The sequence below is a fragment of the Sphingobacterium sp. NPDC055346 genome (assembly GCF_053645235.1).
The window spans coordinates 346029-403699 of record NZ_JBSHMI010000002.1; the positions used below are offsets into that span (position 1 = coordinate 346029).

Below are 57671 nucleotides of genomic sequence, written 5' to 3' on the forward strand. Positions count from 1 at the left end.
GTTCAGGCTACCGTTTTACTAAACTTGAAGGTTTCTATGGAGCAGACCATAAAAAGATGTCTATCCATACCGGTAGTACAGTTGAAGGTAAAGAAGGAGCTTATACCCAAGGAGTAGATGCCTATAGAGAAATTTCTTTGAATCTGACTTCAGTAGCTACTGTAGGACGTACTTCTCCAAAAATCACCATCAATGCTGATTTTGATAAGTTATTAAGTGGAAAGACCAATACCATTACCTTGTCAACGGGTACTGGAATGGGTGACAATGCTACGCCGAATATCCATACTGCTGTGCAGATGGTGAAATTCGTTGACAATTTAGGTGGAAATGGAAGTAGCGACCTTTCAGGTATGTTCTCCATTAGCAAGGTAGAAAATTAATACATTAGAGCCTTTCTTATTCGAGAGTAAGGAAGGCTCTTTCTTTTATTTTTTCCATATGAGAAAGATAAAATGGTTAGTCGTCCTATTCCTTGTGCTTGGATTTGTGAGTTCCTGTCAAGACAGGGAAGAAATTGAAGAAATTCCATTTGACAATCCTGAAATACCCTTGGAGATCCCTTTGGATTTTCCTGCGATGAATTCTTCGGTTCAGGGGAATAAGCCTACAAAATATGGAGTGGAACTTGGGAAGATGCTCTTCAATGAAAAAAGGTTCAGCGGAAATAATACGATTTCCTGTGCTTCTTGCCATCAGACTGAAAAGGCATTTGCGGATGAGAATCCTAAATCTATAGGGGTTTACAATCGAGTTGGGCTAAGAAATACGCCTGCTGTCCAAAACATGGCCTTTATGAGGCATTATAATTGGGATGGTAATATCCTTCAACTAGAGAAACAGCCTTTGGTGCCTATCATTACCCATGAAGAGATGAATTCCTCGATCATGGAAGTCATTGCTAAACTTCGGGATGATCCTACCTATAAAGAGATGTTCAGGAAGGCATTTGGCGATGAACAAATCACTGCTGACCGAATTTATAGAAGTTTAGTTCAATTTGAATATACATTGATCAGTGCAAATAGTAAATACGATAGGGTTGTTCATCAAGGTAGGGAGCGATTTACCGAGGCGGAGGAAAAAGGGTTAAGAGTGTTTGAGGCGAAATGTAAAAGTTGCCATGGAACAGGGCTGTTTACCGATCAGAGCTTTCGGAATATTGGTTTCCCGATTAACCCTGATACAGAAGAGGCGGGACGGGCACGAGTAACGGGAGATCCTAAAGATTGGATGAGCTATCGGGTACCTTCGTTGAGAAATATTGAATTTACTGCGCCTTATGGGAGCTTTGGGCAATTTAAGACGTTAAAAGACGTATTAGATTATATGGATCAAGGTGTTTTGTATGCAGAGAATTTAGATCCTATTTTTAAGGCAAATGGGAATAGGTTACCTATGAGTGAAGAAGAGAAAGCAGACATCATCGCTTTCCTGAAAACATTGAGCGATCATTCTTTTGTTGCTCAAAAATAATTGATTTTACATTCAAAACACTTATTGTTGGTTTAATTGGTCTATTGTGAGCAATAGATTTTGTATTTTTGTCATATTTGCATTAGCATAACATTAAATAGAAAATGGAGTTAAACTTAAAGCGCCCGTTGGCATTTTTTGATTTGGAAACTACGGGTGTCCAAGTGTCAAGTGATAGAATTGTAGAGCTTTCCATATTGAAGGTCAGTCCAGGTGGAAAAGAAGAGACGTTGACAATGAAGGTGAACCCTGAGATTCCGATTCCGGCTGAGTCTTCTATGTTTCATGGGATTTATGATGAAGACGTAAAGGATTTGCCGAATTTCCAAGCGAGGGCGAAAGAAGTTGCTGATTTTATTGGAGATGCGGATTTAGCAGGATACAATTCAAACAAGTTTGATGTTCCAATGTTAATGGAAGAGTTTTTACGCGCAGGGGTTGACTTCTCTTTAGAGGGAAGGTCCTTTGTCGATGTACAGAACATTTTTCACCAGATGGAACAGAGAACGCTAAAGGCGGCTTATAAGTTTTATTGCAATGAAAGCCTAGACAATGCCCATACTGCTGAGGCCGATGTAAGAGCAACCTATGAAGTCTTGAAAGCACAGTTGTCCAAATATGAAAATGTAGAATATGAGGATAAGCATGGGGTTGTTTCTGTACCTGTAGTCAATGACGTTGAAGCTTTGCATTCATTTACCAACCTGAGCAAACCGGTGGATTTTGCCGGACGTTTGGTCTATGATGCGGATGGTGATGCAAGCATTAACTTTGGAAAACACAAAGGGAAAAAAGTTGTTGAGGTTTTTGATGTTGAACCGAGCTATTATGCTTGGATGCAAAATGGAGATTTCCCATTGTATACCAAGAAGGTATTGGAAGGGATTTGGAACGAGCATAAAAACAAGAAAAGAGAGGCAAGGGTAAACAATCCGGTCCAAGCAACAAGTCCAAGTAAGGATTTTAAAAAACCGGAAAGGAAACCAGAGCCAAGTAAACCCATTACCAATGATATGTTAAAGGGCTTGCAAGATAAATTTAAAAAATAAAGAACCATTCAATATTATGATGAATAAAGAACAAGAGATTGAACGTATTTCCTGTTTAATTATAGGATCAGGACCTGCTGGATACACTGCTGCCATTTACGCTGCACGTGCTGATTTAAAACCTGTTATTTATACGGGTATGGTTCCGGGAGGACAATTGACCCAGACTACAGAAGTTGATAATTTTCCGGGTTACCCACAGGGAATCACTGGTCCGGTAATGATGGAGGATTTACGTGCTCAAGCTGAGCGTTTTGGAACAGATGTACGTTTTGGATATGCTACGAATGTTGATTTTTCAACGGATGGTGGAATTCATAAGGTAGAGATTGATGGGGTTAAGACCGTTGAGGCTGAAACTGTTATTATCGCTACGGGTGCAACTGCGAAATGGTTAGGATTGGATTCGGAAGAAAAATATAACGGATTTGGTGTTTCGGCTTGTGCTGTATGTGATGGATTTTTCTACAAAGGTCAAGATGTTGCCATTGTAGGAGCTGGAGATACGGCCGCTGAAGAAGCAACTTACTTAGCTAAGCTTTGTAGAAAGGTTTATATGTTGGTTCGTCGTGATGAATTCCGCGCTTCTAAAGCAATGGTTCATCGTGTGAACAATACGCCAAACATTGAAGTTCTTTATAATACGGAAGCAGTAGAGATTTTAGGAGATGGTCAAGTGGTAACCGGAGTACGAGTGATCAATAACGAAAGCAAAAATCTCCAAGACCTAGATGTTACGGGATTCTTTGTCGCTATCGGTCATAAGCCAAATACAGAGTTGTTCAAAGGGATCTTAGATATGGATGAAACTGGTTATTTGATAACCAAAGCGGATAGTACGGCTACCAATATCCCTGGTGTTTTTGCTTGTGGAGATGTTCAAGACCATGTTTTCCGTCAAGCGATCACAGCTGCAGGAACTGGTTGTATGTCTGCATTAGAAGCAGAGCGCTATTTAATGGCTAAGGAAGACGTGGTGCTTTCTTAATATAGACATAAGACATAAGACAACAGATCTTTTATTTCGCCGATTGTAAGGGAGTCTATTAGATTTTTTTAATTGGTGTTTTGAAATATTTAATAATGAAGAGCCTTTCTAATTTTTAGAGAGGCTCTTTTTGATGTTTGAACCAGGATTAAATGGATGAGAGGATGTGCCAAGATTTTGGGGAAAGAACCAGGATTAAATGGATGAGAGGATAGACCAAGATTTGGGTAAAGAACCAGGATTAAATGGATGAGAGGATGTACCAAGATTATGATCAACAAGTCGCTTGGAAGTCCCCAACATAGAAGGGGCGTATTGCATACGCCCGCTCCATACAAACCGAAATAATATCAATTCTGATTAAATCTTGGCGCAGGAAAAGTCTCGGAAAAACACAAAAATCCACATTGAAATTATGGAAGTTTGCATTGGCGTAAAGTTCCTGTACCTTCGGTACAGCATGACAGGTCCTTTTGGATGAAAATCATACAGATTCTTCACTATTTGTTCAGAATCAGAGTTATAAAAAAGCGGGATCCTTAATATATTAAGGATCCCGCTTTTGACTTTCTAAAAACTTATTGGCTATCCTCCATCATTTCCATAAATATTTCTATTCTTTTTTATGGATAAATAAGGTCTTTTGTCTTATGTCTTCTGTCTGTTGTCTATCTTAAAATCTATATCCTATAGAGATACCAGCGCGGATACCTCCCCAGGGGCTTTTTGCTTTTAATGAGGCGCCTTGAGCATCTACTGTGGTTTCAATATCTACAACATCATTCTGTAAGTTTTCAAGCTCTTCTCTTAGGTATTGCTGCTCTTGAGGGGAAAGGTCCATTTTTCCTGATATGGTTCCGCTAGCGCCGCCATAATGTGGTCCAAGGATTCGAAGATCCATGAATACTGATTTTGCAAGTTTAAATTGAGACCCAATAACGAAACCGAAGCCCCAAGTTCCGATTCCACCTTTAAGAGGAACTGTTTCTGTGGTTCCTTGGTCAGTTTCATAGGGATAATTGGTTGTGATGTTGTACTTTCCATATTTGAAGAAAGGACCTACGTAAAATCCTCTTCCACCATCTCCATTTTTGCTTGTATAGAATCTGAATTCGGGAGAGAAAGTAAAATGGTCTAAAGTAGCATCATTGGTAAAGTTTTCATCTTCGATCAATTCTTCAATAGTTTTTTTGAAGGGGAGGGATGATTTACCTCTAAATCCAATACTAGCATTAACACTCATTTTGGGAGCTACCATGCGTTCGTATTCGAAAGCAAAAGTTTTACCAACCAAGGGTAAAAGATTGAACTTTACGGTATTCTGTTGTGCTAAAGTCAAGGATGGGAGTAAGCATAGGGCGAAGGTTATGGACAGAAGCGCGAGTCCAAGGGAATTTTTATTTTTCATTGTGAGTTAACATTTGGTTTTGATAGTCCAAATATATTTAACTACAATGAAAGCCACAATACCTAGAAGTTGGTATTTTATAAAACTGAAAAATATTTTAGCGCATTCCAGATTCCATCATTATCTACATCATCTGTGACGTAGTTGGCGATTTCCTTTACCTCTGGGTTTGCATTCCCCATTGCGACTCCTAGCTGAACGTGTTTAAGCATGCTGATGTCGTTTCCACCATCACCGAAAGCCATTGTGTTTTCCAATGGAATACCAAAATGCTTGCAGAATATGTCAATCCCCACCTTTTTACTTAAGCCTTTTGGGTTTACATCGGCAAAAAGAGGAGTCCATCTAGAAGCAAGTGAATTCGGCATTACGGTTTCCATAAACTGCTTTTCTTCCTCAGGCCCTAAGAAGATATTGGTCTGTAAAATACTATGGATATCAACCTTTTCCATGTCGACCAATTTTGGAACTGGTAGGTTGAGGTGGGCATACATGCCGGCAATTTCAGGAGTTACATCATGAATGGTAATCTCTTGTTCAGACATAAAGGAGAAACTAAGGGGTTTTTCCTTTGCATACTCAATCACGGACTGTATATCCTGACTGGCAATGGTCTGCTTGAATAGCACTTCAAAATCATGGGTAAGGCAATAACCGCCATTAAAGGTGATATATCCATCGAAATCCAAAAATTTGATATGATCAATACTGTTTATGGATCTACCTGTTGAAAGAATGGTTTTGATGCCATGGGTCTGAAGTAATCTGATTGCTTCAATGGTTGATTCAGGTACTTTGTGGGTCTTGAAACTCAATAAGGTTCCATCAATATCAAAAAATACGGCTTTAATTTTAGGATTTAGCATGCCCAAAGGTACGTAAATTGGGCCAATTAGCCTAGGAAATGGAGGTTGATTTAGCTGCTTGGGCAACCATTAAACATTGATTTGACCATCCTAGCTGAATTAGTTTGTAGGCAATGATTATCTTTGTACTGAAATAATAATGGTATGACTATATTCATGGATTTTTTAGGTGAGCTGGAAGGGATGCTTTTAAGAAAAGAACTGCAAAAAATTTCTTTAGGAAATTACCGAGGTGAAGAGGCTAATTTAAAAAATATCTATATAAAGCCTGTTTTAATAAAACAGGACTTAATGCTTTCATTTGTATATCGTTATCAAACGAAAGATATCACTAAGAATTATTCCATTGAAGATTCGATAAAAGAGCTGGAAAAGCTGGTGGACTTTAGAGGATTCAGACAGGTGAATGTTCAGAACCTCAGTGAAAATCTGGTTTTTCAGATGAACAAAAAAGGAGAATGGCGCCTGCAAAAAGAAAAGGTTGAGCAGAGAAAGGAGCAGTCGTTGTCTCATGATAAAATCAAGGACCGAAAAATTGCGGATTCCAGTAAGGCCTATCTGCATCAGTTAAACCTTACTGATGGGGAAGGAAAAGTGTTCAAGAATGCCCAGGATAAATGGAAGCAAATCAATCATTATATCGAATTATTGAGTTCGTCCTTAGCAGGTCTTCCTTCTAAGGAAATGCTGAAAGTAGTGGATATGGGCGCAGGAAAAGGTTATCTGACCTTTGCACTTTATGATTACCTAAGAAATAGCCTGGGGAAACAGGTGGAAGTAGTGGGGATAGAATACAGGAAGGATTTGGTTGATTTCTGCAATCAGGTTGCGCAAGATTCAGGATTTGATGCCTTGCGTTTTGAGGAGGGAAGCATTGAAGATTATCAAACAGTTGAAGGAATAGATGTACTGATTGCCTTGCATGCCTGTGATACAGCTACGGATGATGCCATATTCAAAGGCATCCAAAATGATGCTGAACTTATTGTGGTGGCTCCTTGTTGCCATAAGCAGGTCAGGAGGGAATTGGAAGCGGTGAAAGCTAAGAATGACCTGGATTTTATGACCCAATATGGTATTTTTTTAGAAAGGCATGCAGAGATGCTAACAGATAGCATACGTGCCTTGATCTTGGAGTATTATGGTTATGAAATGCGAGTCATGCAGTTTATTTCGGATCAGCATACACCAAAAAATGTCATGTTGGTCGGCTCTAAGCGAAAGATAGAGCCTAAGAAGCAGGTTGAAATCTTAGAAAAGATCAAAAGTCTGAAAGCTTATTTTGGAATCAATTACCAGCACTTGGAACGTTTGTGTGGCCTTGATATATAAGTTTTTACATTAGTTTAGTTAATATATTTATTTAGATAATAGACAGGCTTTTTATTTATCGTTTATGTATCAACAAACCAGTTGTTCATTTGGAATAAGGTAATTCCGGATAATAGTCCAAAAAACCTGTGCATTTAGGTCACAAAGTTCTATCTTTGTGTCTTGAAAAATTGTAGCGATGAGAATTTCTTATAATTGGTTAAAGAATTTTATTGATATAGATAAAACCCCACAGGAGCTTTCCTTAATCTTGACAGATATTGGTTTAGAAGTAGAGTCCTTGGAGGTTGAACAGAGTATTCCTGGAGGATTGGAAGGGTTGGTTGTTGGAGAAGTGATTACTTGTGAGCAACATCCAAACGCTGATAAACTAAAAGTAACAACAGTAAACGTAGGTAAACCTGAGTTATTGAATATCGTTTGCGGTGCGCCAAACGTACGCACTGGTTTAAAAGTTATAGTAGCACAGGTTGGCACAACCTGTCACCCTACATCAGGAGATCCTTTTAAAATTACCAAGTCCAAAATCCGTGGCGAAGCATCAGAAGGGATGCTTTGTGGTGAGGATGAAATTGGTTTGGGTACTTCACATGCAGGTATCGTAGAGCTAGATTCTGACGCCGAAATTGGCAGTTTGGTGAAATCATACTTCAATATGGAGGATGATTATTGCTATGAAATCGGTTTGACACCAAACCGTGCAGATGCGGCATCCCATTTAGGTGTGGCAAGAGATTTAGCGGCTTATTTCAGGTCGAATGTAAAAGCTCTGGATTTAGGTTCGTTTCAAGAGGTGTCAACAAGTGGAACTGCGGTAAAAGTAGATGTTGTAGAAGATGCCCCTCGATATTCTGGGATAAATATCAAGAATATTAAAGTTGGAGAGTCTCCGGAATGGTTAAGAAATAAATTAAGTGCAATTGGTGTTCGCTCGATCAACAATATCGTCGATGTAACCAATTATATCCTTCATGATTTAGGGCAACCTTTACATGCATTTGACCAGGACAAGATTTCTGGAAATCAGGTAATTGTTAGGAAAGCGAAAGAAGGTGAATTGTTCAAGACTTTGGATGGCATAGAGCGTAAGTTGTCATCAGAGGATTTAGTGATTGCAGATGCTGAGAAACCGATGTGTATTGCTGGGGTTTTCGGTGGTGAATATTCTGGAGTTACGGAAGGAACGACTTCGATTTTCCTAGAGTCGGCATACTTTAACCCGGTAACGGTTAGGAAAACATCGAAAAGACACGCGTTGAAAACAGATTCATCATTCCGTTTTGAGCGTGGAACCAATCCGGATATTACTGTAGAGGCTTTGAAAAAAGCGGCTATCCTGATTGCTGAAGTTGCCGGTGGGGAAGTGTCATCCAATATTGTTGACCTGTACCCAAATCCTATAAAACCATTTGAGTTTCCAGTAAGCTATCAAAATATTCAACGTGTCATCGGAAAAGACATTCCCGCGGAAACGATTAGAGAGATCATCGTGAGTTTAGGCATTGAGCTTGAAAATGAGACTGCTGAGGGGTTTGATGTCAAGGTACCTGCTTATAAAGTAGATGTCATCCGTGAGATTGATGTGGTTGAAGAAGTATTGCGCATCTATGGATACAACAATATTGAACTAAAGACGCAGATCAAGGCTTCCTTAAATACCTCGGAAAAACCAGATAAGGAAGTTGTGTTGAACCAGATTGCAGATCTATTGATCGCTAATGGGTATAGGGAGATCTTGGCGAATTCATTGACCAAAGATGATTACCTGGAAAATGAGGAGACTGCTGTGAAGCTGTTAAATCCATTGAGTAGCGATTTGGACGTGATGCGTCAGAACCTGTTGTTTTCTGCTTTGATTGCCATTGGATACAATCAAAAACGCAAGAATGCAGATCTAAAGATCTTTGAATACGGAAGGTCGTATAATTTAGTTGAAGGTAATTACGTAGAAAAGCAATTGTTCTCTATCGCTATATCAGGTAAGAAAGAAGCAGAGCAATGGAATAATAATGCCAAAGGCGTAAGTTTCTATGATATCAAAGCAGTTGTAGACGATATCGTCAAAAGACTGAAAGTAGAAGGTATCCGCGTTGAGGATTATGTTGGGACGTACTTTGATTATGGATTGAGCTATAGAAAAGGAGAGAAGGTCTTGGTTTCCTTTGGGGCGGTTTCAAAAGCTAACCTGAAGAAAACAGATGTTGATGGACCGGTATTCTTTGCGCAATTTGATTGGGACTTGATGATTAAAGTGATCAAGAAAAATAAAATCACTTACAAGGAAGTTTCAAAATTCCCATCCGTAAGACGCGATTTAGCGTTGTTGCTGGATGATCAGGTGACCTTTGAGCAATTGCGTTTAATTGCCACAAAGACAGAGAGAAAGTTATTGAAGGATGTTCAGATATTTGATGTCTATAAGGGTGATAAATTGCCGGAGGGTAAGAAGTCATATGCCTTGAGTTTTACGCTTCAGGACGAAGAAAAAACACTTACAGACAAACAAATTGATGCAATTATTCAAAAATTAATTATTAACTTTGAGAAAGAAGTAGGCGCATCAGTGCGCTAAAAATTTATACATTAATTGCGAAATACTATGGCGTCATTATCTTCCCAAATGAATATTATCGTTGAGAAAACGAAAAATCTTATTCAATTGTGTGAAGCCTTGCAAGAGGAGAATGACTTGTTAAAGTTAGAAGTTCAATCATTGCAAGTTGCATTTGATACGAGTTCGGATAAAGTTAAGCAGCTGGAAGACAAGGTGAAAGCCTTGGCGGTTGCCAAAACATTAGACAATTCGGAGATCGATAAAGACGCTATAAATGAAAAAGTACTTGACACAAAACGAAAAATTAACGATTTTGTGCGAGAAATAGACAAATGTATAAGTCTATTGAAGTAGGAAAAGGGAGTAGGAGAATAGACTTATTACGTTATTAAGCTCAAAGAAAATGGGAGAGATTTCCATAAAAATAAATATAGCAGACCGAGTATATCCTTTACGTGTTGAGACGGAGGAGGAAGAGGTGATTCGATATGCCGCGAAGCTAATAAACGAGAAAATTAAAGAACTGCAGGATAACTATGCAGTTCGTGATAAGCAAGACTTGTTGTCGATGTGTGTATTGCAATATGCCACGGGGATGATCAAGGCTGAGCGGAATAGTCAGAACCAGGATTCTGGTCTGGAGCATTCCATTCATGAACTGGACAATATTCTGACAGATTTCTTCAAAAAATAAAACGTTTACGTTCTTAGAATTTAGAGCTTGTAACGACGAATTTGCCGCAATTAAATTCGGGTTGTCACTATTTTAAACTTAACGCTTCAATATCACGAGCAATTTTAAAGATGTAGGCCATTTTGCGAAAGCCATCTAGGTCATGATCATACGCTCAAATCATGTGTAATCGAAGTTTAATAATACATGGTACCTGATTTATTTAATTGCGGTTTTTTTTTGGAAACTAAATGCTATTACATTAACATATTAAATTATAAATAATAACAAATGGAGTTATCAACTACTATATCAATAATAATTTCACTGGTTGTCGGTGTTTTTATTGGACGATATCTTTTGCAGATGTTGTTCAAGAAGCAGGAGCAATCAGCGAATGATAAGGCTGCCCAAATAGTAAGGGATGCAGAGCAACAAGCAGATCATATAAAAAAGCAGCGTCAGCTAGAAGCAAAAGAGAAGTTTTTGCAATTGAAGGCTGAGCATGAAAAAGAAGTCAACCAAAAGAATAATACCATCTCCCAAAAAGAGAATACCATTCGTCAGAAAGAACAGTCATTAAATCAAAAATTGGAGAATCTAAATCGTGAAAAACAGGATTTGGATAACAAAACCAAGAAACTGGATCAAATGATTGAGTTCAATGACAAGAAAAAGGAAGAGGTAGAACAGTTAAAAGGCCAACATATCAAGCAATTGGAGAGTATGGCTGGACTGTCTGCTGAGGAAGCTAAAGAACAGTTAGTGAATTCATTGCGTGAAGAAGCTCGTTCTCAAGCGATCATGCAGATCAAGGACATCGTTGATGAAGCGAAATTAACAGCTTCCAAAGAGGCCAAGAAAGTAGTTATCCAAACTATACAACGTACAGCTACTGAATCTGCCATTGAAAATACGGTATCTATCTTTAACATTGAAAATGATGAGATCAAAGGTCGTATCATTGGACGTGAAGGTCGTAATATTAGAGCACTTGAGGCTGCAACGGGTGTAGAGATTATCGTGGATGATACCCCAGAAGCGATTATCCTTTCTGGCTTTGATCCTGTACGTCGTGAAATTGCCCGTTTATCATTACATAGATTGGTTACGGATGGTCGTATCCACCCAGCACGTATCGAGGAGGTTGTTGCAAAGACCCGTACGCAGATTGAAGATGAAATCGTTGAAATCGGTGAACGTACCGTCATTGATTTAGGTATTCATGGTCTACACCCTGAACTGATCAGGATGGTGGGAAGAATGAGATATCGTTCTTCATATGGTCAAAACCTATTACAGCACTCACGTGAGGTTGCGAATTTTGCGGCTACGATGGCGGCGGAATTAGGGCTTAATGTGAAACATGCGAAGCGAGCTGGATTGCTGCACGATATTGGGAAGGTGCCCGATGATAATCCAGAATTGCCTCACGCGATCTTGGGGATGCAATTGGCCGAGAAATATAAGGAACATCCAGATGTATGCAATGCGATTGGTGCTCACCACGACGAGATCGAGATGACTTCGATGATATCTCCGATCGTTCAGGCATGTGATGCAATTTCAGGTGCCCGTCCAGGAGCTAGACGTGAGGTCGTAGAAAGCTACATCAAACGTTTGAAGGAACTAGAAGACCTAGCTTTGTCATATCCAGGTGTGGAGAAAACATTTGCTATCCAAGCAGGCCGTGAACTGCGTGTTGTGGTTGAAAGCGAGAAAGTATCTGATGCGCAAGCTGAGATCTTGGCAGCAGATATTTCAAACCGTATCCAGACAGAGATGACTTATCCAGGTCAGATCAAAGTAACAGTCATTAGAGAGACCAGATCGGTTTCTTATGCAAAATAACATTCAATTAGAATTTATAGGAAAGCCCGTCATTTGATGGGCTTTTTCTTTTTCCCTTGTATTAGAATTTGATTAGAATTCCATAAAATAGCATTAAGGTATGGGCTAAATGGCTAAATTTGAAATAATTAAAAGAAATGCAAGTATTAGTTGTAGAAGATGATCATCGGATAAGTTCCTTCTTAATTAAAGGTTTAGAGGAAAATGGTTTTTTGGTTACCCTTTGTAAAACCGCGGAGGATGCCTTGTTGGAGGAGAACCTTAAAATTGATTGGGATGTCATTGTTTTGGACATTATGCTACCTGGAATCGATGGGGTGCAGTTATTGCAGACCTTACGCTATAAACAGGTCTATGCTCCTGTATTAATGCTGAGTGCCTTGAACAGTATTCAAGACAAGGTGACTTCCTTGGATTATGGTGCCGATGATTATTTGACCAAGCCTTTCCATTTTGAGGAACTGCTGTCGCGGATCAATGCCCTGAGCAGGAGAAAGCAATACCATAATCAGGAAAAGCCGAAGAGTCCGATTTTGGAATTTGATGAGCTGCAGATCGACACGGATCAGTATAAAGTCTTTTTAAAGGGGGAACTGGTTGACCTCTCTCCGAGGGAATTCAAATTGCTGATGTACCTGATAGAAAACCGAAATAAGACGGTTAGCCGAATGCAAATATTAAATGCAGTTTGGGGCATCACATTTAACAATCACAGCAATGTAGTGGATGTATATATATCCTATTTGAGAAATAAAGTTGAAAGCCAAGATCAGAAGTTTATCCAAACCGTAAAAGGAATTGGATATATGTTTAAGTATGATTCATGAAGTTAAAGCATAGGTTAGCCTTATATTCGATCTGTATCTTTAGCGTTGTTACGCTATTGATATCAGTTGTTATTTATTTTGCCTATTACGTGCAGATGGAAAAATCTGAACAACATGCTTTGGAAAGTAAATCATTATTAGCTGCCATCTATTATCTGGAACGCGATGAGTTGAGCAGTCTGGACCATGAAAATATCCAAAAGCAATTGCAGAAGACTATTTCCAGAAGAGATATTGTTGTATTTGATAGTCTTGATAAAAGGAAGGCTGGAGACATGTCCGTAATTTCTGATATTTCGAAGGATTTTATAGCGCAGGTTCGGACGGATAAAAATTCATTCTTTAACACAGATCATTTCTTTTATAACGGTATTTTCTATAATGATAACGAAGGGGATTTTGTCATTGTCACCCGAGAATCCAAAGAGGGCTTCAATAATCAGATGCAGTCATTATTTCATATCTTGATTATTGCATTTTTTGTTGGACTGAGTATAATTTACTTCTTTTCAAGGTTCCTGGGCTATATTGCTTACCAGCCAATAGTCGATGTAATCAAACAGATCAAGGACCGAGATAGCAAGAACTTTGAAAAACCTATCCAATTGGAAAGATCCTATTCAGAAATCCAGGATTTGGTGAACACCTATAACCTGTTTGTAGATCGCATCTCTCAAACCTTCAATGTTCAGAAAAATTTCATTGATTATGTTTCCCATGAACTCAGGACTCCGATTACTGCCCTTTTAGGCACCTTGGAGGTGACCAACCAAAGGGAGCGGAGCAAAGCAGAGTATGAAGATGTAATCCAACAACTAAAGCAATATACCACTGATCTCGAAGAGACCTTGGAAAACATGATGTTGCTGTCTGGAGCAAAAACAAGCTTTGAGTTCTCAAGATTAAGAATTGATGAGATTATTTGGCAGGTCATTGAAAATGCGGTTCTCTATTACCAAGCTGATATTGAGGTGAAAATTGAAGTAGAGGATGCTAACTTAATGGAATGGGAGGGTAATGAGAAGCTCTTGGCTTTAGCCTTCAATAATATCATTGAGAATGCAATAAAGTATTCAAACAATAAGAAAGTAACTGTGATCCTTCATGAGGACCTAGGCAGGTTGGAGGTTTTAGTGGTAGACCAGGGGATTGGCATATCTCAGGAGGACCTCAAAAAAGTAAAGGAAAACTTTTACCGAGGGGAAAACACAGATAAATTTTCAGGTAAGGGAATTGGTCTCTCTATGGCCAACATTATCTTTGTATTGCACAAAGTTGAAATGAAACTACAAAGTGAAGGGATGGGCACACAGGTCTCTCTCAAATTCTAATCAAATTCTAATCTAATTTAAAACTCACCTTAATCTGCAAATTATAGGTTTGCAGAAAATATTAATGGTGAAGAAATTCTATCTAATTTTCGTATTAAGCTGCCTTGCTGTTATTCTGCAAGCCCAGACCTATTCCCTAAAGGATTTAGAATCCCAGTTTCTGAAAAACAATTTGCAGTTAATCGCGAATAAGTTTCATATAGAAAAGTCTGAAGCATTGATCGTTCAGGAGAAGCTGTGGGCCAACCCAAATCTTACCGTTGACAACCTGAACCTTTGGGCTAACCGATCTTTTGAAACCATGCCCAACCTCATCGGCAATTTCGGAAGTAAACAGCAGCTCAATATGGAATTAGAACAGCTGATCGAGACAGCTGGGAAGAGAAAGAAACGAGTGGCCATTAAAACATTGGAGAAGACTTCTGCCCAGCTGGAGTTTGAGGAAATCCTGAGGCAATTAAAGCTAGATTTAAGAACCAACTTTTATAGCCTACAAAGAATTCAATTGGAAGAAAATCAATTGCAATCCATATTGGAATTGTTCTCCAAATTGAATGAGCAATATAAGATGCAAGCTGAAAAACAGCATGTTTCCCAGGTAAGTTTTTTAAGGGTCCATACCGAGCTAATCGGTATCCAGAAGGAGCTTTTGGATTTAAAGAGCCAAAAAAATGAGATCCTCCAACAATTAAGAACCCTTACTCAATTGCCAGATCTGAAAGCAGATCAATTATCCTTTGATGGATTACATGTTGGCGAGAAGACTTTATTACCGGCCGAGCTAAAAGAACAAGCTAATTCCCAAAATATTTATTTGCGTTCGATGGCCAATGATATTCAGCTTTCTGAAGGTCAGTTGAGATTGGAGAAGGCACAGAAAACCCCAAACTTAAACCTATTGATGAATTATGAGCGCGGAGGTAATGTGATGAGTAATTTCATTGGTATTGGGGTGAACATTGAATTGCCCATCTTCAACAGAAATAAGGGAAATATCCAAGCTGCAAAAATCCAGGTTGAACAAGGTCAAGCCCAGTTTCAAGCTAGGCAATTAGAAATAGGAAATGAGATCGATAAGCTATTGAATAAACTTGCTTTATTCCGGGAGAACCTGACAAACTGGAAGGATACTAATACTGCAGCACAACAAAGAGTTTTAGAGAATTATATCAAATATCTTCAGGAACAACAGGTTACCCTCATCGAATTCATTGATTTTTCCCAAGCTTTTCGTGAAGCTCAGCAAGCCTATTTGGAATTACAGGAAAGTTATTTAATCACATTTGAACAACTACAGTATGTAGTTGGCCAGGAACTATAATAATGAAAAATATTAAAAGTTTACCCTTAGGTTTAATTACCCTGATTGCATGTTGCACTGGCTGTGGAAGCAGCCAGCAGCAACAAATTGACGTACAGGATAGCACAAAAAGGTTTTGTATCAGCGATCAATTAAAAAAGACTACAGAAATTATTACGGTCAAGGAAAGCCCCATTGTAGAGCAATTGACCTTATCCGGAAAGATTGAATATAATGAGAATGATCTGGTTACCTTTCGTAGTTTATTGCTTGGCGTAGTCGATCGTGTTGATTTTGAGCTTGGTGACCAAGTTAAAAAGGGTCAGGTCCTGGCAACCATCAAATCAACGGAAATCCAAAGTCTGTTTCAACAGAAGAATGCACAGCAAAACCAGATCAATCTACTAGCGAAACTTTTGGTAACCAAGAAAGACCTGTTGAAAGACGGGATGATTTCAGAGCCTGAAATGCTGCAAGTGGAGCATGAACTGGAAAGTGCCAAGATTGAATTGAAACGCATCAATCAATCTTTGCAGCTTTATCATGCCGTAGGCGAGGGGACTTTCCAGATTTTAGCACCAAAAAATGGTTATATCATCCAAAAAGATATCAGCCAAGGGCAAATCATTACCCAGGAAAGCAATCCCTTGTTTTCTATTTCGAATCTGAAGGAAGTTTGGGTGATGTTGAACGTCTATGCAAGTAACCTTAGGTTTATCAAAACTGGAGACCAGGTTAAGGTGAGGACAATTGCATATCCAGATCAGGTCTATACCGGGAAAATAGATAAAATATACAATGTATTTGATGCCAATGAGCATGTAATGAAGGCACGGGTGGTATTGGAGAACCAAAACCTTAACCTGATGCCCGGCTTGAGTGCCGATATCATAATCGATAAAATAAAATCAGAAGAAACAGCATTAGCCATTCCAAATAAATCGCTTGTATTCAGTAATAATGAAAATTTCATGGTTGTTTACAAGGGAGATTGCCAATTGGAAGCAAAGAAGCTTGATATTATTTCGAGCAATGAAGAAGTGACCTATGTAAGCAATAAATTAGAAGCGAACGAAAAGGTTATTGGTAGCAATGCACTATTGATTTTTGAACAGATTAAGGGCTTGTAAGGATGAAGAAGTTTGTTCAAAATATAGTAACCTTTTCATTAAGGAATACCACTTTTATTTTATTTGCCACGTTTGCCCTTTTGTTTGCGGGTATTTATGCGCTCAAACATACAGCGATTGAGGCCTTTCCTGATGTTACCAATACGCGGGCGAGGATTATCATCCAATGGCCAGGTCGAAGTGCAGAGGAGGTGGAGAAGCTGGTCACTTTGCCGATTTCCAAGGAGATGAACAGTATTCCTAAGAAATCAAATATCCGTTCGATTTCTTTATTTGGTCTGTCTGTGGTAACTGTACAGTTTGAGGATGGGGTAGATGACTTTTATGCGCAGCAGTATGTTTCTAATAAATTAGCGGGAATAGACCTTCCAGAAGGAACGGAAATAGAGGTAGAGCCACCTTCAGGTGCTACAGGAGAAATCTTTAGATACATCATTAAAAGCGATCTGCCGATCAAGGAAATATCAGCGATCCAAGATTGGGTAATTGAAAGGGAGCTTCTTGGCGTACCTGGAGTGGCCAATGTGATCAGTTTTGGAGGCGAGGAAAAAATCTATGAGATCAAGATCAATCCGACCGAACTAAAGAATTTCAGTCTGACACCGCTCGATGTTTATGAAGCGGTATCAAAATCCAATATCAATGTGGGCGGGGATGTAATCCAACAAGGAGATCAAGCCTATGTGGTGCGTGGTGTCGGGTTATTGGACAAGATTGAAGATATAGGGAATATTACGGTCAAATTAAACGGCTCTACGCCAGTTTTGATTAAAAATGTTGCAGAGGTTGTAGTTTCCAATAAACCACGGTTGGGTCGCGTGGGATACAATGAGCAGGAAGATGTTGTGGAAGGGATTGTGGTCATGTTGAGAGGGGAGAACCCATCCGAGGTTATTGGATTGCTTAAAGAGAAGATCGAAGAATTAAATACAAGGACATTACCGGACAATGTCAAGATCGAAACAGCGGTTGACCGGACGAAATTGGTGGACAGCACGGTCAAGACCGTTTCAAAAAACATTGTTGAAGGTGTATTACTGGTATCCCTGATTGTATTTATCTTCCTATATAATTGGAAATCCACCTTTATTGTAGCTTCTGTTATTCCGCTTTCATTCTTATTTGCCATAATAATGCTGAAGATCCAAGGGTTACCAGCGAATCTGATTTCAATGGGCTCTTTGGATTTCGGTTTACTCTTGGAGGGAACCCTGGTTATCGTGGAAACGGTATTTGTCGCTTTAGCGACGCTATCCCATAAGGTAGGCCCGGAACGGTTTGCAAAGATGTCCAAGATGGGAATAATCAAGAAAAGTGCAGGTAGTGTAGCTTCCTATATTTTCTTCGCTTTGATGATTCTGATCGTTGCGTTATTACCTATTTTCTCTTTCCAGAAGGTAGAAGGGAAGATGTTTACCCCATTGGCTTTTACTTTAGGATATGCATTGTTAGGTTCCTTGATATTAAGTTTAACCTATGTTCCTGCTATGTGCAAGTTGCTTTTTACCAAAGGCTTGGAAGAGAAAGAAAACTTTGTAACCAGATTCTTTCATAGATCTATCTATGGACTTTATAGTTATGCCCTGAAATTCAAAAAAATAACCCTTGTTGTTTTTATTGGCATTCTAGCATTATGTTCGATAAAGTTTATGAATTATGGTTCTGAATTCCTTCCTCAATTAAATGAAGGGGCCATCTATATCCGAGCGACTTTGCCCAATAGCATTAATCTGGATGAATCTAGCCGGCTGACCAAAGAAATGAAGCAATTGATGGTGGAGACCTGTCCGGAGATTGATTTTATCTTAACCCAAACCGGTAGACCCAATGATGGGACTGATCCCACAGGCTTCTTTAATATTGAGTTCAACGTCCAATTGACTGAACAAAATACTTGGAAACGAGGATTGGATAAGGAGGAGATCATCGAGGAACTGAGGGAGAAATTGAATCAATACCCAGGGATTAATTTTGGATTTAGCCAACCCATTCAAGATAACGTAGAGGAATATGTGGCCGGAGTTAAGAGTTCTTTGGTTATTAAGATCTTTGGTGATGACCTGTACAAGTTAGAAGACTATGCAAATCAGGTATCAGATGCGATCGGCAAGGTTCGAGGGATTACAGATATCAACGTTTATAAGAATATTGGTTTGCCAGAATTAAGAATTCAGCTTCATGATTCTAAAATGGCGAAGTATGGCATCTTTACCAAGGATGTACAAGCCGTTATCGCGATGACCATTGGTGGACAGGCGGCAACCAAATTTTATGAAAAAGATCGACAGTTTGATGTGGTCCTCCGATTCAATAAAGAATATAGGGATACACCTGAAAAAATAGGAAATATCCTCATACCGACAAGCACCGGAGAGAATATCCCGTTGCAAGAGATCGCTAGCATTGGGTATGTGACTGGACCTGCCTTTATCTATCGTGAGGGCAATAGCAGATACATTGGTATTGGCTTTAGTATATCGGGAAGGGATCTAGGAAGTACGATTGAGGAGGCAAAAGAGGTAGTAGCCAAATCTATAAAACTTCCTAAAGAAAATTATATGGAATGGGCTGGTGAATTTGAAAGCAAGGAACGGGCAACCAAACAATTAATGACGGTTATTCCTATTTCCCTTATTCTGATCCTCATATTGCTTTACAGTAATTTTGGAAATATGAAAGATACCGCCATTGCTGCTATTACCATTCCATTTGCTTTCATTGGCGGCTTTCTGTCTCTATGGATCACAGGCACCATCTTTGGGATTTCCGCTGGTATCGGATTGATTATCCTCTTCGGTGTAAATACCATCAATGGAATCATCCTGATCGCTGTGATGAAGGAGTACCTGAAAAAGAAACCGCTGAAAGAAGCTATCGACCAAGGTGTGAAAAGTAGGATCAGATCTATTGTGATGATTGCCCTGATGGGTTCGATGGGATTGCTACCTGCTGCGCTCTCCAGTGGGATGGGGTCTGAAATACAGAAGCCCTTAGCCATTATGATTGTTGGCGGCCTATTGATCTGTTTGATTCTTTCCTTTGCAGTGTTACCGGTAGTATTCTATTATGCGTATAGAAAGGATAAAATGTTAGCAAAGAATAGTTAACTTTGCAGGCATGAAGAAAAAGGCTCATGAAACCAATAAAAAGGTAGAATTTTCCAGACCTGTAGAGAAACATTTTTACGAATTGGATCAAACATATGGAACAGGAAACTTTGCCTTATATGCCATATTTATTTTTTTGGCCTTCTTTGGAATCATGGGATTGATATGGATGATCCCTTTTCCTCAATTAGAATTTTTGGTTAAGATGAATGCCCATACGTTCTTGAACTGGGGGTCATTTTTCATAGCAATAGTTATCTACTGTTATTTGAAATTGGCACCGACCCTTTCTTATGCCGTGCTATTCACGATTGGGATCATGAGTTATTTCATCGTCCAACTGGAATATGTTGAACGAGATGGTGGGCCAACGGTCATCTTAGTGTGCAGTATTATTGCATTAATTGGACTAATTGGACTGTTCTTAACCAGCAATAAGGTGAAAAAAGGAAATGCTTCCTTCTTGAATCTATTGACGATTGGCCCCATTTGGATGTGGTCAAAAGTATTCGATAAATTGAAGTGGAAATATTGATCCATTTGATTTAGACCCATAAAGAAATAATAATAAAGGCTAGTCTTCCGATACGGGGAAAACTAGCCTTTATTTATTCTAGGTAGCTAGATTGGCTATTTTAGGCCTTTTAATTCATAAATAATCTTCGCGATATCTGTATTGTCCAAAAATCCTTGAAAGCGTTCTGCAGCGGGTCCAAACGCCATTAAGGGAACTGGAGTACCCGTATGGTCATTTGTAGCAAAGCTCGCCAGGACCCTACCAGATTTAGGATCCGCATCAAGCACAATCATTCCACCAGTTTCATGATCAGAAGTCACGATGACCAAAGTTTCTTTATCCTGTTCCGCAAATTCCAATGCTTGACCGACTAATCTATCAAAACTCAGATATTCCGTTATAGAAAAACCAGTAGAGTTGCTATGACCACCACCGTCTATTTTCGCGCCTTCAATCATTAGGAAAAATCCTTTGTCATTTCCTCTTTTCAGGAAATCAATGGAGGGTTTCAAGGCATGTTCAATAAAGCGATAGGATGTTTTGATTTCCGATTGCTCTTTATCCAGTTTATTCCATTTATGGTCAACTTGGTCTTCTTGAAAAACTAAAAGTTGCTTAGCAGAACTTTTTTGAACGGTTTCCAAGGAGGTGCCAATTTCTATACCTTTAGATTTTAATTTCTTAATGAGTGAACTATCATTTTTACTGAAGGATTGGTTAGGACCGCCGATGAATAAGTTTATTTTGCTAAATAAAATGTCGTTAGCAATACTGTCAGAAAGATCTCTTTCATTGACATGAGTGAAAAAAGCAGAAGGGGTAGCTCCAGTGATTTCATCATTGGACACAACACCTGTCCTCATACCTAACGTGTTCAACCTGTCAGGTAGGTTATCCACTTTATTTCCCAAGCTATCGACTCCGATATAACGGTTCTTGGTCTTATGGCCAGTGGCAATTGCGCTGCCTCCAGCGGCAGAATCGGTATGGTAGTTATCAGTGGGTTGTGTCTTTAGATAACCGGTATAGGGCATATTTAGTACATTCAGATTTCCTCTGTTAGCCATGGCAGAAGCCCAAAGCTGCGATAGTCCGGCACCGTCACTGATCAATAGAATAATGTTTTTCGGTTTTAATCCAGTTTTGAATTTCTCTTTAATCTGATAGGGGATGTAGGTAGAGTTCTCTTGATAAACTGTTTTTGGCTCATTGATCAAGAATTCACTTAACTCAAAAGGTTTGTCTGTATTGATGAAATCAATCCCTATTTTTTGCCATTCATACCAAGTGGTTTTAGTATCAGGAGCTGCCCAAAAACGAATTTTCTTTCCTAGGTTATGAACAGAATCTACTTTAGTTTTTACTTTTTGTAAATCCTTGTCCGTTAATCTGCCGAGGCCATTCCATTTGGATAAAGAGCCAAAACTTGCACTTATAAGCCCTATTCTTTCCAACTCTTGTTGGTTGAACTTCTCATTTAACGTCCCATCGAAATAGAAGATTTCATCATATTTATGAAAATCTGCAGGCTTAGGACGGTTTCCACTTATAACCAACTTGACTGCCTTAGGATTGTTTTTGCTGTCAAAGAGGTCTCGATGCGGTTTCAACAACTTGGTCAGATGCTCTAAAATTGGAGCACCCTCGGTTTTTGGATCAATTAAGAGTTGCAATTGCCCTTTGTTAGGAAAGAGGTATCCATCCGAGCTATGCTTAAATGCTTCGAGTATTGGCTCTAGGTACAGCTTGCTAAAAGTTCTTTCTTTGGTGATGTCTTCAGGATCATGAGCAACATATAGTTCTCCGTCTTTTAGGAATAAATCTGCCTCAATAGACCCAAAACCTAGGCCATAGGCCTGGTTAAAGGGATTATTACGTGTGTAGTCGTTATGCGAATGAGCATTAGCCAAAAATCCAATGGGCTTGACCTGAGAAAAGGTATTGAAAGATAAACTGCAAAAAAATGCTAGGCTCAGATAATATTTAATTCGATTCATTATAATGACTTAATATTATGGTTTTAGGTGTTTGTTTTAAAGTTAAGAATAAATGATTTAGCAAAATTAGGATGGACCTATTATTGTTGTGTTATACTACCGTTACCTCATTGTAAAGTCTATCAAGTCCTTTCATCCAAATGTCAATTCTATTCTCTATTTTTATTTCATGAAAGACCTACAATATCCTTTACATTTCCAGTTTCGTGTTACGAGCCTTGCGAATGATTTTTCGGCAAAGGATGCCAATGGAAACAGTATCTACTATGTCCGTGAAAAGATATTCTCTTGGCGTGACATTATCATGGTCTATAGGGATGAAAGTAAGGCAGAATTGCTTTATGAGCTTCGGTCCAATAAACTCATAGACTTTCAGCAAACATTTACGATTACAGATCGCACTGGAAAATTGATCGGAAAGGTGAGGAGGAAGTCTATAAAATCTTTATGGAGGTCTACATTCAATTTAATGGATTCAAACGATGTTCAAGACCATACCATTAAGGAAAAGAACCCTTGGGTGAAGTTTTGGGATGGGCTTTTTGGCGAGCTCCCATTGATAGGGATATTATCAGGTTATATCTTTAACCCTGCGTATATCCTTCGAAATGATCAGGAAGAACCCGTTTTTGAAATTATTAAGGAACCTTCCTTCTTTGGTCGAAAGTTTACAGTTAATAAATTAACCCAGCGTGAAGTCGATGATGAGCGTTTTGTCCTCAGTCTAATGCTGATGGTCTTGATAGAAAGAAGGAATGGCTAACTACCATTCCTTCTTTTATATTTAACAGCAACCTGAACCTGGAACACAGCAAGAACCTTCGATTACATTCAGGTCTGCCAAATTCAGCTTTTGCTTTTTGGGAGGAATCCCACAAGAATCTTCCGCCAAACAAGCAGTTTTTTTGTTCTTTAGGAGAAACTGTTTGCCATTGAATTCCAGATCATATTTTCCAATAGTATCTGCCTGGTATTCTACTTCAATCTCTCCATCCTCAATTTGTAGCTTATCTTCTGATAATTTTATGATGTCCAATAATTTTCCCGGTTTTAGTCTATGCTCAAAATCATCGGCACTCCATAATTGGAAATTCACGACCTTCTCCTTGCGGATTGTTCCACCGCAGTCTATAAAATTCTTAAGGATACTTCCTATTTCCGTAACATGAAAATGTTCGGGAACCTGGGTTCCGTTTTCCAGTTGAAACTCCACATTGTCCAATGTGGGAAGGATTTCTTTTATTTCTGATAGTTTCATGGTATTAGTTTTAATCTATATATCGTAATATTGCGATGCTTAAGGGTAAAAAAATGCTAACAGCATTTTTCATTTTTAAATGGTTTTTCAAAGAAATGATGGATTTCTTCCTGGAGTTCATTCCATACCGTTTCATTGATACAATAGCAAACACTCTTGCCTTCAATGCTTCCTTGGATGATATCAACACTTTTAAGTTCCTTCAAGTGTTGGGAAATAGTGGCTTGCGCCAAGCCTAGTTCATCCACTAAATCATTGCAGATACAGCCTCTTTGCTTTACGATATGCTGTAGAATAGCAATCCTGGCAGGATGGCCTAATACCTTGAAGTAATTGGCCAATTTGTTCTGTTCCTCGGTAAAGATCTCACTCTTAGTAATTCCCATAGCAATTCTTTGTATCGCAATATTACGATATAATGTTTTTTAAATCAAATTTGAATAAAAAAATCCCTTACTGTAATACGTAAGGGATTGAAATACAGTTAGATAATTTTCTTATCTATTGTTTTTGTAAATGGCGTATGTGAATTTCAAACTACCATTTTCATCAAATTCATTCTCTTTTACCGCATTGATTTTTTCCAATGCCTTTTGAGAACGTGTGTTTTCTGAGGCAACATGGAAGATTACCTTATCCAATTTTTCAAAGGCAAAATCCATCATCAAGTTTTTTACGGACTGGTTGTATGCTCCACCCCAATATTCTTTGGCAAGGAAGGTATAACCGATAGCTATTGACTTTTCATTTCTATCATAATGATAGAATGAAGTGGCACCAATAACCTGTTCAGTTTTGCTGTCAATTATCAAGTAGGGGATATCAGTATCAATCAGTTTTTGAAAATATCTGGTAAAACCCACCGGTGTATAGCGATTGCTGTCAGGATGTTGAGCCCAGATTTCTGGATCTGACGCAGCTGCAAATACCCATTCAAAATCATTTTTGATCATGGGGATCAATTTTACCAAATCGTTGCTTAAGGTTTTTCTTTCCAACATAAGCTATTATTTAATGATACGTTTAATTTTATTGGATTTCTTAATCCATTTATGTACTGCATCGTAATCTTCTTTTTCAATCTTTTCGTAGATATGTTGCAGTTGTTTGATGTGCTCCTCCAATACTTCCAAAACATTATTTCTGTTCTGCTTGAAGATTGGGGTCCACATATCGGGAGATGATTTTGCCAGACGGACGGTCGATTGAAAACCTGAACCCGCCAATTCAAAGATCCTTCCCTGAGATTTTTCCTTTTCCAGAACGGTAAGGGCCAATGCAAAAGAAGTCAAGTGGGAAATATGCGAAACATAGGCTGTATGCATATCATGTTCCTCTGCCGTCATAAAAGAGGTTTTCATTTCCAGCTGCTCCGTTACGGAGTCTGCCAATTCAAATGCATCCTCATCCGAGCGGAATGCTTCTACATAGACCATCATTTTATCCTTAAACAAATTAGGGATTGCTGCTTCGGGACCAGAATACTCTGTACCGGCCATTGGATGGGCAGCTACATATCTACCGCGGTTTGGATGATCCTTGATGAGGTTCAGGATATTAGACTTGGTAGATCCCATATCGATGATGACCTGATCTGTCGCAATATCCAATAATTTTGGCAACAAGACCATGATGGCATCTACAGGAATAGTAAGGACAATGACTTTACAGGACTTCAATGCTTCCTCTAAGGTTTGGATTTCATCTACCAGACCTAATTGAAGAGCCTTCTTTTGATTTACTTCGCTTTTTTCTACTCCGATAATCTTTTCGAAGAGTTTGGTTTCTTTAAGTCGGATACCGATGGAACCACCGATCAAACCTATTCCGACAATTGCTATATTCATTTCAAATATTATTCAAATTTTTAAAAAATGGTTTAGGATCTAATCGATCGCTTTCTTGATTCGGTCGATAGCGTTCTCAAAGACTTCGCTTTTTGCACAAAGGCTGATACGGATGAATTTTTCCCCTTCAGAACCAAATATTCCTCCAGGAGTAATAAATACATGCGCCTTATATAGGACATCATCACAAAGTTGAAAGGAATTCTCAAAACCTTCCGGAATCTTGGCCCATACAAATAACCCTACTTGATTGGTATCATAAGTACAACCTAATAGATCCATGATTTCAAAAACTTTTTCTCTCCTAATCTTATATTCCTGATTCAGCTGGGTATACCATTCTTTATCTAAGCTCAAGGCTTTTGCTGCGGCCAATTGAAGCGGTAAAAACATACCAGAATCCATATTGCTTTTGAACCTCATGATCTGACCGATCCTGTTTTCATTAGCGATTAACATCCCAATTCGCCATCCTGCCATATTGGAAGATTTACTCAGGGAGTTTAGCTCAATGGCTACATCCATTGCACCGGGAACTTCCATGATGCTTTCGGGATGCTCATTCAGGATAAAACTATATGGATTGTCATGGCAGATCAGGATCTGGTGTTTCTTCCCAAACTCAACGATCCTTTCAAAGAAAGAACGGTTGGCCAATGAACCAGTAGGCATATGCGGGTAATTGATCCACATTAATTTCACCTTACTTAGATCCCTAGATTCGAGTTCCTCAAAATCAGGAAGCCAAGAATTTTCAGCCTTCAAGTTATAGGTAACTGGAGTAGCTCCGGTAATGGTTACCGCACTTGAATATGCCGGATATCCAGGATTCGGAATCAAGGCTTCATCACCTTCTTGAAGGTAGGTCATACAGATATGGACGATCCCTTCCTTCGAACCAATTAATGGAAGGATTTCAGTATTAGGATTTAGTGAAACGCGATAATATCGAGCATACCAATCTGCCATGGCAGTTCTAAGGGCAGGAGCGCCTTTATAACTTTGATAACCATGAGCGGTTGATAATGCTGCCTGCTCCTGAAGCGTTTTGATCACTTCGGGATGAGGAGGCAAGTCAGGGCTGCCGATGCCAAGGTTAATCACCTGCGCACCGTTCCTGTTCATCTCATCGATCTCTCTCAACTTCTTCGAAAAGTAGTATTCTTCAGTTCGTTGAAGTCGTTTCGCTACTTCTATTTCCATTATTTATTTTAATTTGGCGATAAAATTATAAAATCTTAATGGTTTTATTTCAATTATGATAAATAATAAACCTACTTTTTGAATAATTAATGACCGATTTTCAATAAAATCAACAGTAATTTAAACATCCACTTTTTTTTAACCTTTTTTAATTTTATTAAATACCCAAATCCTTTAAAATCTGACCTTAACAGAGTGCAATTATTTTGCTCAAAAATAATTAATAGGAAAATGCCTGCTTGATTAAAAATTTTAACTAAAATAAAGTCAGTTAGTTTAGCGGTTTAGGATGAAATATCGATTTATTTACGGTATAGCTTTTTAAATGATGTTTGATTTGGTTTGAATTCCATTTTTACCCATTAGGGTATCACTAAAGCATTTTTTAATGTTTACTTAAGCTACAAAGATTAACCAATTATTTTTGTTAAGTGTCGTCTTACCCACGATTTTACTATGTAAAAACCTGTTCATGTAAAATTAATTTTAAAGAAAATAATAATTAAAGATTTAAAAGTGTATTTTCGTTTAAATGATAGTGTAACACAACAAAGAGTAAAAAATTTTCTTTAATTATCAAGACGCATGAAAGTGTCTGAATTATCTGGTGTAAAAGAGATTGCTCGAAGAGCAAATGTATCCATAGCCACAGTCGATAGAGTCCTCCATAATCGAACTGGCGTAGCGCAAAAAACTAAGGAAAAGATATTGTCCATAATCAAGGAAATGGATTATAAACCAAATATCCTTGCAAAAAGGTTGGCGTCCAAAAGAGTGTATAAATTTGGTATCCTGATTCCCAAGGAATGCTCAGAGGCAGATCAATGGAATGCACCTGTTTCAGGTATTAAGGAAGCCCTTTCTGAATTTGGTGATTTCGGAGTGGATTTACGTTATTATTTCTTCGATACAGAAGACCGTTTGAGTTTCATAGAACAAAGTGAAGAGCTATTAAATAAACATATAGACGGTGTTATTGTGGTTCCCATTTTTATCAACGAAACAAGGGAGTTTGCTGCAAAATGTATAGAAAGGCGGATTCAGTTTGTCTTTATTGAATCTCAGGTCCCTAAAGTCCATCCCTTAAGCTATATCTGGCAAGACCTTGAACAGTCAGGAAGGGTAGTAGGGCATTTATGCCAGTACCTTATTCAACCCAAAGATGAGATTTTAGTGGTCAATGTGGTCAGGGAGAAAGATTCGATCCAGCATTTGGAAGAAAAGATCAGGGGATTCGAGCAATATTTTCTGGACAGCCATTATAATTGCTCCATTGACAGCTTTAACATCGAAATAAACGAAAATGATGAATTCTCCGTTTTCATGGATGATTATTTGCTGAATAAAAACCCTAAACTTATCTATGTGACGAATTCAAGAGCCTATATTGTTGCGAGTTACCTAAAAAATCGCGGTCTAGATCATATCAAATTAGTTGGCAATGGCTATCATAGCAAGAACATTGAATTCCTGAAAGATGGCATCATTGATTTCTTGATCTGCCAGAAACCTTTGGAACAGGGTTATAAGGCTTTTCTTGCCTTGTATGAGTTCTTTATTGCAAAAAGAAAGGTTGTTAAGTTGCAATATATGCCGATTGATATTGTTACCCGGGAAAACTATCAATATTATGAAAACTAAATCTTATTAATCAGTCAAGAATATAAAACCATTTAATTGTGATTTTGATGCTTGGGTTCCAAGTTCTTTATAGGTTGGATTTTGACATTTATTTGCAACAATTCAATGCCATCAGGATCGAAAATCAGCTTAGATTACAATTTTTATTACATTTGTAATCTTAGTAATCTGCATGAAGACATACTTTAGACTGCTCTCGTTCGCGAAACCCATAGAAAAATATGCTATTCCTTATATCATATGTACTTTGATAATGGTGGTGTTCAGCACCTTGAATTTAGCATTATTAGCACCGCTATTACATACTTTATTTAATTCCCAAGATGCCGTAATCGAACCTATGGCCAAGCCTGAAGGCTTTGATGTGATGGGTTATTTCAATTACTTTGCCTATGACCTTAACTACCGTTTAGGACCATACAATGCCTTGAAATATGTCTGTATCGTCATAGTAGCTTCTGTATTTATCAGTAATCTTTTCAGGTACCTTTCTCAAAGGATTATGGAGAACCTTAGGATACATACCTTGTTAAATCTGAGAAAATCGGTTTTTAACAATGTCATGAACCTTCACCTTGGTTATTTTTCCAATCAACGCAAAGGTGACATCATTTCCAAGATTGCTTCCGATGTACAGGTTGTTCAGTTCTCCGTTACGGGAACTTTACAGGTTGCTTTCAAGGAGCCCTTGCAATTGATTGCTTATTTGGTCATGCTGTTCCTGATTTCTGCAAAACTGACGGTTTTTTCTTTATTGGTCATTCCGGTATCGGCCTTTTTTATTTCCAAGATCGTTAAAACCCTAAAGCATCAGGCCCAACAGGGGCAAAAGATCTATGCCAATATGATTACCTTATTGGAAGAAGCTTTATCCGGTATAAAAATCATTAAATCATTCAATGCTGTTGAATTCATTAAAGGAAGGTTCAATTGGGAGAATGATGAATACGCAAAGATCAACCGTAGGATGGTACGCCGTCAACAGATGGGATCTCCAGTATCTGAATTGTTGGGCGTGGCTATGGTCGCGGTAATCTTGCTTTACGGCGGGCATCTTGTTTTAAGTGGTCAAGGTGATTTGGAAGCCTCTGAATTCATCGCTTATATTGCCATTTTCTCTCAAGTGATGCGCCCAGCAAAAGCACTGACCGATGCATTTAGCAATATTCATAACGGTATTGCTGCGGGTGAACGTGTATTGCAGCTTATCGATGAGAAAAATCAAGTAGCAGATAAACCGAATGCCTTGGATATCGAACGTTTTGATAGCAAGATTGAATTCAATAATGTCTTCTTTGCTTATGAGGAAACACAAGTCTTGCAAGATATTAACCTAACCATCAATAAGGGTGAAACCGTAGCGCTCGTGGGACCTTCGGGTGGAGGGAAATCAACTTTGGTAGATTTAATCCCTCGATTTATGGATGCTACGCAGGGGGCAATATTGATAGACGGAATCGATGTCAGGGATCTAAAACAAGATTCCCTAAGAAGAATAATCGGCGTGGTTAATCAAGAGTCGATCTTGTTCAATGATACGATATTCAATAATATAGCTTTTGCGAATGCAGAAGCAACGGAAGAACAGGTAATCCAAGCAGCGAAGATTGCCAATGCTCATGATTTCATCATGGGTACCGAAGCAGGCTACCAAACCAATATCGGTGACCGTGGATCCAAGCTTTCCGGTGGACAGCGTCAGCGTATCTGTATTGCCAGAGCAGTTTTGAAAAACCCTCCAATCATGTTATTGGATGAGGCAACTTCTGCTTTAGATACCGAATCAGAACGCCTTGTGCAGGATTCCCTGTACAAACTTATGGAGAATAGGACAACCGTTGTTATTGCGCACCGTTTGAGTACCATTCAAAATGCAGATAAAATTATCGTCTTGGAAGCTGGTCGAATTGTTGAAGTCGGTTCGCATTTGAACTTGATCGCTCAAAATGGTCTTTACAAACGCCTGATTGATATGCAACAATTTGTAGAAGCTTAGACCTCCAAAATTTAGCTTTTTCGGGTATGTTTTCCTACATTTGTATAGTAAGGACTGCGAAATGGAAGCAACAGAAAAATTATCGTTTTTATTGAACGACAAAAATTTATCGAATGAATTAAAGCTAATTGCAGAGAAGGTACTTAATAGCGAGCGTATTACATTTGAAGAAGGTGTATACCTATATGAAAACGCAGAATTAGGATATTTAGGCGTATTAGCAAATTATATCAGAGAGAAAAAGCACGGAGATTACACCTACTTTAACCGTAATTTCCATATTGAACCAACTAACGTCTGCGTATATGACTGTAAATTTTGTTCCTATTCGAGATTGATCAAGAACAGGACAGAAGGTTGGGAAATGGATGTTGATGGTATGATGGACATCGTGAAAAAATACGATGGCGAGCCTGTAACCGAAGTCCATATCACTGGGGGAGTTGTCCCTAAACAAAACCTTGAGTTTTATGCTGAGTTTTTTAGACGTTGCAAGGAGCATCGTCCTGACCTGCATATCAAAGGTCTGACCCCTGTAGAATATTACTACATTTTCAAGAAAGCAAAATTGAGCCATTATGAGGGCATGAAGTTCATGCAATCCTGTGGTTTGGATTCCATGCCGGGTGGTGGTGCTGAGATCTTTCATCCAGAAGTACGGGAGAAGATCGCGGACGATAAATGTAATGCAGAACAATGGCTGGATATCCATGAGCAGGCACATAAATTAGGAATGCATACTAATGCAACCATGCTATATGGCCATATCGAAGAATACTGGCACCGTGTAGACCATATGGAACGCTTAAGGGAATTGCAGGACAAAACAGGGGGATTCCAAACTTTCATTCCATTGAAATTCAGAAACAAGGATAACCAAATGGACCATGTCCCTGAGGTATCCGTTATTGAAGATTTGAGGAATTATGCCATAGCGAGGATTTATCTGGATAATTTTGCCCATATCAAAGCGTATTGGGCGATGATCTCTCGAAATACGGCTCAGATGGCCCTAAGTTTTGGAGTAGATGATATCGATGGCACATTGGATGATACCACCAAGATCTATAGTATGGCAGGTGCAGAAGAACAGACCCCTGCGATGAGTACGAAAGAACTGGTTGAATTGATCAAGAATGTTGGTCGTCATCCGATTGAACGTGATACCCTTTATAATGTGGTCACAGATTATAAAGATTTTGTATTTGAAGAAACCAATCCAAAGAAACAATATTATTCTTTGCCTGTCGTAAATTCATAAGTCGGAGCTAAATTGAAGAAAACATTTTATTTTATACGTCACGGTCAAACCGATTTAAATTTAAAAGGTATTGTGCAAGGTAGAGGTGTGGACAGTCCATTGAATGACAATGGATTTAAGCAGGCCCAAGCTTTCTATGATGCCTATAAAAGCGTCCCTTTTGACAAGATTTATACCTCAACCTTATTGAGGACCCACCAGACGGTTTCCCCATTCCTTAAAGATGGAGTTCCTATGGAGCAATTGATGGGCTTGGATGAAATCAGTTGGGGAATCTATGAAGGTCAGGAGCAAACGGAAGATATCCTTTCGGGATTTGATAAAGTGGTTACTTCTTGGAAAAACAATGATCTGGATCTTGCTATTGAAAACGGGGAATCTCCAAATGCCCTTGTCAATAGACAGAAAGAAGCTGTTGATTACATGCTTGAACAGCAAGAGGAAGAAACTATCTTAGTCTGCATGCATGGCCGAGCGATGAGGATTATGCTCTGCCATCTGACGGAGGTTCCTGTATGTAAAATGGATGACTTTCCACACACTAATACTGCTCTATATAAACTAGAGTATGAAAACAACAGTTTTTCTATTGTTGATTATTACAACACAAAACATTTAGAAGGTTTGTTAAATGAATAAGATTAGAATATCTGCAGTTTCTTATACCAATACATTGCCCTTTTTGCAAGGAATAAGAAATTCAGATGTAATGAACGATATTGAGCTTTCTGTAGATTATCCGTCAGAATGTGCTCGTAAGGTTATTGCCGGTGAATCTGATATGGGTATTATTCCCACTGCCGCCTTAACCGACCTAAAGGAATACCATTATATCGGTGATTACTGTATTGGTTCAACCGATTATGTTGATTCAGTTTTTATCTTCTCCACGAAACCTATTGAGGAAATCAATACCCTGCTATTGGATAAGCAATCAAGGACCTCAAATGGTCTAGCCAGAATCCTCTTGAAGCATTACTGGAAGAGAGATGTGGAAATTGTCACGGAAGGAGCGGCTGATGCCTATGTTTTGATCGGGGACAGAACCTTTGGTAAAAAAGAGCAGGTTCCATATGCCTATGATATGGGGCATTATTGGAAAGAGTTGACAGGCTTGCCATTCGCATACGCCGTCTGGGTGTCGAATAAGAAATTACCTGATAGTTTTGAGGAAAAATTCAACGCTGCATTAGCTGATGGAGTTTCCAGACCCGATGATGTCATTCCTGGTTTACCGATTTTCCCAAATTTTGATTACCATAAATATCTAAATGAGAATTTGAATTATCATTTGGATGATGACAAGAAAAAAGCCATTGAAATGTATTTGAAGTGGTATAAAGAACTATAAAAAAAATCCCCGAAAATTTTTCGGGGATTTTTTTATTTTTTCAGTTTCTAGTTCATAAAAGAAATTAGGAGCATTAGCCAACCAACGATCATCAACAGACCGCCCAAAGGGGTGATAGGTCCAATAAATTTCATGTTGAATTTTAAAAGGTCCTTAAAGCTCAAGATATAGATGCTTCCTGAAAACAGGATACATCCCCAAAACAGACCATAATATGCCCAGTTTTCAATAGAACTGGAGAAATCAAGATGAAAACCAATGATCAGCAAAGTAATGGCAGCATACATTTGGTAGCGGACTCCAACTTCAAAGGAACTTAATCTTTCTTCAGATAACACCTTCTTTAGGGCATGAGCACCAAATGCTCCAAGCACAATGGAAAGAATTCCTAGGACAGCTCCGGATATTAATACAGTTTGGTTCACCTTTTTCTAATTTTTGATTCTTTATTTCGCTTTTTTGATCTGTGCTAGTATTTCGTCTTCGGTTGCAACGCCTGATTTATTCCAAGCTTCTTCACCTTTTTTGAAAAGTAATAGTTGAGGGATGCCACGGACATTTAAAACTTTCATCAGTTCCTTGTTCTGGTCTGCATCTATCCTCACCACCTTAACTTTTCCGGCCTGTTCCTTTTCAATCTTTTCAATGGTAGGTTTCAACTCTTGGCAAGGAGCGCACCATACAGCAGAAAAATTAACCAAAACCAGATCAGATGAATTGATGATCTTATCAAAATCTTCAGTGCTTAAGCCTTTGCTTTCCTTAGCGTTGTCAGGTTTAATCTCAGGTTTTTCTGCACTTCTCCAATCCATCATGCCACCTGAATAGTCATATACCTTAAAACCATTTTCAGTCAGTAATGCCGCAGCTTGTTTGCTTCTTCCACCACCTAGGCAATACACATAAACAGGTTCATTTTTGTCTAACGTTTTGATGGACTCCTTGAAGTTTTCTTTTTCGTTCCAATCCACATTTACTGAATTTGGAATATGTCCGCCGGCATATTCAGCAGCAGTGCGCACATCCAATAATTGGGTTTGAGGTTTTGCTATGACCTCTTCCATTTTTTTTGCATCAATTTTTTCTTGCGCATTTACCTGTAAACAGGCAAGCCCAATCAATGCGGTGAATAATAATTTTTTCATGTTCTATGTTTTTCTTTCTGCCTAAAAGCTTAGCCTTTACGCAGGTACTTTGTTAATATAACGATTGTTTGCCCTTCAATCTTACCTTCAATCTGTTCGGTATTGTCAGGAACAAGTCTAATATTCTTAACTACGGTACCCAATTTCGCTGAAATGCTTGAACCTTTTACGTCCAATGTCTTGATAAGCACCACGGTATCACCTTCAAACAAACGGGTGCCATTTGAATCCTGATGAAATTCTACGGTTGCTTCAGCTTCATGGTCTCCAGTTTTCTTAGCCCATTCTAGAGTTTCATCATCTAAATAAAGGATATCTAAATTATTGGCTGCCCAGGCTTCATTTCTCAATCTGCTCAACATTCTCCAAGCCACAACTTGAACTGGCAAATGCTCTGACCACATGGTATCTCCAAGGACTTTCCAGTGTTCCGGATCAATCTGTTCGGTTTTTTCTATCTGTGCTCTGCAAACAGAACATATCAAAATGCTGTTATCTAAAGAAGGGTTGGAAGCAGGAGGGACTTCGTAAATGTCCAGGTTTTCGGATGAGCGACATAATTCGCATTGACTCTCACTTCTATTTTTCAGATCGTCTAATAACATATGTTTGGTAATATATAATGATTTCAAAGATAAGCATTTTAAATGAGGGGAATGAATTGTACCTTTAACCAATATTATCACCTGATAATACCTATGGCAAAGAATTTGTAGTGTAACCAAAACAAACTAAAATTAAATAAAGAAATATTTATGAAATGGCAAGGCGGCCGCCGCGGCGGAAATATCGAAGATCGTAGAGGGATGTCCGGTGGACAGAAAATGACTCTTGGGGGAATAGGAGGTGTTATCGTTTTGATTATCGGCTTCTTAATGGGCGGTGATCCTAATGATTTATTGAACCAGATGCAAGGATCAGGGCAACAAGGGACAGTCAATGAACAGGGTGAATATCAATCTACACCTGAAGAAGATAAATTAATGGATTTTGCTGATGTAGTTTTGGCCAGTACTGATGATGTATGGGGCAAGATTTTTCAGGAAAATGGAAAATCATATCCCAAACCAACCATGGTGGTGTACACCGAAGGTACCGAAACTGGTGGTTGTGGAGTTGGTCGATCAGCTTATGGACCTTTTTACTGTCCTGGTGACCAAAAAGTATATCTTGACCTCAGCTTTAACCGTGAACTATCTCAAAAATATGGTGCAAAAGGTGAATTTGCTTTAGCTTATGTTATTGCGCATGAGGTAGGTCATCATATCCAAAATATTTTTGGAGTTCTATCGCAAACCAATGCCATGCGAGCAAAATTGAGCGAACGTGAAAACAATAAAATCTCGGTGATGACCGAACTGCAAGCTGATTTTTATGCTGGAGTATGGGCACATCACTTAAATAAATCTACCGATGTAGAGATCACTTATGATGATATCGTTGAAGGAATGCGTGCAGCAGCAGCTGTAGGTGATGACCATATCCAAGAACAAGCGTATGGACAATCTAATCCAGAATCATTTACACACGGTTCATCAGAACAACGTATGTACTGGTTCAAAAAAGGATATGATACCGGCGATATCAATGCTGGTAACACCTTTGAAGATCCAAGCTTGCAATAAGCTACTGAACTAAAAGATTGCAACCTCGGATATCCGAGTTGTCAAACCTACCCAAGATTTCAAAGGATCCATCTGCATGGAACTTTCCAAGGTCTTGTGTAGCTATAAAGGAACAGGAATAATAATTGGCTAAATCAATGACATTTATTGCTCCTGTTTTTTTATTGTCCAATAAAGACAGGGGATCATTGGTGTCACGTATCAAGATTTTCATCCAGTTTGGGGTATGGAATAAACCTTCACCATCAGAATAGCCTTGAGAAAGCAATTCGGTCATGCCATATTCAGAATGTATGCTCTTCACATTAAACCCCTCACATAATATCTGATGCAATTCCTCACGGATCATTTCCTTTCTCTTGCCCTTCATCCCACCTGTTTCCATCACAATCAAGTCCGGGAAATCAATTCGGTATTGCTCAATGAAATCCAATAGGGCATATGTCACTCCGAATAGGACAGTCTTGGTCCCCGACTCCTTGAGTTTGTTCAATGTTCGTTGCAGATCCTCATGGTTGTATAGGAAATAACCACTTTCGGGTTGATTAGATCGGTTAATGAGGTCGTCTACCATATAGATCAGGGATGATCCTGAACGCTCTAAATAGGAGGGCAATAAGGCTACTATGGCGATGCCTTCGATCTTACCATAAAATTGCTCGAAAGCTCTCCTGAAACTTTTCACATACAAATCACCCTTTGCGACAAGATGTTTGCTGGTAATCATACCTGTTGTACCTGAGGAAGAGAAGGTCACTTCCGGTTCCAAACCTTCTATGATTACTTCCTGCGATTTAAAGAATTGGATAGGGAGAAAAGGGATTTCACGGTAATGCTGTATTGCTTCTGGATTCACTTTTAAAATATCCAGAAATTGCTGATAGACTAGATTGTTCTTGGCTTGGAATCTAAAGATTTCAACAGCACAATTGTTAAAGTCTATTTCATTTTGAATAGTGAATATTTTGTCCGAAATTTCCATTGCTGCAAATATACGACAACAAATATTAAATGTTTTTTTAATACTGTTGAATTTCAAAAATCCCAAAAAACAGATAAAAAAAATTCGGGTCAAGCTTTGACCTTATTCGAGACATATTCCGAAATTTCCGAATATGTCTCGAATGAGACCAGAACTTGACCCGAAGAATTTTACTCAAATTCGTTCGATCTTATAACATTCCTCCACAAACAGGGATAACCTGTCCAGTGATATAGGAAGAGAGGTCTGAAGCTAGGAACAAACATGCATTGGCAACATCTTCTGGTTCACCAGCACGTTTTAATGGGATATTAGCTTCCCAACCTTCAACAACCTTAGGGTCCAATACATCAGTCATTTCAGTGCGGATAAATCCAGGAGCCACTACGTTGGTACGGATGTTTCTTGATCCCAGCTCTTTAGCAAGGGATTTAGAAAAACCGATGATACCTGCTTTAGAAGCTGCATAGTTAGCTTGTCCAGCATTTCCTTGTACACCTACTACAGAACTCATGTTGATGATGCTACCTTTGCGGTTTTTCATCATCACCTTGGAAGCAGCTTTAGAAACGTTGAAGATTGATTTCAGGTTGATGTTGATTACATCGTCCCAGTTTTCCTCTGTCATACGCATCAATAGACCATCTTTAGTGATTCCGGCATTGTTAACGACGATATCAAGGGTTCCAAAATCAGCAACGATATCATTGATTAATTTATCAGCTTCATCAAATTTAGAAGCGTCAGAACGGTATCCTTTTACTTTTGTTCCGAATTGTTCAAGTTCTTTTTCTAGGGCTTGGCCTTTTTCTACCGAAGAAAGGTAGGTGAAAGCAACGTTCGCTCCATTTTGGGCAAATACTTCAGCAATTTTTCTACCGATCCCTTTGGATGACCCAGTAATCAAGGCTGTTTTTCCGGCTAACAATTTCATATAAATAAATATTTATGTTCAATAATATAAAGTCCACAAAAGTGGAAAATAAACTGCATAATACAAAAAATGAATAGCAATAGGAAGGATTCAATGACATAATTAAAGAAAGATGGACAAACCTTCTTTTCATTAACCTTTCCAGTGTCACCTTGAGGAACGAAAGGTCTCGGTCCTACATAACCCATTTTTGGAATAGTTTCTGTCGTAAGTTTGCAGATTGACCGCATTCTCTTCGTTACTTTTAGAGCCCAAAAGTAACCAAAACCAAACCGACAAAGGAGCTCACGGACACCAATTTTCTTCGTTACTTTTGAAGCCCAAAAGTAACCAAAAGGCTTCGGCTCATTTAAGATGGCTTTTCGCACAATCATCTGCACATGAAAAGAACGCCTTGTTGTCGGGAATATCTTCCTTCAAAATTCTCCTTTAGATGGAGAATTTTTTGAAAGTATTCCAAGGCCAATCCCATCGCACAGGGCAACGGCATTCTTTCCATTTTTCCGCCATTGGAAATGAGCCGGAGGCTAAAGGGCTTCCTTCTTTAGGATGAAGCAGAAAATATGTGGCGGGCTATGCAATAATCCCTACGCAAATTTGTATTAAAACCGCATTCAATGGTTTACGGTCTTGGTCTATCCTCCCATCCATTCAATCCTGGTTCTTCCCCAGATCTTGGCCTATCCTCTCATCCCTTTCATCCTGGTTCAAACCTCTGGCGGGTGAGCCTGTCTAATCCCAAACCACCCCTTTTTAACACTCAGAAATCTAAAAAAATAGGATTATGGTAGATTTGAATAAGGGAATAGGTGTTTATTGATAAAATCACAATTATTTGAAATGTTTCTGACAAATTTATTCGCTATAATATAAAGCGAATATTAATTTTGTATTTCATTTAAAAACCATGGGTAAGAAAACAAAAAAAACGGAGGTTGACGTCGTTCTGATTGGTGGAGGCATCATGAGCGCGACGTTAGGTACGTTAATTAATGAGCTGAGTCCAGATATTAATATTGAGATAATCGAGCGTTTGGATGTTGTTGCTGCAGAGAGTTCAGATGCGTGGAATAATGCCGGTACGGGTCACTCGGCACTTTGTGAACTAAACTATACACCAGAGCAGCCTGATGGAAGTGTGAAAATTGATAAGGCAATCAGTATTGCTGAACAATATGAGATTTCCAAGCAGTTTTGGTCTTACCTAGTAGAGAAGAATATTATCAAGAACCCTAATCACTTTATCCGCCGAGTTCCGCATATGTCGGCCGTTTTTGGCGATAGAGATGTGCAGTTCTTGAAGACCAGATTTGAGACCATGACCAAACAAAATCTATTCAAAGGTATGGAGTATACCGAGGATAAAACTTTGTTGAATGAATGGGTTCCCTTGATGATGGAAGGCAGGTCAGCTGATGAGGCTATTGCTGCTACAAAAATGGATATCGGTACTGATGTGAACTTCGGTGCTTTGACCAGAGATTTGATTACTTACTTGGATGGAAAAGACAATATCAAGTTGTCCTTGAACCAAGAAGTTAAAGATATTGACCGTGAGGATGATGGTAGATGGGAAGTAGAAGTTAAAGATTTGAAAACAGGCAAGAAGAGAGAAATCTTGGCTAAGTTTGTTTTCATCGGTGCAGGTGGACACTCTTTATTGTTGTTGGAGAAATCGGGAATCCCTGAAGCTAAAGGCTATGGTGGTTTCCCCGTTGGAGGACAATGGTTGAGATGCAATAATGAAGAGATCATCAAGCAACACCATGCCAAGGTTTATGGAAAGGCATCAGTAGGTGCTCCTCCGATGTCGGTTCCGCATTTGGATACCCGTTATATTGATGGAAAACAAGCTCTATTGTTTGGTCCTTATGCAGGTTTCTCGACCAAATTCTTGAAAAAAGGATCTTATTTCGACTTGCCGGCATCCATTAAACTTTCCAATATCCGTCCGATGTTATCGGCAGGATTGGATAACCTACCATTGACTAAATATTTGATTACCGAGGTGATGAAAAAACCTCAGGACAAATTAGATTCCCTGAAACAATTTATGCCAACCGCTAAATTGGAAGATTGGGAAATCGAAAAAGCTGGCCAACGTGTACAGGTTATCAAAAAAGACCCTAAACATGGTGGTATCTTGGAGTTCGGAACTGAGGTAGTTTCCAGTGCCGATGGTTCCATTGCTGCCTTATTGGGCGCTTCACCAGGTGCATCAACGTCAGTAGCAATCATGATCAACTTATTGAAAAGATGTTTCCCTGACCGTGCAAAATCTGATTCTTACCGTAAGAAATTGCGAGAGATGATCCCATCTTGGGGCAAGAAGTTAAATGATGACGCCGAGCTGTGTCAATCAACAAGAAATCGTACCTCTGCAATTTTGCAGATCGATAAATAATATTCACAATACTTATGGGGTGCTGAATATGTCCCGTTTATGACGGGACATATTTTTAGGCTGAGATGATACCCAATTCCGGTTTTGATCGGAATGAACCTGATCCAGGTAATGCTGGCGTAGGAATAAACAGAGATCCTTTCCCTTATCTCCATAAGTGCTTATACCATTCAGCGAAATTGGAGGAAATCATTAATAACATTATTCAAACATTGCAGCAAACGTCCTGGTTGGAAAGGTTTTCTGTGATCTGTGGCATTATCCAAGTCCTACTGTCCAAGAACAATAAGGTATCCAATTACCTGTTTGGGATAATGGGGATTACGACCGGGATGTTGGTTCTGTACAATGCCGGGCTATATGCTGAAATTGCTTTACAAATCTATTATTTGGTCATGAGTATCTATGGCTGGTGGTTTTGGATAAGCAATAAGACCGCAAAGGAACAGCCCATTACCCATACGACTAAGCAAGAATGGGTTACCGTTCTCAGCATCGTATTTGGAGGTTTCTTGATCTTTTACTTTTTGCTTCGCAGCATTACCAATTCCGATGTGCCCATTTGGGATGCTTGGGTGACCTCCACAGCCTGGGCTGGTATGTGGCTTTTGGCGAAAAGAAAAATTGAAAATTGGATCTTGCTCAATATCAGTAACCTTTTTGCCGTACCACTTTTGATCCATAAAGACCTTTACCTATTCGCAGCACTGACCACGTTTCTATTTATAGTTGCCATTTTCGGTTACCTAAATTGGAAACGAATCATGAAAATTCAAAAATTAGAATTAAATACAGACAATTAAATGTTGATATCAGAACAAATTCAGATCATAAAGGAATTACAGGCCGAAGGAATCAAGAATAAGGCGCTTACAAAAGAGCAACTTGACCTTGTGTACCAAAGCAACTGGTTTAATCTTTGGGTTCCGAAAACATTAAACGGCTTGGAAATGTCCTTTCCAGAAGGCTTGGACTTATTGGAAGAGCTGGCTTATTGGGATGGCGGATTGGCCTGGACGGTAACCTTATGTGCTGGTGCGAATATGTTTGCAGGCTTTATACAACCTGAATTTGCCAAAAGCCTCTGGTCTGATCCCAAGATCTGTTTGGGAGGCAGCGGAAGAGTCGGAGGGAAGGCAATTGATGCTGGAGAATATTTTGTGGTTTCTGGTTATTGGAATTATGCCACCGGTGCTCCTCATTTAACCCATTTCACTTTCAATGCTGAAATCATTAATAATGGAGAGGTACTGAAAAATGAATCAGGCGAGAATTTATATTATTCCTTCCTGGTCCCAAAGGATGATGTACTCATCCATTATGATTGGGATACCATAGGGTTGGAATGTACCGCTAGCCATTCCTTTTCCTTTCAGGACCTGAAAGTGCCCAAGGAAAATGCTTTTGTTCTTGATCCAAAAGCTAAACAATCTAATTCGACCCTTTTTAATATTCCTTTTATGCCATTTGCAGAATTGACCCTATTGGTGAATTATGTAGGTATGTTCAAGCGGTTTTTAGACCTGTGCGAAAAGTATTATTTCGAGAAGTCAAAGGATAGACATTGGGCGGAGAAACATAGTAAAACTAGGTTTAAACAGCTGGATCAATTACGCACAAAATTTGAAGGGAAGTTAGGCCAGGTGAAGGCTTATGCTGTTGAGCTATGGCAAAATGCCAGTGAAGGGAAAGAAGTTGAGGCGGATCTGTATTTGAAAATTGGAGAATTATCCAGAGAAATTGCTAAAGATGTGCGTATGGATTGTGCCGAGATATTGCCTTTGTTGGGAATCAGAGCAGCGCAAAAGGAAAACGAATTGAATATCGTATTTAGGAATTTATTTACGGCAAGTCAGCATAGTTTGTTGAATGTGTGGTAGGATAAAACAACTCCCTAGAAGGAATAATATCTAGGGAGTTGGTAAAATAAATCTAAGATAAATCGGCAGGAGCTTGGAAATAAGCCCAAGTTAATCCATCCGTTGCATCTACTAAGGTGTAGCCAATGCCTGTTTTGATGACGTAAAATCCATTTCGATTATAAATATATCTTGCTGTGATATTCATTGCTTGAATAACAGAAGGAATTGTGGCAGGAGCGCCTTCCAAAAAAGGTATGAACCTGAGGATTCCATTTTCAGCGAATCGTGAAACCGGACCGTGAAAACTACCGGGATTTTCACCTCTCAGATTGAGACCCATAAACCAGAAGTAGGTTTTGTATTCCTCGTAATAATCATAATCAGGAGCTAAATTAAAATCCGTAAAATTTGGGATCTTTTGAAATCCTGCAATATCGGGTTGATTTCGTTTTCCAAATCCATGAGTAGATAACCACCATAACCTTTTTCCCGCCACTACCGTAAATTCTTTTGCAGTTTTTATGTCGTAAATCTGGGGTTTGCTTTCATTGGTAATTTCTACGCCATTTCTGGAACTCATCGAAGATGTTTTGAGCTCTAAACCTTCTATCAATTTAATTTTCACCCCTTCAATATCAACTTGCTTAACCAGTGATATTCCACTTCCATTAAAGAAATAATTGGATTTAGTAACTACTGGATTTTGATTGGTTCCTGAAAGAAATGATAATAGACGCTTTGTGGTGTCAATTTCTAAGCCGAAGGTTTTTCCATTCTGTTTATATGAAAAGAAATATTTAGGCATTTCTGTTAATTTCTTGAATTTTTCATAATCAGCATCAATGGAATTTCCTTTTAATTGAGTTAATTTTTCAGGAGAACATTTAGTCAATTTCAAAATTGATTTTCTTATTTCTCCTTCTAAAATTATGGTATCAGCCTTGATGTCCTTAAATGTAAATAATGTATCGATTAATTGAGCATCTGTAGCTAAGTTCGAGAATTTGCTGCCTTTGGGGAACCGTATTGAAGGATTAGTTTTGATGATTTCGAATTTATAATCAGTTTTATCGTATGTTGAATAATTCTTGGAGAAATCACTGATAAATTCAGATGAGTTCTCAGAATTAAATCCAAGGTAACCATAAGTGACCACTTGATTCGGACCATACTCAATGATAAACTCCCAGCCTGTTTTGTGTGAGGCAATTGCGTCAGTAAGTTTCTTTAACTTGACTTCGGGTTTTTCCCATACTTCTATTACTTCAAATGTGTTCAGGTCTCCTTTCTTACATGAGAAAATGAAGCAAAGGGACAACATAAATAATATATACTTTTTCATGGTTTTATTAATTAAATCTTATCCATACTTTGCTGTCTTTCACGCTCACAAAATCAAATTGCTCGTCCCCTGTTTCAAAGACGTAAAAACCTTGAGGATCAAACCAGATCTGATTTTGTTTTCTTGCTATTTCTTCAAATTCGGTACCTGGGGTCAGTCCGGTCAGCGCACTAAATACCTTAAAGGATAAAATACCTTGATCATTATATAGGGTGTTGAATAATGGTCCAAGATTAAACTGACCTAAGAAAATTATATACAATGCATCGAGGGGATCAATGTATCTTCTAGGAATATAAAGAAGGAAATTGAAGCCAGGAAAAGTTCTAATACCTAAAGCGTCTTTTTTTCCAGCGATCGTAAACCCAAAAGAGGATGCATATCTTTTATTGATCAGGTACATTCTTCTTGGTGCATCTTTATCGATAGAAACTGGTTTGTTTTGATCAAGGATTTCAATATCTACAGTACCATTTAATTTTGCTGTTGTTTTATTGTTGGTCTTGTTGATGATGAAGTTATCAAAACCTTTCACTGCCAAGCCACCTGCATTTAAGGGGTCCTTTAGAAAAATACCTTTATCGGTAAGGGCATACTCTGTAATAAAGCTTTTGAAAGAAGAGTTCTCTTCATAATAAAAAGCAATATTGTTGGTTTCCGTATTGAAAATCACACCATAATCCTTATTGTTGATTTTTACAGTTTTATAATAGTTTGTCAACTGGTTGATTTCTTCGACTTTTGCATTTAAGAGAAATGCTTTTCTAATATAGTCGTCACCTTCATTTTCCTTGGCTCTGACTAAAGTCAAGGCGCTTTCATTATGATTTCCAACTAATTTTATGGTATCTGTAGAAGTTTCAATGATTGAAAATTCAAAGTCAGAAATCAAACCACCACCTCTTAATCCTCCACTTTTTTGTTCATCTGGGTCAGACAGCTGATGTATGTAAGAATACGTATCAAAATATAGACTGACAACCTGATCCGCTGCTAAGCGGTAAGAGCTTTCGTCGGAGTTGCCAGCTTTGATATTATCAATAGTGGCAAAGCTTTTAACCCTGTTTTTATCGTCGAAATTGAACTTAAAAGTATAACTTCCGCCACCTTTTGGATATAAATATCCGATCCATCCATTTTTCGAGCCTGTTAATTGCTTAGCATATTCGTCTTTTAATTTATTCAATTTGGCGTCAGGTCGCACTCCTTCAAATTCCTTTTTACAAGAAATTAGGAGCAAGCACATGATCAATGAGAAAATTATTGGTTTCATTTTGTAGTTGGTTTAGTTAACGATAAGAATGCGGCTCGAACTTCTCTTTGAAGAGCCCTGAAATCAATGTTGAAAACTTCCTTGTAGTACTGGACAACAATGCTCTCTTTAAGGCGAAACGTCGCCTCAACTGGAGTATTGGCTTTTACTAATGCATCGAATTTTTCTTGTCCTTCCACCAACAAGTAAGCAATAGTTTCAACGAAGTCTTCCTGTTCCGCAGATTTTGCATAACTCGACACAAATCCCTGTGCATTTGCTGTTTCTTCTGGCGTATTGAACCAAGTTTGCGTATACCATGCTGTACTTATGCCTCTCCATGCCTGAGGGTAATGAATATTCTGATGCAGAATATGGGCAAACTCATGGTGAATGGTATGGAGCATCTGACTGACTGTCTCAGGTTTTGAAAAATCAAAGTCATTAACTACATATAAAACGACCTTGGTTCCGCCTTCGGCAGTCCCCAAAATAATAGTACCGTTGTTTTGGTATTCCGCACTACCAACCAAAATAAACTTGGATAGAGAGTATCTTTTCAGAAATTCTTTTCCAGCAACTTTTTCATAGGGTTTCATCCAGATATCCCTAACAGCCGTTAGTACAGGAATCACTTTTTTTTCTTGTGGCGGAACTAGCGTCCTATTAAAATTGATTTCAAATGGCGTCCATTTGTACTTGATCTCAATATTGTAGGATTTAATAAATTCTTGATAGATAAATTTATCTAAAGGACCATTAACCCATCTTTCACCACCTAAGTCCACAATAGGTTCATCAGGCAAAGATTCTTCTTTAGAACAGGATATGCAGAATAGAAATAAGATTAAGGCTATCGAGTATTTTAAATGTTTCATAACAGTTTGATTTTATCTTGGATTGGGTTGAACACCTGATAGTACCACCTCCGCCGGTAGCTGAAAGAGGCGCATAGGGCTGTTAGCGCCTAAGACGTAAGTTTCTTTCTCATCATGTGTTCGATGGGTTACTACTATTTTATGTCGAACAATATCAAACCAGCGAAGCCCTTCAAAAAGGAATTCCCTTCTTTTGAAGTCTAGAGCAGCTTTAATAATGTTTTCTTCCAGATTTAAGCTTCCATAAAAACCATTTAATCTGGTGGAGTTAACATTATGGACATTTGGTTCATAAACGGGCTGATCGGGACTGTAATATACTTTTCGACTGATGAAAGTATTTAAGTCTGCGATGGCTTTGCCGTAGTTTTTTACACGAGCATATGCTTCTGCACGGTTTAATAGGAGCTCATCAGCCGTCAATAAGGGAATCATATTATAAGGAATACCATAGGCCGCATTTAAACTTCCTTTGACAAAATGTTCGCGAAATTTTGGGATATTCAATGAATAATCCGTCCCACCATATATAGGATATGCAAAACGTCCAGTGGTAATGTTATCGCCAAATATGATTTCACCCAAAATAGGAGCAGTAAAACCGAACCTATTGAATGCTAAATCTCGACCCCAAGAAGACACGGCTTCCACTAACAAAAGATTGGTTGGGTTTTCTGTACTGGAATACCATTGTTGCAAAGTCATGTATTCCATTGCTGCAAATGCCCTATTGTTTACGGGTCTGATATAATTTGAGAGATTTTCTCCTAGAGCTAGATTTGCATGTTCAACTGCTTTTTGATAATTATGTTTAAATAAATAAAAACGAGTTGCAAATGCATGGGCAGCAGTTTTGGTAAAATGGTATTTTTTGACTTTGTATCTGTTGTCATCAAGTAATGGAAGACCTTCCACAATATCTTTTTCAATGAGATCATATAGACCCTTCACTGTTCCGCGTTCATATTTATTGAGTACAAATTTTTCAGGTTTATCAATAAATGGAATCCCTGGATCAGAACCAGAGGTTTCAGGTTCAAAATCTTTACAGTACAAGATAGCCAGCATATGGTGCGCATAGGCTCTGGTTAATAATGCTTCACCTTTTAAGGAGGCGGTTTGCTTATTTACTCCAATTTTTTCTATAGCTTCAAGCGCATGGTTTGACGCACTAATGGCTTTATAGGCAGTGTACCAATAATAAGTCGGTGAATCGGAGTCGTTGGTCTCCACATCGATGAACATCCAAGGGTTCATATTCGTTTGAACGTTTGAACTGCTGGTCATTCCTTTGTCCCCCGCATTGTCTGATGCTGATTCCGTGAAAGGAATATAATTTCCCCTAGGATATGCAGAGGTCAATAATTCAGCTATTTTACTTGGAGAGTCTAATTCTGTCCTTAAATCAGGTGGAGTTTCCAAAAATTTAGAACATCCCAACAATAGAAAGGCAGAAAGGACAGTTAATAATACATTTGTTTTCATAATAGTTTTCGTTTATAATCCTGCTTTAATGGAAAGGGTAAATTGACGAGGTATTGGCAATGCCACTCCTCCGGATCCATAAAACTCAGGATCTTGGCCATTCAACTTTGGATCTGAGTAAATCAAGAAAAGATTGTTAGCAACTAGATTTAATGAAAGGTTATTGAAGATTGATTTCCCAAAGAATTTTTTTGGAAATTGATAACCTAATGTTACTTGTTTCATTCTGATGAATCCACCATCTGCCACTCGTTGATCGGTATAGTTGTAGGCATTATACACTTGGTCTCCAGGTAATCTAGAAGAGGTCCTTGAAGTCGCGATAGAAGGGGATAAATTTTCATAAGGTGCAAGGAATCTATCTAAGAAATCATAGGACATCGCATCCAATTCGGAGTATTGATTTTTATAGATAGGATTCAGTCTTACTTTGTTTCCTGCACTATAGGTTACCAAGAATGAAAGGTTAAGGTTCTTATAATTGAAATTGTTATAAAAACCACCATTGAATGTTGGATCTACAGGACCTTCATATTTTAAGTAGTTGGTCTGTATACTTTGAAGGAAAACATTGTTGGAGATTTCATTATTTTCATTGACAAATATGGGTGTTCCATTGAATTCGTTCAATTTCTCAAAATCAATAGAAAATAGACCTCGATGTGGATGACCTTCTTTCGCCGCTCCAACAGAATTTACCAAATTCCAGATATTGGGTTCATTTCTTATCGAAGTTATTTTATTGTCATAAAAAGCATTGGTCAATTGGGTTTTCCAGCCCCAATCCTTTCTATCAAATACTGTTGCCTTGAACAATAGCTCTATTCCTCGGGATTTCATATCGGCGTAATTGGCAAATTTTATCGCTTCACCTCCAATTCCTGAAATGCGCATTGGTCCAATTAGATCAAATGCATCCCTTTTATATAAATCTAAGACAATCTGATACCGTCTATTAGCGAATGTTGCGTCAAGTCCAATATTGGTTTCATATTGCTTTTCCCAGGTCAAATCTTGGTTTTCTAAGAAATCGATGTTGATTACTGGTTCTTGTTCATGGATAAATGGGCGGTTGACCGATCCGGAGCGTAACACCAAACTCGCATTGGTGGCAGGTCCCATACTGGCGGTCAAACCATATGTACCTCTCAAGGTTAAGGTGTTGAAGAAGGTCTGGTTCTTGAAGAAGTTTTCCTGGTCGATGTTCCATGACCCTGAAAGGTTCCAGGTAGGAAGCCATCTTGCTACACGGCTTCTGCCTAATTGATTTGACCCATCATATCGCGCTGTTCCGGTGAATTGATATCGGCTGTCGAAAGAGTATGTTCCATTTGCGGCAAAAGCAACAAAGCGATCAGAAAAGACTTGCATTTTATAGTAAGGTAAATTTCCTTCAACAGTCATTTTGATGATATTAGGGTCAATAAAAGGAACACCGCCTTTATCAAACTGGTATCCATAGCCCGTCATATCTTTAGTCATCCTGTCCAAGAATCTTATCTCTTGGGTGGCAAATGCGGTAAAATAGTGTTTTTGGGATGTTAAGTTCCAATTGAAACTATTTCTTAAATAAAAGCTCTTTAGGATGTTTTCATTGGTAATATAAATACCTCCATAGGGCAAAACAGACATGGGTCTGGCGTCCGGATTTGCAGGGTCTCTATATAAGAACCTGTTTTGGTTTGCAATGATGCTATTTTCAATTCCATCAACTCCATATATTGTACCGGCGCGATAAGCATTTGATAAATTTGAGGTTTCGTTTATTTTATGCTCATTTCCAGTACTTGCATAACGATATGCACCAATGAAATTGTAATTAATGTTTTTAGGAAGTTTATAGTTTAGTTCCCCTTGGACCTTCAGGTCTATCATTTTTAACTCCATGTAATTTTTGTCCAATTCATTTAATATGTTGAATGGAGCATAATTCATGGTTACATTTTCTCTATTTCCTTGTTCATCGAAAGGAGCAATGACCCTTGAGGTATTCATGGCATAGGAGAAAGGGTTGATGTCGAAATTTCTTGATACAACACCTGTAACGGGGTTGCTATCTTGCCCTAATGTGCCGGGTGCTTTTTGATCTCGGATGGAACCTGTTGTCAACAAGCCAATCGATAGCTTATCTGTGATGTTGTAATTTCCTCGAATGTTTGCGGTGTATCTTCTTACTCCATTTGCTTTTGCCCAACCATTATCCTGTAAAAATGAGGTTGAATAGTAGGTTTGGACCTTATTGTTACCATTGGAAAAACTCACAGAATGTTCCTGTAATAATGAATTGTTGAAAAGGGTTTTGAACCAATCCGTGTTTTGATAGATGTATCTCTTCAAAAAGGCTTCACGGCCTTCAGGAGTGTTTTCGACCAAGGGAGTTCCATCTTCTTTCCAAGTTGATAGTCCCCTTGATAAGTTTCCGAAAATTCCGGAATTCATATTGTTCCTGATCAACGCATAATCTATGGCCCCCTTTCTAGCAATTTCTGAATAGATTGACATTTGATCGTAGGAATTTACAATGTCAAATTGAGAATAGGATGGACGAAGGTAGGTCGTATAATTTCCTAGATAAGACACCGCTTGGGTACCGGCTCTACCTTTTTTGGTTGTAATAATAATTACGCCATTCATTGCCCTTGCTCCATATAGGGAAGTGGCGGCAGCATCTTTAAGGATTTCGAAACTTTCGATATCATCTGGGTTTATTCCGGCAACGGAAGATCCCAATAGGGTATTGGCATCACCTGTAGATAATTGATCGTTAGAGATGTTGACTACATCTTCCAAAATAATCCCATCGATTACCCATAAAGGTTTGTTGTCTCCAGTAATTGAAGTCGCACCCCGTACACGAATTTTTGGTGCAGCTCCAAATGTTCCCGAGACATTCTGAACACTGACACCAGAGACTTGACCTTCCAACATTCTGGAAACATCGGGGACACCAAAGCGTTGTGCGTCTTCGGCTTTTACTTTCGTAGCAGCGCCGGTGAACTTCCGTCTGTCGATGGTCTGATATCCAGTGGCGACCACATCAACAACTTCTAAGGTCTGTTGATCTCTTTGCATATTGATGTTAACTGTTTTTCTACCAGCAATGGAGATTTCCTGCCTTTTGTAGCCTAAGAAACTGATAATGATAACGTCTGTCGGTAAAGCACTGATCTCAAATTTTCCATTTTGATCAGTCGAAGTGCTTTTGTTTGTTCCTTTGATACTAACAGAGGCAGCTGGAAGGGGCTTTCCTTCAGCATCCCTGACCGTACCTTGGATGTTTTCTTGTTGACTTACAAGGGAGTTGAGGATGTTCTGCTTACAGATACTGATAGTGATCTGATTGTCAGATATTTGATAAGCTAGTTTTTCTTTAGGTAGGATCAGCTCCAAGACTTGGACAACGGTTCCCTTCTCTATATTTATCGTGATGGGTCCTGTAATTAGATTTATGCGGTCGTTATAGAAAAATTGGTAATCAGTTTGATTAGCAATAGCCTTTAGGACCGTGTTTAATTTTGCCTTTTGGAACTTTACGGATATTAATTGTTCATTAGCCTTTACGATGATGCTATAAAGCATCAGAAGGGTCAATAGAATAATGAACTTTAGGATCTTTACCAGGAATTTAAGGTCAAAACCTTTCTCTTTTCCTAGTTTTTTGTGAACTAAAAAGTACAGCATTTTAAGAAATTGATTAGATGTTTAAAATTGGTTCTTGCTTGTATCGGGATTAGCCACAGGTAGCGTTATATCCCTAAAATAGATGTTATGTGCTCATGATATCAATGTTTAAGTGTTGAAATTAATTGGTTATCTATAATCAGGAAATTGTATTTGGAGGTGCTATTTAAGATGTCTAGGATCTTGGAAAGCTTTACATCTCGATCGATAGTACCGGTGAAAGTTTCATCATTATTTTGGATGGATTGATAGTTTGTCTTAATACCATACCAATTCTCAATTTGGAAAAGGATATCCTTGAGATTGTCCTTGCTGAAAATGAATTTATTGTTTTTCCACGCTAATTCTTTCTGTAAATCGGATTCTGATACGATGAGCCTATTCGCGATAAGCTCAACTTTTTGTAAGGGCTTCAATTCCTTGAAATCTGATTTTGATCTTATTTCAATTTTTCCTTCTTCAAGAGAGGCTATTAAACTGTTGTTATAATTATTGACATTAAAGGAAGTCCCTAAAACTTTAATTTCTGCATCGGCTGTTTTGACGATAAAAGGTTGTTTTGGACTGTGCTTGATCTGGAAGTAAGCTTCACCGCTTAAGTTGATCATTCTAATTTGCTGATCGAATCGTGAAGGAAATTTTATGGTTGAGTTGGAATTTAACCAGACCATGCTGCTATCAGGTAGTACGATCGAATAATATTGGGCTGCAGGGACTTGGATCTCAAGCCATTTTATCTTCTCATTTTTTGTCGGTTGGTTGACTGTAGTTATGATTTTTTGATCTGAATTCAGGATTTCCCCAGAATGTTTCACCTGTAAAGGCTTATCCAACAGGATCTTTTCTCCATTTGATAAGATTAGTTGGGCCCCAACTTTGGCTGGATATTTATCCTTGTAAGCTGAGTCTAATTTTCTTTCATTTTGAGAAAGCTGTATAGTTTCTTCGTTGTTAAGCCAAGAAGAAGAGTATAATAATAAGAACGAAAGAGCAAACAGTGTTAGAGATGCAGCAATAGACCATATGAATATTTTAGTTTTCTTTTTTCTTTGTCTCTTGTTCCAAGATTTTTCGGCATCGAAAGAATTTAGTAAGTCAAGATCCTCTTTCAATTGAACGGTGTTAACCGCATCTCGGAAAAAGTCTTTGTTTTCCATGTTTTCTTCCAGCCAATTATTCAGTTTCCTGATATCACGGACCGTACAAATACCTTGAATGTATTTGAAAATCAGAATGGCGATTAGTTTCTCCTTTTGGTTCATAATTATAATTAAGAAAACTTAATTACGGAAAAGGATGAAAGCTTATTAAAATAAATTTAATTGGAAGTTAAGAAATTGATAAATATTAAGAAGTATTCTGGGTTAAGATGCTTCTGTAGAAATGCAAGACCTCTTTTTTTGTGGGTTTTGACCGTGTTGATACTGATATTTAATTGGTCTTTAATTTCATTGTTGGTTAATCCTTCAAAAAAGCTTAGTTTGATTACCTGTTGGCACATGTTGGGCAGGGCATTGACAAGTCTATCGATTTCTTGTAATAATTCGGTGTAGATTACGAGGCGGTCAATATCTTGGGGATCTTTTTCATCAAATCCCGTAATTCTCCAATACCTTTGACTTATTTCAGTCCTTCTATGTTCATTGATCAATTTATTTCTCACGGCAGTATATAGGAAGGATTTAATGGCCGATGGGTTGCTCGATATTTTAGATTTGTTCAATAGGTAAGAAGTGAATGCGTCCTGTGTTAAATCTTCTGCGCGTTCATAATCCCCTGTTAATTTGAATGCATAAAAATTTATGAATTTGTAATATTTGATATACAAATTTTTGTCAGACATATTGACTGGAGTGTTCATTTTTGAATGATAAAGGTATTGTTATAATGGTTTAATATGAATAAATATATGTAATTAAAAATTAAATATATTGCATGATGTTGAAAAAGAGTTTTATAGCTTGATGCTTCAGCGCTTAAAGCTTGAAAACAGAAAATTATTCGATTCTTCTAAAATCGAATTGTAAAAATTAAGAAGTGTAATGGGGTTGGTTTTGTAAATGGGGAGGGGTAAAAAAAATGATGGTGGATTTTAATCCTCTTCTGAATTAAAATCATCACCATCATACAGGAATTCTATCAATATAGAATTCGATTCTTGTGTCAATACTTCGTCTTTTATCATCTTTAATAAATTTTATTATCAAAAATATAAATAGACTTTAATCTGTGTATTAATTCGGTGTTAAGTTTGTGTAATTAACATTGGAAAAGGCTAGACTATAATTTGGTCTGCTTTCCAATATCGATTTATTCTTTATCCTTTCTAAGGTAGCCTGACACCAGGTATTGCTGAAATTATTCGTTTCTCTTGATAAGCTGTCATTTTGTAAGTATGTTCCATCGGTTGGGATTCCATACAGGTAAATAAGCCCATTCTGTATATTGCCAATAAGTTTTCCTTCCTTATCAACAGCTATTTTTCCATTACTATAGTTTCCATTGACAATTTCCTGCACATATCCTTTCCTTCGCATCCGTTCGTATAGCTTGTTGTTTTTTAGCTTCAGGTTGCCTTTTGGTATCCGGGCATCGATCAGGAAATTAAATTCTTTTTCTACATAGGAATTCTTTAATAGTAATGCTTCTGGTTGGACCTCAATAACTGGTTCTTCAGAAAACATAAACTTTACATAGCCATCCTTGGCCAAGCAGAACAATTTATCGATACTATCCCTTGGAGGTCCAAAAGCGGTATGGTTAATGAATCCTTGCCAATATTTTTCAAAGGATTCCTGGGATTCCTCGTCAAAACCATTATGGGAGAAGAGCTCGGCAATAAGGTAGAAGCCTTCCCGAATTGCTGCAATTGCAGCCGCCATTGGACTTTTTAGCTCACCTTGTTCTGAAAGCTTCATGCTGTAAATGCTAAGATCGACAATGAACTCATGGTAATTTGTTTCCATCTGCACCTTAGAATAGGTCATCGGATCGATGAGTGCGGAGATAGAAAAAAGTTTGGTCGCATCAAAAGTGTCAATGAATTCCAGGATTTCTGCTGAAGTCAGCTCTTGGGTCGCATGAGTATAGGTGTAAAAGGCCAATTGTGCTTCAAGGTTATAGGTAGGCAGTATATCCCTTTCAAAATTCAAAGGTTCATTTCTACTTTTCAACAAATTGAGCCAGTCCTCATTCATTATTTTTAGTTCATATTTATTTCCATTCCAGAATGCATTTCGCGGTAGCATAGGGAGGTTTCTTCTTGAAAAAGGATAGATAATAGGTTCATATCCAGATGGAAGATAGCGGTATTCATGGTCCTGTTTATAAAATATTCCTCCTCGGCCTTCAGTAAGGTGTAGGACAGCATCCATAAAGGTCAAGCCTATTCCTTTGATGGCAACATCGACCTGTGCTGGAATCTCATCCAATAGCTCCACAGGGTAAGTTTGCGGAAGATAGAGGATGTTTTCATTGCAATCAGATGCTAAAAGATCTTCTTCCTCCATATTGGAATAACTATGGCCAGTACAAAAAATCGCTGATTCGTATTGGAAGGGCAAAGTCATTTTCGAACTTGTCAGTTGTACTCTGTCCATGTGTATATCCATGTCCAAGATATTGCTGTTGACCAGGTTGACTTCGATCTGATTGGGTTTATGGCTTAAGGTCTTGTGCAAAGCATCCATTAAGTAGAGCCCCATCAGCTCCCTAGAACAGAAATCAGAAGGGTTAGGGCTGCTTTCTGCAGATTTGTTTTGATGGATCCAATCAATAAGTTTTAATCTGTTTGGAATATAATGTGACGATTCCGGCTCTTCCCAACAGCTTATTTCTGCTATGCAATCATTCATGATGAGATAGGAAGGCAGGGTAGGTTGGAAGTGAGGTCCAGAGGCAAATTCTCGGTTGTGATTAAACCAATGAATGTTGATGGGTTTATGGATGTTTTGGTCTATAGCTTTAGAAATAAAACGGTCTAGAGCATAAAAACCTTTGGGACCACCTCCAATAATAGCAATGTAAATTGCGTCTGATTTTTCGGCAGGCAATTCCTCGTCATTCACAATTTGGCTGTAAATGTGTTTAGGCACCTTACTCAGGTGTGGGTCTAGATATGCAGAATTCCAAATCATAATCTAATTTTTTATTAATCATTGGAGCTCAATTAAATTCACTAATAGATATAAAGCGTTTTAGTGCAATGCAAATCTTGCTATGATTGGATAATCATAGCCTAACTAACAGTTTAGATTCACTTGTTTAGAAATTCACTTTTTTTGCTTCAATCAATGTTTTAACCCTTTGGATAAATTCATACCCCTCCAAGGACATCTAACTGATATCTCCAAAATTGTTAATTACTAAATCACATTAATAATATTTGTACCTTATTAAGCTAGACAAGCGTTAATGTGCCACTTGTTTCGCAATCTTTTTAACAAAGATTTAGTTTTGTGTGATGTAGTAAATATAACAGTAAATAACCATAAACGTTTTAGAGAAATGTGTTTTTTGAGTTTATTTTATTAATATTTTTTATCAATACCCTAATGTTAGGGTATAAAAAAAGGGATTTACGTTAAATCCCCTTTTATTTATTACCTGAATGTGTTGAAATTGCTTATTCTTTGTTAATTAAATCGAAAGTATCCTTAATCAATTCTAAAGATTTCAATCTTTTTTGGTCATCATATATATAATTAGTGGTCATGATCTCTTGTGCATTTACCTCCTCAATCAATTCTTTAAGTGTCCTGGCCAATTGTTCAGGGTTGCCTGTATAGGTACTGGAAGTCATGGATTGGACTGCTTGCTCGATTTCAGGTATTCCGTGGAAAATGGGTTTTTCCGTTGGTGCTGATAAAGGCATCCTCCGGTTGGTCACTATTCCTGCAAAAAGGTTCTGCAAGCTGCTGGATAAAAATATGGCCTCTTCATTGGTCTCTGCTGCCACTATATTTACACAAACCATAAAATAAGGCTCCTGCAATTGTTCGGATGGTTTGAAGTTCATTCTATAGATATCGGCCGCAGCCTTTAACATATTTGGGGCGAAGTGTGCCGCAAATGCATAGGGTAAACCTAATTCCGCAGCAAGAAAGGCACTGTCCGTGCTGGACCCCAGAATCCAGATAGGGATTTCTAAACCTTCTCCAGGGAATGAGCGAACCTTGGAGCTGTGGTTGTCGGAACTGAAGTAGCGTTGGAGGGACTGCACATCATCTTTGAAGTAAAATGCCGTATTTAAATTATTCCTCCTAAGTGCCATTGCGGTCAACTGATCGGTGCCGGGAGCTCGCCCAAGACCAAGATCAATTCGGTTGGGATAAATAGATTCTAAAGTTCCAAATTGTTCCGCAATCACCAAAGGGGAGTGGTTAGGGAGCATAATCCCTCCGGAACCAACCCGGATGTTTTGCGTTTGGCTCGCAATATGGCCGATCAAAACTGAAGTGGCCGAACTGGCAATAAATTCCATATTATGGTGTTCGGCGAGCCATATCCTGGTATAACCTAGTTTGTCAATATGTTTGGCGCCTTCTGAAGCTCTTTCGATCGCTTCAGTGGCTGTATTATTCTTTCTTAAAGTGGCTAATTCCAGTAGAGAATATTGGATGTTCTTCATAAGGTAAATATACGTCTCAAATTACATTGAAATGGTAATCTTAATGTATGGAATTATTTAAGCTTTGTCACGATTCCTAAAATTTATAGAGAAGCAATGATGGTAGTCTAGTATTAACATAGGATTTGAGGGATTTTTTATTTGAGTAAGTTCAAATTTTACCTTTCATTTTTAATCAAAATTGGAATAATTTTTAACATATATTGTCAATTTATTAAAGGATATTGTCATTTCATTTTAGCAAGGTAGAATTATCGCTACATTTTCATTTCAATTAAAATAATAAATACCTTAAAATCCCTTAAAAATCGCCAAAAACGTTGAAAAATGCATTTAAACTGTTTAAAGGCACATTATAGAAAAGGCTAGTATTTGCTGTATAAAATTGCTAAATTAATTATATCTATATTTTTCATTTTATTTAATTGAAAATAAGGTAGTTACAATTGTGTAAATTTTACAATATGCTAAATTTACTTTTTTTATTGCTAAAAATATATATAGCTTTGTTCGCAAAATAAATCCTATATATGACAAATTTAATCAGTAGTCAATTGGAGTCACTTGGGATCCGTCCTTCAAGTCCAATTTATTTTCAACTTCCAGTACCAGAACTGGTGGAAAGAGCGATTAAAAATAATGAAGCTTCCTTAACAGAAACAGGAGCATTGAGTTTCAAAACTGGCATTTTTACAGGGCGCTCGCCAGAGTCTAGATTTATCGTAAAAGACTCCGACACAGCAGAGCACGTAAATTGGGGAAAAGTAAACAAACCCATGAGCATCGAGCTGTTTGACCTGTTGCTGGCTAGAGTAACTGAATATCTTTCATTAAATCCCATTTATGTAAGATCTGTACAAGCTTGTAATCATAAAGATTATTCCCAAAATGTACTTACGGTTACCCAAAGTCCTTGTCAGGATATTTTTGTGAACAATATGTTTATCAATGTAGATGTTGAAACGCAAGGACCAGTCGATTGGACAGTCTTAGCAGCTTCAAATTTAAAAGTTGATGATTACCAGGCCTTGGGCTTGCCAACTTCACACTGTGTGGTTTTGGATCTAACCCGTAAAGTGGTTATCATCATCGGAACGGCATATACAGGAGAGATTAAGAAGGGGATTTTCTCTGCACTGAATTATTACTTGCCTTTAAAGCATAACGTGTTAACAATGCACTGTTCTGCAAATGTCGGTAAGAAAAACGACACTGCTTTATTCTTTGGCCTATCTGGGACGGGTAAAACAACGTTATCATCTGATCATGGTCGTTTATTGATCGGAGATGATGAGCATGGTTGGACGGAAAATGAGGTGTTTAACTTCGAAGGAGGTTGCTATGCGAAGGCCATTGGTTTGACGCAGCAACATGAACCACAAATCTTTAATGCTATCAAATTTGGTGCATTATTGGAGAACGTGAATTTTAAACCTGGAACTCGTGAAGCAGATTATGACGATAGCAGCATCACAGAAAACATGCGCGC

48 protein-coding genes (2 of these 48 cut by a window edge) are annotated in these 57671 nt (G+C 38.3%); 26 read left to right on the forward strand and 22 right to left on the reverse strand.

Annotated features, from left to right (window positions below):
• The 4 genes from ACWICE_RS05785 to trxB all read left to right on the forward strand — a co-directional run.
• Positions 1-383, forward strand: partial view of an MbnP family protein gene (locus ACWICE_RS05785; RefSeq protein WP_185211880.1) — the final stretch only. 484 nt of this gene lie to the left of the window's left edge; the window shows 383 of its 867 coding nt (coding positions 485-867); its start codon lies beyond the left edge, outside the window; it ends in the stop codon at positions 381-383.
• Positions 384-441: 58 nt separating this feature from the next.
• A complete protein-coding gene (locus ACWICE_RS05790; RefSeq protein WP_454297846.1) occupies positions 442-1476 on the forward strand; it encodes a cytochrome c peroxidase in 1035 nt (344 codons plus the stop codon).
• A 104-nt stretch (positions 1477-1580) separates the two neighbouring features.
• The gene (locus tag ACWICE_RS05795) at positions 1581-2525 is read left to right on the forward strand and encodes a 3'-5' exonuclease (protein WP_313258169.1); all 945 of its coding nucleotides are present in this window, start codon (positions 1581-1583) and stop codon (positions 2523-2525) included.
• A gap of 19 nt (positions 2526-2544) precedes the next feature.
• Entirely contained in the window at positions 2545-3513 is a 969-nt protein-coding gene (gene trxB, locus ACWICE_RS05800) for a thioredoxin-disulfide reductase (RefSeq protein ID WP_454297918.1), read from the forward strand.
• 673 nt (positions 3514-4186) lie between these two features.
• On the opposite strand, the gene ACWICE_RS05805 is transcribed toward trxB, so the two are convergent.
• Together ACWICE_RS05805 and ACWICE_RS05810 are read right to left on the reverse strand one after the other, a co-directional pair.
• Positions 4187-4921: a DUF3575 domain-containing protein gene (locus ACWICE_RS05805; RefSeq protein ID WP_185217855.1), complete on the reverse strand. Its 735-nt coding sequence runs from the start codon at positions 4919-4921 to the stop codon at positions 4187-4189.
• A gap of 77 nt (positions 4922-4998) precedes the next feature.
• Positions 4999-5787 carry a Cof-type HAD-IIB family hydrolase gene (locus tag ACWICE_RS05810; protein WP_454297847.1) on the reverse strand — a complete coding sequence of 263 codons (789 nt, stop codon included), beginning with the start codon at positions 5785-5787 and terminating at the stop codon, positions 4999-5001.
• A 291-nt stretch (positions 5788-6078) separates the two neighbouring features.
• On the opposite strand from ACWICE_RS05810, the gene ACWICE_RS05815 reads away from it, so the two are divergent.
• The 11 genes from ACWICE_RS05815 to ACWICE_RS05865 all read left to right on the forward strand — a co-directional run bounded on the left by ACWICE_RS05815 (position 6079) and on the right by ACWICE_RS05865 (position 20427).
• Positions 6079-7119: a class I SAM-dependent methyltransferase gene (locus ACWICE_RS05815; protein WP_454291364.1), complete on the forward strand. Its 1041-nt coding sequence runs from the start codon at positions 6079-6081 to the stop codon at positions 7117-7119.
• A 178-nt stretch (positions 7120-7297) separates the two neighbouring features.
• Positions 7298-9691: a phenylalanine--tRNA ligase subunit beta gene (gene pheT / locus ACWICE_RS05820; RefSeq protein ID WP_454297848.1), complete on the forward strand. Its 2394-nt coding sequence runs from the start codon at positions 7298-7300 to the stop codon at positions 9689-9691.
• Between the two features lie 27 nt (positions 9692-9718).
• Positions 9719-10027: a hypothetical protein gene (locus ACWICE_RS05825; protein ID WP_093095920.1), complete on the forward strand. Its 309-nt coding sequence runs from the start codon at positions 9719-9721 to the stop codon at positions 10025-10027.
• 49 nt (positions 10028-10076) lie between these two features.
• Positions 10077-10367 (forward strand): cell division protein ZapA, encoded by a 291-nt coding sequence (locus ACWICE_RS05830; RefSeq protein WP_185211888.1) that lies wholly within the window; start codon positions 10077-10079, stop codon positions 10365-10367.
• A 270-nt stretch (positions 10368-10637) separates the two neighbouring features.
• Positions 10638-12197: a ribonuclease Y gene (rny, locus tag ACWICE_RS05835; protein ID WP_254529971.1), complete on the forward strand. Its 1560-nt coding sequence runs from the start codon at positions 10638-10640 to the stop codon at positions 12195-12197.
• Between the two features lie 137 nt (positions 12198-12334).
• Positions 12335-13024: a response regulator transcription factor gene (locus ACWICE_RS05840; protein WP_254529973.1), complete on the forward strand. Its 690-nt coding sequence runs from the start codon at positions 12335-12337 to the stop codon at positions 13022-13024.
• Positions 13021-14355 (forward strand): sensor histidine kinase, encoded by a 1335-nt coding sequence (locus tag ACWICE_RS05845; protein ID WP_454297849.1) that lies wholly within the window; start codon positions 13021-13023, stop codon positions 14353-14355. The genes ACWICE_RS05840 and ACWICE_RS05845 overlap by 4 nt, the downstream gene beginning before the upstream one ends.
• A 49-nt stretch (positions 14356-14404) precedes the next feature.
• Positions 14405-15676: a TolC family protein gene (locus ACWICE_RS05850; protein ID WP_454297850.1), complete on the forward strand. Its 1272-nt coding sequence runs from the start codon at positions 14405-14407 to the stop codon at positions 15674-15676.
• A gap of 2 nt (positions 15677-15678) precedes the next feature.
• Positions 15679-16785 carry an efflux RND transporter periplasmic adaptor subunit gene (locus tag ACWICE_RS05855; RefSeq protein WP_454297851.1) on the forward strand — a complete coding sequence of 369 codons (1107 nt, stop codon included), beginning with the start codon at positions 15679-15681 and terminating at the stop codon, positions 16783-16785.
• Between the two features lie 2 nt (positions 16786-16787).
• Positions 16788-19892: an efflux RND transporter permease subunit gene (locus ACWICE_RS05860; RefSeq protein ID WP_454297852.1), complete on the forward strand. Its 3105-nt coding sequence runs from the start codon at positions 16788-16790 to the stop codon at positions 19890-19892.
• Positions 19893-19902: 10 nt separating this feature from the next.
• On the forward strand, positions 19903-20427 hold the full coding sequence (locus ACWICE_RS05865) for a hypothetical protein (RefSeq protein ID WP_454297853.1): 525 nt from the start codon (positions 19903-19905) through the stop codon (positions 20425-20427).
• A 95-nt stretch (positions 20428-20522) separates the two neighbouring features.
• On the opposite strand, the gene ACWICE_RS05870 is transcribed toward ACWICE_RS05865, so the two are convergent.
• Positions 20523-22406 carry an alkaline phosphatase gene (locus tag ACWICE_RS05870; protein WP_454297854.1) on the reverse strand — a complete coding sequence of 628 codons (1884 nt, stop codon included), beginning with the start codon at positions 22404-22406 and terminating at the stop codon, positions 20523-20525.
• A gap of 169 nt (positions 22407-22575) precedes the next feature.
• Between ACWICE_RS05870 and ACWICE_RS05875 the strand changes: the two genes are divergently transcribed.
• On the forward strand, positions 22576-23169 hold the full coding sequence (locus tag ACWICE_RS05875) for an LURP-one-related/scramblase family protein (protein WP_185211895.1): 594 nt from the start codon (positions 22576-22578) through the stop codon (positions 23167-23169).
• Positions 23170-23190: 21 nt separating this feature from the next.
• On the opposite strand, the gene ACWICE_RS05880 is transcribed toward ACWICE_RS05875, so the two are convergent.
• The 5 genes from ACWICE_RS05880 to ACWICE_RS05900 all read right to left on the reverse strand — a co-directional run bounded on the left by ACWICE_RS05880 (position 23191) and on the right by ACWICE_RS05900 (position 26714).
• Positions 23191-23664, reverse strand: coding sequence for a DUF6428 family protein (locus tag ACWICE_RS05880; RefSeq protein WP_454291357.1), 474 nt, complete (start codon positions 23662-23664; stop codon positions 23191-23193).
• A 56-nt stretch (positions 23665-23720) separates the two neighbouring features.
• Positions 23721-24050, reverse strand: coding sequence for an ArsR/SmtB family transcription factor (locus ACWICE_RS05885; protein ID WP_185211897.1), 330 nt, complete (start codon positions 24048-24050; stop codon positions 23721-23723).
• 111 nt (positions 24051-24161) lie between these two features.
• Positions 24162-24665 carry a GNAT family N-acetyltransferase gene (locus ACWICE_RS05890; RefSeq protein ID WP_185211898.1) on the reverse strand — a complete coding sequence of 168 codons (504 nt, stop codon included), beginning with the start codon at positions 24663-24665 and terminating at the stop codon, positions 24162-24164.
• Positions 24666-24671: 6 nt separating this feature from the next.
• Positions 24672-25511, reverse strand: coding sequence for a prephenate dehydrogenase (locus tag ACWICE_RS05895; RefSeq protein ID WP_185211899.1), 840 nt, complete (start codon positions 25509-25511; stop codon positions 24672-24674).
• Between the two features lie 39 nt (positions 25512-25550).
• On the reverse strand, positions 25551-26714 hold the full coding sequence (locus tag ACWICE_RS05900; protein ID WP_185217867.1) for a pyridoxal phosphate-dependent aminotransferase: 1164 nt from the start codon (positions 26712-26714) through the stop codon (positions 25551-25553).
• Between the two features lie 585 nt (positions 26715-27299).
• Here ACWICE_RS05900 and ACWICE_RS05905 point away from each other — a divergent pair.
• The 5 genes from ACWICE_RS05905 to ACWICE_RS05925 all read left to right on the forward strand — a co-directional run bounded on the left by ACWICE_RS05905 (position 27300) and on the right by ACWICE_RS05925 (position 32963).
• The gene (locus ACWICE_RS05905; RefSeq protein ID WP_454297855.1) at positions 27300-28355 is read left to right on the forward strand and encodes a LacI family DNA-binding transcriptional regulator; all 1056 of its coding nucleotides are present in this window, start codon (positions 27300-27302) and stop codon (positions 28353-28355) included.
• A 172-nt stretch (positions 28356-28527) separates the two neighbouring features.
• Entirely contained in the window at positions 28528-30351 is a 1824-nt protein-coding gene (locus ACWICE_RS05910) for an ABC transporter ATP-binding protein (protein ID WP_454297856.1), read from the forward strand.
• Positions 30352-30412: 61 nt separating this feature from the next.
• Entirely contained in the window at positions 30413-31612 is a 1200-nt protein-coding gene (gene mqnE, locus ACWICE_RS05915; protein WP_454297857.1) for an aminofutalosine synthase MqnE, read from the forward strand.
• A gap of 12 nt (positions 31613-31624) precedes the next feature.
• Positions 31625-32251: a histidine phosphatase family protein gene (locus tag ACWICE_RS05920; RefSeq protein ID WP_454297858.1), complete on the forward strand. Its 627-nt coding sequence runs from the start codon at positions 31625-31627 to the stop codon at positions 32249-32251.
• Positions 32244-32963: a menaquinone biosynthetic enzyme MqnA/MqnD family protein gene (locus ACWICE_RS05925; protein WP_454297859.1), complete on the forward strand. Its 720-nt coding sequence runs from the start codon at positions 32244-32246 to the stop codon at positions 32961-32963. The genes ACWICE_RS05920 and ACWICE_RS05925 overlap by 8 nt, the downstream gene beginning before the upstream one ends.
• 47 nt (positions 32964-33010) lie before the next feature.
• Here the strand turns inward: ACWICE_RS05925 and ACWICE_RS05930 are convergent, their stop codons facing one another.
• From ACWICE_RS05930 to ACWICE_RS05940, 3 genes are read right to left on the reverse strand one after another with little or no spacing between them, the layout of a single operon-like run.
• The gene (locus ACWICE_RS05930; RefSeq protein WP_185211906.1) at positions 33011-33388 is read right to left on the reverse strand and encodes a DUF423 domain-containing protein; all 378 of its coding nucleotides are present in this window, start codon (positions 33386-33388) and stop codon (positions 33011-33013) included.
• Between the two features lie 21 nt (positions 33389-33409).
• Positions 33410-34108, reverse strand: a complete 699-nt coding sequence (locus ACWICE_RS05935; RefSeq protein WP_185211907.1) for a thioredoxin domain-containing protein — start codon at positions 34106-34108, stop codon at positions 33410-33412.
• A gap of 29 nt (positions 34109-34137) precedes the next feature.
• Positions 34138-34713, reverse strand: a complete 576-nt coding sequence (locus ACWICE_RS05940; RefSeq protein ID WP_254529995.1) for a PhnA domain-containing protein — start codon at positions 34711-34713, stop codon at positions 34138-34140.
• A 150-nt stretch (positions 34714-34863) separates the two neighbouring features.
• Between ACWICE_RS05940 and ypfJ the strand changes: the two genes are divergently transcribed.
• A complete protein-coding gene (ypfJ, locus tag ACWICE_RS05945) occupies positions 34864-35733 on the forward strand; it encodes a KPN_02809 family neutral zinc metallopeptidase (RefSeq protein WP_185211908.1) in 870 nt (289 codons plus the stop codon).
• 1 nt (position 35734) lies between these two features.
• On the opposite strand, the gene ACWICE_RS05950 is transcribed toward ypfJ, so the two are convergent.
• A complete protein-coding gene (locus ACWICE_RS05950) occupies positions 35735-36715 on the reverse strand; it encodes a LuxE/PaaK family acyltransferase (protein WP_313258125.1) in 981 nt (326 codons plus the stop codon).
• 190 nt (positions 36716-36905) lie between these two features.
• Positions 36906-37649 carry a 3-oxoacyl-[acyl-carrier-protein] reductase gene (fabG, locus tag ACWICE_RS05955; protein WP_454297860.1) on the reverse strand — a complete coding sequence of 248 codons (744 nt, stop codon included), beginning with the start codon at positions 37647-37649 and terminating at the stop codon, positions 36906-36908.
• A gap of 907 nt (positions 37650-38556) precedes the next feature.
• On the opposite strand from fabG, the gene ACWICE_RS05960 reads away from it, so the two are divergent.
• From ACWICE_RS05960 to ACWICE_RS05970, 3 genes are all read left to right on the forward strand, one after another.
• Positions 38557-40053, forward strand: coding sequence for a malate:quinone oxidoreductase (locus ACWICE_RS05960; RefSeq protein WP_185211911.1), 1497 nt, complete (start codon positions 38557-38559; stop codon positions 40051-40053).
• A 65-nt stretch (positions 40054-40118) separates the two neighbouring features.
• Positions 40119-40856, forward strand: coding sequence for a nicotinamide riboside transporter PnuC (pnuC, locus tag ACWICE_RS05965; RefSeq protein WP_454297861.1), 738 nt, complete (start codon positions 40119-40121; stop codon positions 40854-40856).
• Positions 40857-41933, forward strand: coding sequence for an acyl-CoA dehydrogenase (locus tag ACWICE_RS05970; protein WP_454297862.1), 1077 nt, complete (start codon positions 40857-40859; stop codon positions 41931-41933).
• Between the two features lie 52 nt (positions 41934-41985).
• Here ACWICE_RS05970 and ACWICE_RS05975 read toward each other — a convergent pair whose 3' ends face one another.
• The 9 genes from ACWICE_RS05975 to ACWICE_RS06015 form a co-directional block, all read right to left on the reverse strand.
• On the reverse strand, positions 41986-43257 hold the full coding sequence (locus ACWICE_RS05975; protein ID WP_454297863.1) for a DUF4302 domain-containing protein: 1272 nt from the start codon (positions 43255-43257) through the stop codon (positions 41986-41988).
• Positions 43258-43264: 7 nt separating this feature from the next.
• The gene (locus tag ACWICE_RS05980; RefSeq protein WP_454297864.1) at positions 43265-44530 is read right to left on the reverse strand and encodes a DUF4302 domain-containing protein; all 1266 of its coding nucleotides are present in this window, start codon (positions 44528-44530) and stop codon (positions 43265-43267) included.
• A complete protein-coding gene (locus ACWICE_RS05985; protein WP_185211916.1) occupies positions 44527-45387 on the reverse strand; it encodes a substrate import-associated zinc metallohydrolase lipoprotein in 861 nt (286 codons plus the stop codon). Before ACWICE_RS05985 ends, ACWICE_RS05980 begins: the two co-directional genes overlap by 4 nt.
• A gap of 12 nt (positions 45388-45399) precedes the next feature.
• On the reverse strand, positions 45400-46872 hold the full coding sequence (locus ACWICE_RS05990) for a RagB/SusD family nutrient uptake outer membrane protein (protein WP_185217875.1): 1473 nt from the start codon (positions 46870-46872) through the stop codon (positions 45400-45402).
• Positions 46873-46884: 12 nt separating this feature from the next.
• Positions 46885-50553 carry a SusC/RagA family TonB-linked outer membrane protein gene (locus tag ACWICE_RS05995; protein ID WP_454297865.1) on the reverse strand — a complete coding sequence of 1223 codons (3669 nt, stop codon included), beginning with the start codon at positions 50551-50553 and terminating at the stop codon, positions 46885-46887.
• A gap of 101 nt (positions 50554-50654) precedes the next feature.
• Positions 50655-51815, reverse strand: coding sequence for a FecR family protein (locus ACWICE_RS06000; RefSeq protein ID WP_454297866.1), 1161 nt, complete (start codon positions 51813-51815; stop codon positions 50655-50657).
• 56 nt (positions 51816-51871) lie between these two features.
• Positions 51872-52396: an RNA polymerase sigma factor gene (locus tag ACWICE_RS06005; RefSeq protein WP_185217878.1), complete on the reverse strand. Its 525-nt coding sequence runs from the start codon at positions 52394-52396 to the stop codon at positions 51872-51874.
• Between the two features lie 391 nt (positions 52397-52787).
• Positions 52788-54689: an FAD/NAD(P)-binding protein gene (locus ACWICE_RS06010; RefSeq protein WP_185211921.1), complete on the reverse strand. Its 1902-nt coding sequence runs from the start codon at positions 54687-54689 to the stop codon at positions 52788-52790.
• Positions 54690-55177: 488 nt separating this feature from the next.
• Positions 55178-56182 carry an LLM class flavin-dependent oxidoreductase gene (locus ACWICE_RS06015; RefSeq protein ID WP_454297867.1) on the reverse strand — a complete coding sequence of 335 codons (1005 nt, stop codon included), beginning with the start codon at positions 56180-56182 and terminating at the stop codon, positions 55178-55180.
• A 530-nt stretch (positions 56183-56712) separates the two neighbouring features.
• Between ACWICE_RS06015 and pckA the strand changes: the two genes are divergently transcribed.
• Positions 56713-57671, forward strand: the 5' portion of a protein-coding gene (gene pckA, locus ACWICE_RS06020; protein WP_454292300.1) for a phosphoenolpyruvate carboxykinase (ATP). 616 nt of this gene lie beyond the right edge of the window; the window shows 959 of its 1575 coding nt (coding positions 1-959); its start codon is at positions 56713-56715; the stop codon falls past the right edge of the window.

What these genes read in the sequence shown, in the direction of transcription:
- trxB (WP_454297918.1), top strand. Translation starts at nt 2,545, where the DNA reads ATGAATAAAGAACAAGAGATTGAACGTATTTCCTGTTTAATTATAGGA.
- ACWICE_RS05885 (WP_185211897.1), bottom strand. Translation starts at nt 24,050, where the DNA reads ATGGGAATTACTAAGAGTGAGATCTTTACCGAGGAACAGAACAAATTG.
- ACWICE_RS05975 (WP_454297863.1), bottom strand. Translation starts at nt 43,257, where the DNA reads ATGAAAAAGTATATATTATTTATGTTGTCCCTTTGCTTCATTTTCTCA.
- ACWICE_RS06005 (WP_185217878.1), bottom strand. Translation starts at nt 52,396, where the DNA reads ATGTCTGACAAAAATTTGTATATCAAATATTACAAATTCATAAATTTT.
- ACWICE_RS05905 (WP_454297855.1), top strand. Translation starts at nt 27,300, where the DNA reads ATGAAAGTGTCTGAATTATCTGGTGTAAAAGAGATTGCTCGAAGAGCA.
- ACWICE_RS05880 (WP_454291357.1), bottom strand. Translation starts at nt 23,664, where the DNA reads ATGAAACTATCAGAAATAAAAGAAATCCTTCCCACATTGGACAATGTG.
- ACWICE_RS05870 (WP_454297854.1), bottom strand. Translation starts at nt 22,406, where the DNA reads ATGAATCGAATTAAATATTATCTGAGCCTAGCATTTTTTTGCAGTTTA.
- ACWICE_RS05825 (WP_093095920.1), top strand. Translation starts at nt 9,719, where the DNA reads ATGGCGTCATTATCTTCCCAAATGAATATTATCGTTGAGAAAACGAAA.
- ACWICE_RS06000 (WP_454297866.1), bottom strand. Translation starts at nt 51,815, where the DNA reads ATGAACCAAAAGGAGAAACTAATCGCCATTCTGATTTTCAAATACATT.
- pheT (WP_454297848.1), top strand. Translation starts at nt 7,298, where the DNA reads ATGAGAATTTCTTATAATTGGTTAAAGAATTTTATTGATATAGATAAA.
- ACWICE_RS05925 (WP_454297859.1), top strand. Translation starts at nt 32,244, where the DNA reads ATGAATAAGATTAGAATATCTGCAGTTTCTTATACCAATACATTGCCC.
- ACWICE_RS05960 (WP_185211911.1), top strand. Translation starts at nt 38,557, where the DNA reads ATGGGTAAGAAAACAAAAAAAACGGAGGTTGACGTCGTTCTGATTGGT.
- ACWICE_RS05805 (WP_185217855.1), bottom strand. Translation starts at nt 4,921, where the DNA reads ATGAAAAATAAAAATTCCCTTGGACTCGCGCTTCTGTCCATAACCTTC.
- ACWICE_RS05985 (WP_185211916.1), bottom strand. Translation starts at nt 45,387, where the DNA reads ATGAAACATTTAAAATACTCGATAGCCTTAATCTTATTTCTATTCTGC.
- ACWICE_RS05865 (WP_454297853.1), top strand. Translation starts at nt 19,903, where the DNA reads ATGAAGAAAAAGGCTCATGAAACCAATAAAAAGGTAGAATTTTCCAGA.
- ACWICE_RS05900 (WP_185217867.1), bottom strand. Translation starts at nt 26,714, where the DNA reads ATGGAAATAGAAGTAGCGAAACGACTTCAACGAACTGAAGAATACTAC.
- ACWICE_RS05970 (WP_454297862.1), top strand. Translation starts at nt 40,857, where the DNA reads ATGTTGATATCAGAACAAATTCAGATCATAAAGGAATTACAGGCCGAA.
- ACWICE_RS05790 (WP_454297846.1), top strand. Translation starts at nt 442, where the DNA reads ATGAGAAAGATAAAATGGTTAGTCGTCCTATTCCTTGTGCTTGGATTT.
- ACWICE_RS05860 (WP_454297852.1), top strand. Translation starts at nt 16,788, where the DNA reads ATGAAGAAGTTTGTTCAAAATATAGTAACCTTTTCATTAAGGAATACC.
- ACWICE_RS06015 (WP_454297867.1), bottom strand. Translation starts at nt 56,182, where the DNA reads ATGAAGAACATCCAATATTCTCTACTGGAATTAGCCACTTTAAGAAAG.
- ACWICE_RS05995 (WP_454297865.1), bottom strand. Translation starts at nt 50,553, where the DNA reads ATGCTGTACTTTTTAGTTCACAAAAAACTAGGAAAAGAGAAAGGTTTT.
- ypfJ (WP_185211908.1), top strand. Translation starts at nt 34,864, where the DNA reads ATGAAATGGCAAGGCGGCCGCCGCGGCGGAAATATCGAAGATCGTAGA.
- mqnE (WP_454297857.1), top strand. Translation starts at nt 30,413, where the DNA reads ATGGAAGCAACAGAAAAATTATCGTTTTTATTGAACGACAAAAATTTA.
- ACWICE_RS05855 (WP_454297851.1), top strand. Translation starts at nt 15,679, where the DNA reads ATGAAAAATATTAAAAGTTTACCCTTAGGTTTAATTACCCTGATTGCA.
- ACWICE_RS05795 (WP_313258169.1), top strand. Translation starts at nt 1,581, where the DNA reads ATGGAGTTAAACTTAAAGCGCCCGTTGGCATTTTTTGATTTGGAAACT.
- ACWICE_RS05845 (WP_454297849.1), top strand. Translation starts at nt 13,021, where the DNA reads ATGAAGTTAAAGCATAGGTTAGCCTTATATTCGATCTGTATCTTTAGC.
- ACWICE_RS05810 (WP_454297847.1), bottom strand. Translation starts at nt 5,787, where the DNA reads ATGCTAAATCCTAAAATTAAAGCCGTATTTTTTGATATTGATGGAACC.
- rny (WP_254529971.1), top strand. Translation starts at nt 10,638, where the DNA reads ATGGAGTTATCAACTACTATATCAATAATAATTTCACTGGTTGTCGGT.
- ACWICE_RS05990 (WP_185217875.1), bottom strand. Translation starts at nt 46,872, where the DNA reads ATGAAAACAAATGTATTATTAACTGTCCTTTCTGCCTTTCTATTGTTG.
- ACWICE_RS05890 (WP_185211898.1), bottom strand. Translation starts at nt 24,665, where the DNA reads ATGTTGGAAAGAAAAACCTTAAGCAACGATTTGGTAAAATTGATCCCC.
- ACWICE_RS05980 (WP_454297864.1), bottom strand. Translation starts at nt 44,530, where the DNA reads ATGAAACCAATAATTTTCTCATTGATCATGTGCTTGCTCCTAATTTCT.
- ACWICE_RS05815 (WP_454291364.1), top strand. Translation starts at nt 6,079, where the DNA reads ATGCTTTCATTTGTATATCGTTATCAAACGAAAGATATCACTAAGAAT.
- ACWICE_RS06010 (WP_185211921.1), bottom strand. Translation starts at nt 54,689, where the DNA reads ATGATTTGGAATTCTGCATATCTAGACCCACACCTGAGTAAGGTGCCT.
- ACWICE_RS05940 (WP_254529995.1), bottom strand. Translation starts at nt 34,713, where the DNA reads ATGTTATTAGACGATCTGAAAAATAGAAGTGAGAGTCAATGCGAATTA.
- pnuC (WP_454297861.1), top strand. Translation starts at nt 40,119, where the DNA reads ATGATACCCAATTCCGGTTTTGATCGGAATGAACCTGATCCAGGTAAT.
- fabG (WP_454297860.1), bottom strand. Translation starts at nt 37,649, where the DNA reads ATGAAATTGTTAGCCGGAAAAACAGCCTTGATTACTGGGTCATCCAAA.
- ACWICE_RS05830 (WP_185211888.1), top strand. Translation starts at nt 10,077, where the DNA reads ATGGGAGAGATTTCCATAAAAATAAATATAGCAGACCGAGTATATCCT.
- ACWICE_RS05895 (WP_185211899.1), bottom strand. Translation starts at nt 25,511, where the DNA reads ATGAATATAGCAATTGTCGGAATAGGTTTGATCGGTGGTTCCATCGGT.
- ACWICE_RS05950 (WP_313258125.1), bottom strand. Translation starts at nt 36,715, where the DNA reads ATGGAAATTTCGGACAAAATATTCACTATTCAAAATGAAATAGACTTT.
- ACWICE_RS05910 (WP_454297856.1), top strand. Translation starts at nt 28,528, where the DNA reads ATGAAGACATACTTTAGACTGCTCTCGTTCGCGAAACCCATAGAAAAA.
- ACWICE_RS05840 (WP_254529973.1), top strand. Translation starts at nt 12,335, where the DNA reads ATGCAAGTATTAGTTGTAGAAGATGATCATCGGATAAGTTCCTTCTTA.
- ACWICE_RS05875 (WP_185211895.1), top strand. Translation starts at nt 22,576, where the DNA reads ATGAAAGACCTACAATATCCTTTACATTTCCAGTTTCGTGTTACGAGC.
- ACWICE_RS05935 (WP_185211907.1), bottom strand. Translation starts at nt 34,108, where the DNA reads ATGAAAAAATTATTATTCACCGCATTGATTGGGCTTGCCTGTTTACAG.